This is a genomic window from Paenirhizobium selenitireducens ATCC BAA-1503, from assembly GCF_000518785.1.
GTDB lineage: Bacteria > Pseudomonadota > Alphaproteobacteria > Rhizobiales > Rhizobiaceae > Allorhizobium > Allorhizobium selenitireducens.
Genome location: NZ_JAEG01000002.1, coordinates 279,256 through 335,605, shown reverse-complemented (window position 1 = coordinate 335,605; position 56,350 = coordinate 279,256). Strand labels below are relative to the sequence as shown.

At 63.5% G+C, this 56,350-nt stretch carries 56 protein-coding genes and 1 tRNA gene (2 of these 57 running past the window's edge); 29 read left to right on the top strand and 28 right to left on the bottom strand.

Translation table 11 applies throughout. The features are described 5' to 3' along the window. On the bottom strand, positions 1–331 hold the beginning of the coding sequence (locus tag L867_RS0106120) for an MFS transporter (protein WP_028736060.1). It extends 905 nt beyond the left edge of the window; the window shows 331 of its 1,236 coding nt (coding positions 1–331); it begins with the start codon at positions 329–331; the stop codon falls past the left edge of the window. A gap of 260 nt (positions 332–591) precedes the next feature. Here L867_RS0106120 and aspS point away from each other — a divergent pair, with 260 nt between their 5' ends. After that, positions 592–2,382 carry an aspartate--tRNA ligase gene (gene aspS, locus L867_RS0106115; protein ID WP_028736059.1) on the top strand — a complete coding sequence of 597 codons (1,791 nt, stop codon included), beginning with the start codon at positions 592–594 and terminating at the stop codon, positions 2,380–2,382. A 73-nt stretch (positions 2,383–2,455) separates the two neighbouring features. Here the strand turns inward: aspS and L867_RS0106110 are convergent, their stop codons facing one another. The 3 genes from L867_RS0106110 to L867_RS0106100 form a co-directional block, all read right to left on the bottom strand. After that, positions 2,456–3,463, bottom strand: coding sequence for a lysophospholipid acyltransferase family protein (locus L867_RS0106110; RefSeq protein ID WP_028736058.1), 1,008 nt, complete (start codon positions 3,461–3,463; stop codon positions 2,456–2,458). 6 nt (positions 3,464–3,469) lie between these two features. After that, on the bottom strand, positions 3,470–4,885 hold the full coding sequence (locus L867_RS0106105; RefSeq protein WP_028736057.1) for a cytochrome P450: 1,416 nt from the start codon (positions 4,883–4,885) through the stop codon (positions 3,470–3,472). Positions 4,886–5,043: 158 nt separating this feature from the next. Next, positions 5,044–6,246: a hypothetical protein gene (locus L867_RS0106100; protein WP_028736056.1), complete on the bottom strand. Its 1,203-nt coding sequence runs from the start codon at positions 6,244–6,246 to the stop codon at positions 5,044–5,046. A 206-nt stretch (positions 6,247–6,452) separates the two neighbouring features. Between L867_RS0106100 and parC the strand changes: the two genes are divergently transcribed. Then, entirely contained in the window at positions 6,453–8,729 is a 2,277-nt protein-coding gene (gene parC / locus L867_RS0106095) for a DNA topoisomerase IV subunit A (RefSeq protein ID WP_028736055.1), read from the top strand. Between the two features lie 11 nt (positions 8,730–8,740). Here the strand turns inward: parC and L867_RS0106090 are convergent, their stop codons facing one another. Further along, positions 8,741–9,130, bottom strand: a complete 390-nt coding sequence (locus L867_RS0106090) for a type II toxin-antitoxin system death-on-curing family toxin (protein WP_028736054.1) — start codon at positions 9,128–9,130, stop codon at positions 8,741–8,743. Next, a complete protein-coding gene (locus L867_RS0106085; RefSeq protein WP_028736053.1) occupies positions 9,127–9,348 on the bottom strand; it encodes an AbrB/MazE/SpoVT family DNA-binding domain-containing protein in 222 nt (73 codons plus the stop codon). The genes L867_RS0106090 and L867_RS0106085 overlap by 4 nt, the downstream gene beginning before the upstream one ends. A gap of 157 nt (positions 9,349–9,505) precedes the next feature. Here L867_RS0106085 and L867_RS0106080 point away from each other — a divergent pair, with 157 nt between their 5' ends. Further along, positions 9,506–10,606: an Acg family FMN-binding oxidoreductase gene (locus tag L867_RS0106080; RefSeq protein ID WP_232363896.1), complete on the top strand. Its 1,101-nt coding sequence runs from the start codon at positions 9,506–9,508 to the stop codon at positions 10,604–10,606. On the opposite strand, the gene L867_RS0106075 is transcribed toward L867_RS0106080, so the two are convergent. From L867_RS0106075 to hemB, 5 genes are all read right to left on the bottom strand, one after another. Beyond that, complete coding sequence (locus L867_RS0106075) at positions 10,596–11,501, bottom strand: DMT family transporter (RefSeq protein WP_028736051.1); 906 nt, start codon at positions 11,499–11,501, stop codon at positions 10,596–10,598. The two genes, L867_RS0106080 and L867_RS0106075, sit on opposite strands and share 11 nt — an antisense overlap. Continuing rightward, complete coding sequence (locus L867_RS0106070; RefSeq protein WP_028736050.1) at positions 11,498–12,277, bottom strand: arginyltransferase; 780 nt, start codon at positions 12,275–12,277, stop codon at positions 11,498–11,500. Before L867_RS0106070 ends, L867_RS0106075 begins: the two co-directional genes overlap by 4 nt. A 136-nt stretch (positions 12,278–12,413) precedes the next feature. Next, positions 12,414–12,872 carry an RDD family protein gene (locus tag L867_RS0106065; RefSeq protein ID WP_028736049.1) on the bottom strand — a complete coding sequence of 153 codons (459 nt, stop codon included), beginning with the start codon at positions 12,870–12,872 and terminating at the stop codon, positions 12,414–12,416. Positions 12,873–12,944: 72 nt separating this feature from the next. Further along, positions 12,945–13,337: a hypothetical protein gene (locus tag L867_RS0106060; protein WP_028736048.1), complete on the bottom strand. Its 393-nt coding sequence runs from the start codon at positions 13,335–13,337 to the stop codon at positions 12,945–12,947. A gap of 8 nt (positions 13,338–13,345) precedes the next feature. Next, entirely contained in the window at positions 13,346–14,359 is a 1,014-nt protein-coding gene (gene hemB, locus L867_RS0106055; protein WP_028736047.1) for a porphobilinogen synthase, read from the bottom strand. A gap of 132 nt (positions 14,360–14,491) precedes the next feature. On the opposite strand from hemB, the gene L867_RS0106050 reads away from it, so the two are divergent. The 10 genes from L867_RS0106050 (at position 14,492) to ribD (ending at position 23,762) form a co-directional block, all read left to right on the top strand. After that, entirely contained in the window at positions 14,492–14,929 is a 438-nt protein-coding gene (locus L867_RS0106050) for a DUF6163 family protein (protein ID WP_028736046.1), read from the top strand. 129 nt (positions 14,930–15,058) lie between these two features. Further along, positions 15,059–15,568, top strand: coding sequence for a transcriptional regulator LdtR (gene ldtR, locus L867_RS0106045; RefSeq protein ID WP_028736045.1), 510 nt, complete (start codon positions 15,059–15,061; stop codon positions 15,566–15,568). A 369-nt stretch (positions 15,569–15,937) separates the two neighbouring features. Next, positions 15,938–17,266: a L,D-transpeptidase family protein gene (locus L867_RS0106040; protein WP_028736044.1), complete on the top strand. Its 1,329-nt coding sequence runs from the start codon at positions 15,938–15,940 to the stop codon at positions 17,264–17,266. A gap of 154 nt (positions 17,267–17,420) precedes the next feature. Next, entirely contained in the window at positions 17,421–18,914 is a 1,494-nt protein-coding gene (locus tag L867_RS0106035; RefSeq protein ID WP_028736043.1) for an FAD-binding oxidoreductase, read from the top strand. Positions 18,915–18,929: 15 nt separating this feature from the next. Continuing rightward, the gene (locus L867_RS0106030; RefSeq protein WP_028736042.1) at positions 18,930–19,334 is read left to right on the top strand and encodes a DUF4383 domain-containing protein; all 405 of its coding nucleotides are present in this window, start codon (positions 18,930–18,932) and stop codon (positions 19,332–19,334) included. 3 nt (positions 19,335–19,337) lie between these two features. Further along, positions 19,338–20,411: a hypothetical protein gene (locus tag L867_RS0106025; RefSeq protein WP_028736041.1), complete on the top strand. Its 1,074-nt coding sequence runs from the start codon at positions 19,338–19,340 to the stop codon at positions 20,409–20,411. After that, entirely contained in the window at positions 20,395–20,730 is a 336-nt protein-coding gene (locus L867_RS0106020; protein ID WP_146086588.1) for a hypothetical protein, read from the top strand. The genes L867_RS0106025 and L867_RS0106020 overlap by 17 nt, the downstream gene beginning before the upstream one ends. 137 nt (positions 20,731–20,867) lie before the next feature. Then, positions 20,868–22,157 carry a serine hydroxymethyltransferase gene (gene glyA, locus L867_RS0106015; RefSeq protein WP_028736039.1) on the top strand — a complete coding sequence of 430 codons (1,290 nt, stop codon included), beginning with the start codon at positions 20,868–20,870 and terminating at the stop codon, positions 22,155–22,157. Positions 22,158–22,166: 9 nt separating this feature from the next. Then, complete coding sequence (nrdR, locus tag L867_RS0106010) at positions 22,167–22,643, top strand: transcriptional regulator NrdR (protein WP_028736038.1); 477 nt, start codon at positions 22,167–22,169, stop codon at positions 22,641–22,643. Between the two features lie 33 nt (positions 22,644–22,676). After that, positions 22,677–23,762: a bifunctional diaminohydroxyphosphoribosylaminopyrimidine deaminase/5-amino-6-(5-phosphoribosylamino)uracil reductase RibD gene (gene ribD, locus L867_RS0106005; RefSeq protein WP_104368037.1), complete on the top strand. Its 1,086-nt coding sequence runs from the start codon at positions 22,677–22,679 to the stop codon at positions 23,760–23,762. 60 nt (positions 23,763–23,822) lie between these two features. Here the strand turns inward: ribD and L867_RS0106000 are convergent, their stop codons facing one another. Continuing rightward, positions 23,823–24,728, bottom strand: a complete 906-nt coding sequence (locus L867_RS0106000; RefSeq protein ID WP_028736036.1) for a hypothetical protein — start codon at positions 24,726–24,728, stop codon at positions 23,823–23,825. Between the two features lie 348 nt (positions 24,729–25,076). On the opposite strand from L867_RS0106000, the gene ribH reads away from it, so the two are divergent. From ribH to L867_RS0105980, 4 genes are all read left to right on the top strand, one after another. Continuing rightward, entirely contained in the window at positions 25,077–25,535 is a 459-nt protein-coding gene (gene ribH, locus L867_RS0105995; RefSeq protein WP_028736035.1) for a 6,7-dimethyl-8-ribityllumazine synthase, read from the top strand. A 6-nt stretch (positions 25,536–25,541) separates the two neighbouring features. Next, entirely contained in the window at positions 25,542–26,021 is a 480-nt protein-coding gene (gene nusB, locus L867_RS0105990) for a transcription antitermination factor NusB (protein WP_028736034.1), read from the top strand. 16 nt (positions 26,022–26,037) lie between these two features. Next, complete coding sequence (locus L867_RS0105985; protein WP_028736033.1) at positions 26,038–27,264, top strand: MFS transporter; 1,227 nt, start codon at positions 26,038–26,040, stop codon at positions 27,262–27,264. A 149-nt stretch (positions 27,265–27,413) separates the two neighbouring features. Then, entirely contained in the window at positions 27,414–29,552 is a 2,139-nt protein-coding gene (locus L867_RS0105980; protein WP_028736032.1) for a sodium-translocating pyrophosphatase, read from the top strand. Between the two features lie 87 nt (positions 29,553–29,639). Here the strand turns inward: L867_RS0105980 and L867_RS0105975 are convergent, their stop codons facing one another. Then, positions 29,640–30,137 (bottom strand): outer membrane protein assembly factor BamE, encoded by a 498-nt coding sequence (locus tag L867_RS0105975; RefSeq protein ID WP_028736031.1) that lies wholly within the window; start codon positions 30,135–30,137, stop codon positions 29,640–29,642. Between the two features lie 267 nt (positions 30,138–30,404). Between L867_RS0105975 and L867_RS0105970 the strand changes: the two genes are divergently transcribed. The 9 genes from L867_RS0105970 (at position 30,405) to L867_RS0105930 (ending at position 38,140) form a co-directional block, all read left to right on the top strand. Continuing rightward, a complete protein-coding gene (locus L867_RS0105970) occupies positions 30,405–30,950 on the top strand; it encodes a ubiquinol-cytochrome C chaperone family protein (protein WP_028736030.1) in 546 nt (181 codons plus the stop codon). Between the two features lies 1 nt (position 30,951). After that, complete coding sequence (locus tag L867_RS0105965; protein ID WP_028736029.1) at positions 30,952–31,515, top strand: YceD family protein; 564 nt, start codon at positions 30,952–30,954, stop codon at positions 31,513–31,515. Between the two features lie 99 nt (positions 31,516–31,614). After that, the gene (plsX, locus tag L867_RS0105960) at positions 31,615–32,661 is read left to right on the top strand and encodes a phosphate acyltransferase PlsX (protein ID WP_028736028.1); all 1,047 of its coding nucleotides are present in this window, start codon (positions 31,615–31,617) and stop codon (positions 32,659–32,661) included. A gap of 20 nt (positions 32,662–32,681) precedes the next feature. Next, a complete protein-coding gene (locus tag L867_RS0105955; RefSeq protein WP_028736027.1) occupies positions 32,682–33,653 on the top strand; it encodes a beta-ketoacyl-ACP synthase III in 972 nt (323 codons plus the stop codon). Positions 33,654–33,761: 108 nt separating this feature from the next. Then, complete coding sequence (locus L867_RS0105950; protein ID WP_028736026.1) at positions 33,762–34,100, top strand: integration host factor subunit alpha; 339 nt, start codon at positions 33,762–33,764, stop codon at positions 34,098–34,100. A gap of 120 nt (positions 34,101–34,220) precedes the next feature. Further along, positions 34,221–34,763, top strand: coding sequence for a MerR family transcriptional regulator (locus L867_RS0105945; protein WP_037172668.1), 543 nt, complete (start codon positions 34,221–34,223; stop codon positions 34,761–34,763). Between the two features lie 90 nt (positions 34,764–34,853). Beyond that, positions 34,854–34,930: transfer RNA gene (locus L867_RS0105940), tRNA-Pro, on the top strand. Between the two features lie 276 nt (positions 34,931–35,206). Beyond that, positions 35,207–36,802, top strand: coding sequence for a calcium-binding protein (locus L867_RS24665; protein WP_051438843.1), 1,596 nt, complete (start codon positions 35,207–35,209; stop codon positions 36,800–36,802). 312 nt (positions 36,803–37,114) lie between these two features. Then, positions 37,115–38,140 (top strand): extracellular catalytic domain type 1 short-chain-length polyhydroxyalkanoate depolymerase, encoded by a 1,026-nt coding sequence (locus L867_RS0105930; protein WP_028736024.1) that lies wholly within the window; start codon positions 37,115–37,117, stop codon positions 38,138–38,140. Positions 38,141–38,253: 113 nt separating this feature from the next. Here the strand turns inward: L867_RS0105930 and L867_RS27670 are convergent, their stop codons facing one another. From L867_RS27670 to L867_RS0105905, 5 genes are all read right to left on the bottom strand, one after another. Next, positions 38,254–38,403: a hypothetical protein gene (locus L867_RS27670; protein WP_028736023.1), complete on the bottom strand. Its 150-nt coding sequence runs from the start codon at positions 38,401–38,403 to the stop codon at positions 38,254–38,256. A gap of 70 nt (positions 38,404–38,473) precedes the next feature. Further along, positions 38,474–38,770, bottom strand: a complete 297-nt coding sequence (locus tag L867_RS0105920; RefSeq protein WP_028736022.1) for a helix-turn-helix domain-containing protein — start codon at positions 38,768–38,770, stop codon at positions 38,474–38,476. Between the two features lie 31 nt (positions 38,771–38,801). Continuing rightward, positions 38,802–39,941, bottom strand: coding sequence for a glycosyltransferase (locus L867_RS0105915; protein ID WP_232363895.1), 1,140 nt, complete (start codon positions 39,939–39,941; stop codon positions 38,802–38,804). A gap of 24 nt (positions 39,942–39,965) precedes the next feature. Further along, positions 39,966–41,213 (bottom strand): O-antigen ligase family protein, encoded by a 1,248-nt coding sequence (locus L867_RS0105910; RefSeq protein WP_028736020.1) that lies wholly within the window; start codon positions 41,211–41,213, stop codon positions 39,966–39,968. Next, on the bottom strand, positions 41,210–42,772 hold the full coding sequence (locus tag L867_RS0105905) for an undecaprenyl-phosphate glucose phosphotransferase (protein WP_028736019.1): 1,563 nt from the start codon (positions 42,770–42,772) through the stop codon (positions 41,210–41,212). The genes L867_RS0105910 and L867_RS0105905 overlap by 4 nt, the downstream gene beginning before the upstream one ends. A gap of 224 nt (positions 42,773–42,996) precedes the next feature. Between L867_RS0105905 and ftsH the strand changes: the two genes are divergently transcribed. After that, complete coding sequence (ftsH, locus tag L867_RS0105900; RefSeq protein ID WP_028736018.1) at positions 42,997–44,823, top strand: ATP-dependent zinc metalloprotease FtsH; 1,827 nt, start codon at positions 42,997–42,999, stop codon at positions 44,821–44,823. 30 nt (positions 44,824–44,853) lie between these two features. Here ftsH and L867_RS0105895 read toward each other — a convergent pair whose 3' ends face one another. Then, positions 44,854–45,996: a glycosyltransferase family 4 protein gene (locus L867_RS0105895; RefSeq protein ID WP_028736017.1), complete on the bottom strand. Its 1,143-nt coding sequence runs from the start codon at positions 45,994–45,996 to the stop codon at positions 44,854–44,856. 3 nt (positions 45,997–45,999) lie between these two features. Next, complete coding sequence (locus tag L867_RS0105890; protein ID WP_028736016.1) at positions 46,000–46,575, bottom strand: polysaccharide biosynthesis/export family protein; 576 nt, start codon at positions 46,573–46,575, stop codon at positions 46,000–46,002. Positions 46,576–46,780: 205 nt separating this feature from the next. On the opposite strand from L867_RS0105890, the gene L867_RS0105885 reads away from it, so the two are divergent. Further along, positions 46,781–49,006, top strand: a complete 2,226-nt coding sequence (locus L867_RS0105885) for an exopolysaccharide transport family protein (protein ID WP_028736015.1) — start codon at positions 46,781–46,783, stop codon at positions 49,004–49,006. On the opposite strand, the gene L867_RS24660 is transcribed toward L867_RS0105885, so the two are convergent. Together L867_RS24660 and L867_RS0105875 are read right to left on the bottom strand one after the other, a co-directional pair. Then, on the bottom strand, positions 49,007–50,278 hold the full coding sequence (locus L867_RS24660) for a GNAT family N-acetyltransferase (protein ID WP_232363894.1): 1,272 nt from the start codon (positions 50,276–50,278) through the stop codon (positions 49,007–49,009). It lies immediately after the preceding gene. A gap of 148 nt (positions 50,279–50,426) precedes the next feature. After that, positions 50,427–50,636: a DUF2842 domain-containing protein gene (locus L867_RS0105875; RefSeq protein WP_028736014.1), complete on the bottom strand. Its 210-nt coding sequence runs from the start codon at positions 50,634–50,636 to the stop codon at positions 50,427–50,429. A gap of 130 nt (positions 50,637–50,766) precedes the next feature. Between L867_RS0105875 and L867_RS0105870 the strand changes: the two genes are divergently transcribed. Beyond that, entirely contained in the window at positions 50,767–51,870 is a 1,104-nt protein-coding gene (locus L867_RS0105870; protein WP_028736013.1) for a COX15/CtaA family protein, read from the top strand. A gap of 9 nt (positions 51,871–51,879) precedes the next feature. Here L867_RS0105870 and L867_RS0105865 read toward each other — a convergent pair whose 3' ends face one another. The 6 genes from L867_RS0105865 to rpsI form a co-directional block, all read right to left on the bottom strand. After that, positions 51,880–52,707: a DODA-type extradiol aromatic ring-opening family dioxygenase gene (locus L867_RS0105865; RefSeq protein WP_028736012.1), complete on the bottom strand. Its 828-nt coding sequence runs from the start codon at positions 52,705–52,707 to the stop codon at positions 51,880–51,882. A gap of 151 nt (positions 52,708–52,858) precedes the next feature. Next, a complete protein-coding gene (locus tag L867_RS0105860) occupies positions 52,859–53,248 on the bottom strand; it encodes a VOC family protein (protein WP_028736011.1) in 390 nt (129 codons plus the stop codon). Positions 53,249–53,288: 40 nt separating this feature from the next. Further along, entirely contained in the window at positions 53,289–54,221 is a 933-nt protein-coding gene (gene argC, locus L867_RS0105855) for an N-acetyl-gamma-glutamyl-phosphate reductase (protein WP_028736010.1), read from the bottom strand. A gap of 69 nt (positions 54,222–54,290) precedes the next feature. Beyond that, complete coding sequence (gene speB, locus L867_RS0105850) at positions 54,291–55,244, bottom strand: agmatinase (protein WP_028736009.1); 954 nt, start codon at positions 55,242–55,244, stop codon at positions 54,291–54,293. A 199-nt stretch (positions 55,245–55,443) separates the two neighbouring features. Then, entirely contained in the window at positions 55,444–56,040 is a 597-nt protein-coding gene (locus L867_RS0105845; protein WP_028736008.1) for an outer membrane protein, read from the bottom strand. 231 nt (positions 56,041–56,271) lie between these two features. Next, positions 56,272–56,350 carry the 3' end of a 30S ribosomal protein S9 gene (gene rpsI, locus L867_RS0105840; RefSeq protein ID WP_028736007.1) on the bottom strand. It continues 392 nt past the right edge of the window, so the window shows 79 of its 471 coding nt (coding positions 393–471); its start codon lies off the right edge, out of view; the stop codon is at positions 56,272–56,274.

The following is a 56,350-nucleotide window of genomic DNA, read 5'->3' as shown; positions in this document are numbered from 1 at the left end:
ACAGGCCGGCGAAACACACGCCCTGCACGAGCCGCATGGCGAACCAGCTCGTCGGGTGGACGAACAGCACCATGCAGATCGAGGCGGCAGACGCGATCGCCGCCAGCGCCGAGAAGGTCCGGATATGGCCGACCGCGTGGATGATGCGGGTAACATAGATGCAGCCGATGGCGAAGCCGATATTGTAGCCGGTGCCGATCACGCCGATCATCGAGGTCGAAAAGCCTTCCTCCAGCGCCCTGAGCGAGATGAAGGTGCCCTGCAGCCCGTTGCCGCCGATCAGGATTCCGGCGGTGATGAGAAGAGGGATGAGCGGACGGATCGTCGACATGGCGGCCTATCGGGGCTGGAAGCGGCACGACTCGGTTCCTCCCGGGCGCCGCTATTCTTGTAACTGCGCCCGGCCGATGAAAACAGTTCACGTCGTGAATGCAGCCATAAGCAAAATCGATTGTCGCAGGCACGAACGCGGGCCCGGCTAAGCCTTCAGCCTTGACAAATCGGGCGCGTCATGCGCTTGTCCGCGCGATTTAAAGCCCGCGATTCCGTGCCCTTGCCGGATGCCCTTCAAAGAATATGCAGGATAAAACCATGCACCGTTACCGCAGCCACACCTGTGCCGCTCTCCGCAAGACCGATGTCGGTTCCACCGTCCGGCTTTCCGGCTGGGTCCATCGCGTCCGCGACCATGGCGGCGTGCTGTTCATCGACCTGCGCGACCATTACGGCATCACCCAGGTGGTGGCCGATCCGGACAGCCCGGCCTTCAAGCTGGCCGAAACCGTGCGCGGCGAGTGGGTGATCCGCATCGACGGCCTGGTCAAGGCCCGCACCGAGGACACGGTCAACAAGACCATGCCGACCGGCGAGATCGAACTCTACGCCCAGGAGATCGAGGTTCTCTCGGCCGCCAAGGAACTGCCGCTGCCGGTCTTCGGCGAGCCGGACTATCCGGAAGACGTGCGCCTCAAGTACCGCTTCCTCGACCTTCGCCGCGACACGCTGCACAAGAACATCGTCAAGCGCACCCAGATCATCTCGGACATGCGCCGCCGCATGGGCGATATCGGTTTTGGGGAGTACACCACGCCGATCCTGACGGCCTCCTCGCCGGAAGGCGCGCGCGACTTCCTCGTGCCGAGCCGCATCCACGAAGGCCAGTTCTTCGCCCTGCCGCAGGCGCCGCAGCAGTACAAGCAGCTGCTGATGGTCGCCGGCTTCGACCGCTATTTCCAGATCGCCCCCTGTTTCCGCGACGAAGACCCGCGCGCCGACCGCTTGCCGGGCGAGTTCTACCAGCTCGACCTGGAAATGAGCTTTGTCACCCAGGAAGATATCTGGGAGACAATCGAGCCGGTCATGACCCAGGTGTTCGAACAGTTTGCCGACGGCAAGCCGGTCACCCAGAACTGGCCGCGCATTCCCTATGACGTGGCGATCCGCAAATACGGCTCCGACAAGCCGGACCTGCGCAACCCGATCGAAATGCAGGCCGTCACCGAGCATTTCGCCGGCTCCGGCTTCAAGGTCTTCGCCAACATGATCGCCTCGAACCCCAAGGTCGAAGTCTGGGCAATCCCGGCCAAGACGGGTGGTTCGCGCGCCTTTTGCGACCGCATGAACGCCTGGGCCCAGTCGACCGGCCAGCCGGGCCTCGGCTACATCTTCTGGCGTCAGGAAGGTGCCGTGCTCGAAGGCGCCGGCCCGCTCGCCAAGAACATCGGTGAGGAGCGCACCGAAGCGATCCGCACGCAGCTTGGCCTGGATGAGGGCGACGCCTGCTTCTTCGTCGCCGGCGACCCGGCGAAATTCTACAAGTTCGCCGGCGAAGCCCGCACCCGCGCCGGCGAGGAACTGGACCTTGTCGACCGCGACCGTTTCGAGCTTTGCTGGATCGTCGATTTCCCGTTCTACGAATGGAGCGAGGAAGAAAAGAAGATCGACTTCGCCCACAACCCCTTCTCTATGCCGCAGGGTGGTCTGGAAGCGCTGGAAAGCCAGGATCCGCTGTCGCTCAAGGCCTATCAGTATGACGCCGTCTGCAACGGCTTCGAAATCGCCTCGGGCTCGATCCGTAACCAGTCGCCGGAACTGATGGTCAAGGCCTTCGAAAAGGTGGGCTTGAGCCAGGCCGACGTCGAAGAGCGCTTCGGCGGTCTCTACCGCGCCTTCCAGTACGGCGCCCCGCCGCACGGCGGCTGCGCATTCGGCATCGACCGCGTCGTCATGCTGCTCGTCGGCGCGAAGAACCTGCGCGAAATCTCGCTCTTCCCGATGAACCAGCAGGCGCAGGACCTGCTGATGGGCGCCCCGTCGCCGGCAACGCCGACGCAGCTTCGCGAACTGGCGCTGCGCGTCGTGCCGCAGCCGAAGAAGGACTGAATGGCCTAAAAGGCCGACCAATCAAAAAGCCCCGGCAAGCTGTCGCTTCCGGGGCTTTTTGCTGGCCGATCGATCAGGCCTTCGGCAAGGCATTGTCGAGGAAGAACCACTGGTCCAGATGCTCGCGGATCACCGGTTCGATCGCATCGTTGAGAAGCTGGATATCGTCGAGCAGGCGCTCGCCGGATTTCGTCTCCGGCGGCAGGACGATCGGCGGCAGCGCATAGGCTTCGAAGCGGAAGCCGTCTGCGCGCAGATTGTACCACGGGCAGAGCGTCGCCCCGGTCATCCGGGCAAGCCGGATGGTCATCGCCAGGTTGCCTTCGAGATGCGGCTTGCGGCCGAACAGCGGGCCGCGGATCTTGCCGTTCACGCCTTCGTCGCAGAAGGCCGAGACGATGCCACCCTTCTTCAGCACGCGTACGGCGGGCCGGATTCCTTCAAGGCCCGGCGGCAGGAAGTTCAGTCCGTTCTTGCGCCGGACGCGGTCGGCGATCCAGGCCTTGGCCCGTCCCGGTGGCGGCGTGTAGTTGATGTAGGGCACGAGCCCGACACGGTGCAGGATGATGGGGCCTATTTCCCAGTTGCCGAGATGCATTCCGACGAAGATCACCGGGCCGCGCTTGGCGGCATCGATGACCCATTCGATATTGTGGATGCCGATCCGCTCGGGATGCCGGTTCAGCCGGTTGATCACCGAGAACTCGGTCATCAGGCGTCCCTGGGTACGGCAATTCTCGCGGAAGAGGGCTTCCTGTTCGGCCGGGCTCAGGTGCGGGCACAGCTGGGCGATATTGGCCCGCGCCCGCTTTTCCGCGACCTTGTGAAAGCGCGGGATGGCATAGATTCCAAGCCGCGCGCCGAATTTCGAGCAGGCATCCATCGGCAGGATCTTCAGGCCGAAATGGCCGATGAGATGCAGGCCGTTCCAGAGATTGTCGCTGATCCAGTAGCGGATGAAGGCCTTCCGCTTGTCGCCGCCTGCCAAGAAATCGGCAAACCCGGGTGCTTCCGGCGGGCGAAAACGCCAGGCCTTGCGCTTGGCGATGCCGGCCTTGGGAGGGGTCTTGTCGTCAGCCATCGGCTCTCATGCCTCCCGTCGGTGAAGCGTCACCGGCAGCCCGCCCTTGGGACGCAGCGTCAGGCGGCAAAGCGGCTCGACCTTGTGGCCTTCGCGAAGCCGCAGGCTGAATTTCTGCGCTAGGATGGCGAGGCACAGGATCGCCTCCGTCTCGCCGAAATGCTGGCCGGGGCAGACGCGCGGTCCGCTGGCAAAGGGAATGTAGCTGTAGGGCTTCGGCCGGTTGTCGCCGAGAAAGCGCTCCGGCTTGAAGTGGTGCGGCTGCTCGAACAGGCTCGGCGTGCGGTGCAGCAGCCACGGCACGATCAGGACCAGGGAGGCGGGCTCCACGTCGATATTGCCGATCCGGTCCTTCTCCTTGGTCTGGCGGGCGAGGATCGGCACCGGCGGATAGAGCCTGAGCGTCTCGTTGATCACTGCGCGACACCAGTCGAGCTTGGGCACGTCGTCGATCGTCGGCACGCGGTCGCCGCAGACGCGGGCGATCTCGTCATGCATTTCCTTCTCGACCCAGGTCGCCTGCGACAGCAGGTACCAGGCCCAGGTGAGGGTAGCGGCTGTCGTCTCGTGGCCAGCCATGAAAATGGTCGCCGCCTCGTTGCGCAGTGCCACGACGTCGAGATTGAGTTCCGGATTGCGCTTCTGGCGACGGATCAGCAGTTCGACCATGGAACTGTGGTCGCCGAGGCCGGCGAGGTGATCCTCGACCACCTTGTCGATGAGGTCATGGATGCGCTTGACCGACCGGCGGAGCGAGGGCGTGCGCAGCACCGGCAAGCCCTCGTCGAAGCCGAGGAAATAGCCGAGGTTCACCGAATCGATCAGCGACTGGTAGCTCGAGAAGCTGTCGGTGATGGCATCGGCGCTCTCGCGGCCGAGCTGGTTGCCGAACACGCTGCGCGAGATGATCTCGGCGGTGAGCCCCGCCATTTCGTGCAGAACGTTGATCTCGGCGCCGTCGGACATGGAATCCCAGCGCTCGACCATCTCGCTCGCCGTCTTTTCCATCACCGGGCCGAAGGCGGGCACACGGTTGCGATGGACGATGTCGTTGACCAGCGAGCGGCGCTGCTTCCAGGTTTCTCCGTCGGAGATGAACAGGCCGTCGCCCAGCAGATATTCGAGCGCGCGCCGCATCTGCGGGGACTTGCGCTCGAAGTTCTCGTGGCGGTTGACGACCACGTAGCGGATCAGATCGGGCGAGTTCACCAGGACGATCTGCCGGCCCAGGATCCGGATCGAACTGACCTTCTCCTTGAAATCGCCGACGCGCCAGACGGACAGGAAGTCTGTTCGCGCCTGGAGAAGCAGGTTGAGGGGACGATTGGGCTTGCCGCCGTAATAGTCGGCATGGGCCGGCTCGAAGTCGTGTCCTTCGAGTTTTTCGGAGATGTGGACAGGGCGCTGCAGCCAGCCGAGCATGATGTTCCGTTCCGAGAAGAGAGCCGTAGAGGCGGTAGATCCCGTAGGCTAGCCTTAGCGGAAGTCCCGCGCCGGTCAATCCTCAAGCGTGGGATATACTATCGCTCCCGGCCGGGTTCGGCCGGGAGCGCAGATCGGTTGGCGATCGACAGAAGTCGTTATTCGTCGTTCGCGGTGACGGAGACGCCGAGCAGGGCCGGCACGCTTTCCGGCGCGCCCATGGCAGCTCCCATGATCATCGGGAACGGCACCTCTTTTTCCGGCTCCGCAGTGACGGTGATGTTCTTCGGATCGTCGATGAAGGCGTTGACGGCTTCGGAGACTTCGTTCTGCAGCGCGCCGAGCTTGGCCTGGGCGAGCAGGAGCGGCACCATGCCCTTGACCATCTGCGCCATCTGTTCGCCGTCCGACCCCTGCTGCTTGCCGGCATAGTCGAGGCCGCGCTGGGTGATGCCGGCGTCTTCGAAGCTGATCTGCGCGCTCTTGAAAGACATCTGCTGCATCAGGCCGAACATGGCGATCCCCGCAGCCTGCTGGGCCTGCTCGTTCTTCGGATCGGCCTGCATGGTGCGGGCGGTTTCCTGAAACTGCTTGACCAGATCCATCGTGTAGCCGGAAAGGGCGACCGACATGGACAGGCTGCCGACATCCGTAAAGTCGAAGGTATAGTCTTCGAGGTTGATCGTGCCGGACGCCGGTTCCCAACTGCCGCTGACGCTGATGTCGCCATTGACCGTCTGCAGGCCGAGCCCGTCGATCGCGTCCTTGCTATTGGCGTCCTCGACGCTGGTGAGATCCGCTTTGATGCCGGTGACGCTGCCCTCGAACGACAGCGAGCTCTCATCCTCCGCGAGCGAGACCGAACCGCTCGCCTCCGAAATTGCGAAGACCTGCTTGCCGTCGTTCGTCACGGTGATCGGACCGCTGTGGGCTTCCTCATACATCATCAACGAGTTCAGGTCGTCGCCCGTCGTGCTGCCCGGGACCCGCACGCCGGCGAGATAGAGATCCTTGATATTGAAGCTGCTCTTCTCCTCGGTGACATTGACCTCGGGGAACTCGATGCGGTCGATGTGGTAGGCGCCGCCGTCCTCCGCCGTCACGTCCTGGAGCGTCAGATTGCCCAGCACGATCGACTTTTCCTGCGGGCCGGTGGCCGTGAAGGTGGTGCCCTTGAGCACGACGTCATTGCCGTTGACCTCGATCGATTCGGCCTTCAGCACGCCGCTGCCGGCGGCGTAGGCGGCGTTGATCTTGGCGAGCAGATCCTGGCCGTCGATGGCGGCGAAGGCCTGACCGGACAGGACGGCGAAGGCGGCGCCGGCCATCAGAAGCCTGGTGGTGGTGCGGAAGTGGGTCATCAAACGGTCCTTTCGTGAAATCGGGGGATTTCGCCACTGAAAATCATTGGTTCCCTTTATATGGGGCCGGTTGAAAAGTTCCACAGCTTTCATTCGCTGGCGGCGATCCGCCGTCCTCTTGGTGACGATTGTCACACTCCCGGTAATCCACAGCCGGAATGCCGGGATTCCTTGCTGTTTGCGGTGTTCTCGTCTAGTTGAGGGCCATGGGGAAAAGTCTTGTTCCGCCCGGTGACGGCGGCGACCACATACAACCGATCGATCTGAAGGCGGCGCTCGAGGAGCGTTATCTCGCCTATGCCCTGTCGACGATCATGCACCGGGCTCTGCCCGACGTGCGCGACGGGCTGAAGCCGGTGCATCGGCGCATTATCCACGCCATGAGCGAGATGGGCATCCGTCCGAACTCGGCGTTCAAGAAATGCGCCCGTATCGTCGGTGACGTCATCGGTAAGTTCCACCCGCACGGCGACCAGTCGGTCTACGACGCGTTGGTGCGCCTCGCGCAGGATTTTTCGCAGCGCTATCCGGTGGTCGACGGGCAGGGTAATTTCGGCAATATCGACGGCGACTCGGCTGCCGCCTATCGTTACACCGAAGCGCGCATGACCGATGTCGCGGCGCTCCTGCTCGAAGGCATCGAACAGGACGCGGTCGATTTCCGCCCGACCTATAACGAGGAAGACGACGAGCCGGTGGTTCTGCCGGGCGCCTTCCCGAACCTTCTGGCCAACGGCGCCTCCGGCATCGCGGTCGGCATGGCGACCTCGATCCCGCCGCACAATGCGCATGAGATCTGCGACGCCGCGCTCTACCTGATCAAGAATCCGGGCGCGACCGTCGAGGAACTGCTGGCCGATCCGGCCAATCCGCAGAAGGGCGGCATCGAGGGGCCCGACTTCCCGACCGGCGGCATCATCGTCGAGAGCCGCGAGAGCATGATCGAGACCTACCGAACGGGTCGCGGCGGCTTTCGCGTCCGTGCCAGGTGGGAAACCGAGGATCTCGGTCGCGGCGGCTACCAGATCGTCGTCACGCAGATCCCGTTCCAGGTGCAGAAGTCGCGCCTGATCGAGAAGATCGCCGAACTGCTGATCGCCCGCCGTCTGCCGTTGCTCGAGGATATCCGCGACGAATCGGCCGAAGACGTTCGCGTCGTGCTGGTGCCGAAGAGCCGGACCGTCGATCCGACCATCCTGATGGAATCGCTGTTCAAGCTGACCGAGCTCGAAAGCCGAATCCCGCTCAACATGAACGTGCTGAGCCAGGGCAAGGTGCCGAGGGTCATGGCCCTCAACGAAGTGCTGTCCGAGTGGCTGGCGCATCGCAAGGACGTGCTCGTCCGTCGCTCGAAGTTCCGGCTGGCGGCGATCGACCGGCGGCTCGAGATCCTTGGCGGCCTGCTCATCGCCTATCTCAACCTCGACGAGGTGATCCGCATCATCCGCGAGGAGGACGAGCCGAAACCCGTGCTGATCGAGCGGTTCACGCTGACCGACAACCAGGCCGAAGCCATCCTCAACATGCGGCTCAGGAACTTGCGCAAGCTCGAAGAGTTCGAGATCCGCAAGGAGCATGAGGCCCTGTCGGCGGAAAAGGCGGAGATCGAGTCGCTGCTCGCCTCCGACGACAAGCAGTGGCAGACGGTTGCCTGGGAGATCGGCGAGGTCAAGAAGAAGTACGCCAAGGCGACCGAACTCGGCCGCCGCCGGACCACCTTCTCCAATGCGCCGGAGGCCGATATCGAGGCGATCCAGCAGGCGATGATCGAAAAGGAACCGATCACCGTCGTCATCTCCGAAAAGGGCTGGATTCGTGCACTCAAGGGCCACATTTCCGATACGTCGACGCTGACCTTCAAGGAAGGCGACGCGCTTCGCGTGGCCTTCCCGGCCCAGACGACCGACAAGATCCTGCTCATCACCACGGGAGGCAAGGTCTATACGCTGGGCGGCGACAAGCTGCCGGGCGGGCGCGGCCATGGCGAGCCCCTGCGCATCATGGTCGACATGGAAAACGACCAGGACGTGCTGACCGCCTTCGTCCATGTTCCGAGCCGCAAGCTGCTGATCGCCTCGACGGCCGGCAATGGCTTCATCGTCGCCGAAAACGAGATCGTCGCCAATACCCGCAAGGGCAAACAGGTGATGAATGTCGGCATGCCGGACGAGACGAAGCTCGTCGTTCCGGTGACCGGCGACCACGTCGCCGTGGTCGGCGAGAACCGCAAGATGGTGGTTTTCCCGCTGGAGCAGGTTCCCGAAATGACCCGCGGCAAGGGCGTTCGCTTGCAGCGCTACAAGGATGGCGGCATTGCCGACATCAAGTGCTTCGCCATGGCCGACGGCCTGACCTGGGAAGACAGCGCGGCCCGCGTCTTCACCAAGAACAAGGACGAACTGATCGAGTGGCTGAGTGACCGCGCAGCCGCCGGACGGACGGTGCCCAAGGGTTTCCCGCGCAGCGGCAAGTTCTCCGGCTGAGTTCTACCGGATCAGGACAGCGGAACGGTGTGATCCCTGAGGAAGCGCGTCGCGCCTTCCTCATCGATCTCGCCTGCCGCGACGGCGAGGACGAAGGCCACCACCGACGCTTGGTCCGCGTCGATCAGTAAGCCATTGATGTAGAGGAACGTGAAAGCCGCCAGGAAACCGGTTCGCTTGTTGCCGTCGGAAAAGGGGTGGTTCCTGACGATGCCGTAGAGATAAGCGGCTGCCAACGCCAGAACATCGCTTTCTCCATCGGCTGCCTTGTGAAGGGGCCGCGCAAGAGCGGCTTCGAGCGCGTATTCATCCTTGAGGCCGGGCAATCCTCCATGCCCCGCGAGTTGTTCGCGGTGGATGGCTTTCACGGCTTCACGGGAAAGCCACTCAGGTCCGCTCATTTGGCCAATTCACGCAGAGCGATCCGGTATTTCTTCATGCCTTCGCGCGCTGCCTCCATCTGTTCGGCCAGATCTGCGGGCTCAGGCGTCAAGCGAATGCCGCCATCGGTCTCCTCGACGTCCAGTTTGTCCCCCGCTTTCAAGCCCAGGCGATCGAGGATTTCCTTGGGGATGATGATGCCTTCGGAATTGCCGATCTTGCGGATGATGACGTTCATGGAAATGGTCCCTGTGTTGCAACGGCGTTATAACATGAGGTCATGAGCCGGTAAAGATCGACCCGGGCCCTGGATGCTGACCTCTGCGATTGATCGTCGTCAAGGCGGCGCGCTCCGGCAGGCCTAAGCTGCCACTCATAAATGCAGGAGAAAGCCAATGCTGACACGACGCGGGACACTGGCAGGCGGGGCGGCGGTTCTGGCCCTTGGCGGGGCCGGTGTGATGCTGTCCACCAGACTGGCGGCGGATCGCTACACCGCTTTTGCCGTGCATCTGCGGGAACCCCTGAACCCATCCAGCGGGTCCCGCGACCTGATCCGCTATGCGACGCTCGCCGCGAGCGGGCACAACACCCAGCCCTGGCTGTTTCGCCAAAGCGCGCAGGCCATCGCCGTGACGCCCGATCTCTCGCGGCGCACGCCGGTCGTCGATCCGGATGACCATCACCTGTATGTGAGCCTCGGCTGCGCGGTTGAGAATCTGGCAATCGCGGCAGGGGCCACGGGGCGGCCGGGCGAAGTGACGGACATGGGCGAGGGCGGTGCCATCTTCACCTTCTCGTCGCAGGCCGAAACGGCAGACACGATGGTCGCAGAACTGTTTCAAGCCATTCCGCTGCGCCAGTCCACCCGCAGTCTTTATGATGGAAAACCGGTATCCGCCGACCAACTCGAACGGCTGTCAAACGGGGCGGCGGTCGAAGGTGTCGACATCGCGCTCATCACCGATCGGTCGACCATCGATCAAGTGCGCGACCTCGTCATTGCCGGCAATGATTTCCAGATGGCCGACCCCGCCTTCATACGGGAACTGAAGGACTGGCTGCGTTTCAGTCCATCGGCAGCAATGAAAAGCGGGGACGGGCTTTATGCGCCGGCAAGCGGCAATCCGCCCTTGCCGGATTGGCTGGGACCCATCGCCTTCGACCTGGCGTTCAAGCCGAAGAGCGAAGCGGACAAATATGCGCGTCACATGGATAGCTCTGCCGGTATCGCTGTTTTCTCAGCGAGGGACGAAGGGCCGGCAGGCTGGATTGCCGTGGGGCGTGCGTGTCAGCGTTTCTGCCTGACCGCCACGGCGCTGGGCTTGAAGACCGCCTTCGTCAACCAGCCCGTAGAAGTCCCGGCATTGCGCGATGATATGGCCGCATTGGCGGGTTTTGGCGGGCGCAGGCCCGATATCGTCCTGCGCTTCGGCCACGCGCCGGCCATGCCCTATTCGCCGCGCCGTCCCGTGGACGCGGTGCTCATGGCGTGACGCCCGGACCTGGCGTGGCGGCGCCTCTGCTCTGGCGGGCGTGCAGACCCGCAACAGAGTGGGCGAGCAATGCGCCGACGATCACGGTCCCGCCGAGCAGGGTCGCCGTCGACGGCACCTCGCGGAAGATCATCCACATCCAGACGGGCGCAAGAACCGTCTCCAGCAGGTAGAACATGCCGACTTCGGCGGCCGGCAGGAAGCGCGGAGCGGTCGCCAGAAGCCAGAAGGCGAGCGGCATCATCACCAGCCCGTCGAGCAGTGCCCAGCCGGGAGACTGCATGGCAAAGCCTTCTGGCCAGGCGAAGAACAGGCTGATGGCCGCAGGGATGGCCGAGGCGAGCAGCGGCACGAAACCCATTGGTTGCCCGGAGGCGCGGGCCGTGGTCAGGCCGGCTGCGATCAGGACGGCTGCGGTGAGGGCGAGGAGATCGCCGAAAAAATGGCCGGCGGCGAGGCCGTCGCCGACGATCAGCACGACGCCCGCGACCATCGCGCCCATGGTGACCAGCGTCGACCGGCTGGGCACCTCCTTCATGAAGAGCCAGGACAGCAGCGCGGCAAACATCGGCGAGAAGGCGACGATGAAGACCACATTGGCCGTCGTGGTGTGATAGACGGCGGCGACGAAGGCCATGGTGCTGAGGCCGTAGAACAAGCCGGCGAGCAGGCCCGCCCGTCCCGGCACGAACGTTTCGCGCCTCCCGAGGACGAAGCGGATGACCGCCATGGCCAGAAGGGCCACGACGAGTGTGGACAGGCTGCGGAGCGCAAGGACCGGCCAGAGGCTGCCCTCGGTCAGCCGCACAAGGGGAATGTCGAAGGACAGGAAGAGGCCACCGGCCGTGGCGACGAGAAGGCCGGTGCGGCGCACGGCATGATGGTCTGGTGTCATTCTAGGTCCGAACGGTCATCGACATCGTTCGGCTGGTATCGTTCCCATCCCTGATTGGTCAAGTGCTCCTGCGGCTGGAAGCGGGTCTTGTAGTCCATCTTGTGCGAGCCCTTGACCCAGTAGCCGAGATAGACATGCGGCAGTCCGAGCGCCTTGGCGCGCTTGACGTGGTCCAGCACCATCATCGTGCCGAGCGAGCGCTTGACCATCGCCGGATTGAAGAAGGAATAGACCATCGACAGGCCATCGCTCATCAGGTCGGAGAGCGCCACGGCGACCAGCTCGCCCTTGGGCTGCAGGCTGAGGCCGTCGCCCGGGCTGCGGAGCCGGTATTCGATGAGGCGCGTCTGGACATGGGTGTCCTCGACCATGATGGCATAGTCGAGCGCCGACATGTCGGACATGCCACCTTGCTGGTGGCGGTCGTCGAGATAGGTGCGGAAAAGCGAGAACTGTTCGGTTGAGGGCTGGGCTGGGAAGACGGTCGAGACGACGTCCTTGTTCGCCGCCTGCACCCGCTTGAAGGCGCGGCCCGGCTCGAATTCGTCCACCAGGATGCGGACCGATACGCAGGCACGGCAACCCTCGCAGGCCGGCCGGTAGGCGATGTTCTGCGAGCGGCGGAACCCGCCCTGCGTCAAGAGGTCGTTCATCTCCGTGGCGCGCGGTCCGATCAGGTGGGTGAAGACCTTGCGCTCCATCTCGCCCGCCAAGTAGGGGCACGGCGCGGGCGCCGTGAGGTAGAACTGCGGGGAAGGAGATGCCTGGGTGTTCATTGTTCGCCGGTCAGGAGCCTCTCGCCATGAATACGCCCATTAGCATGGCGCAAGATTGCAAAACGTCAACACTCCGTCACAAAACGATACGCGCCGTGCTTGGCAAGAGCGGCGGGCATTACCCGCCGCGGGCTCCTCACGCGGTTCGGATCGTCGCCGTACCGAGCAGCAGATCGTGCACTAGGCGCGAGCGTTCGGTGAACAGGCCGGCCAGAAGGATGAGCGGCGTCAGCACCGAGTTGAGGATCCAGAACAGTGCCAGATGGGCGATCGCGGTGACGAAATCGATGCGCTGCCCGTCGAGTCGTACCATGGCAATCCCCACGGCCCGCATGCCCGGCGTCGCCTGCGAAGGCCCGGCGAGCGACAGGCCGAAATAGAGGCCGGCGACGACGAAGAACAGGATCGGATAGAGCAGGAAGCCGAGGCCGAGCGTCAGCACGCCGAGGAAGAAGACCAGCACGGCAGCCGGCACCCAGAGTGCGGCGACGATCAGATAGTCGATGAGAAAGGCGAAGACGCGGCGCGACAGCACGCCGCTATAGGCGCGCCAATCGTCCGGTGCGGCGTAGATCGGATTCGGGTCGAGGGCCATGGGTCATCCTTTCCTGATGTTCCTGATATGGGTGGCGGGCGGGCAAATGCAATGCCCCCTTCCGCGCACTTCTCAGGTCCGCTCGCCGCCGGCTTCCCTGAGCGTCAAGGCGAAACCGACCGCGAAAGCGATCTCCGTGACGATCGCCAACCAGATCCCGTAGCCACTTTGCCCGCGCGCGAAGCCGACCATGCCGAGCGCTGCGAGCAGCACGCATGACACCATGAAGCCTTTCGCCAGCGCGTGCCGGGAGGCGCTTGGCGGGGCCCTGCGTGAACCTGCGAAAACCACGGCAAGGCCGGCAAACAGTGCGCCGCCCCTTTGCCCGACCAGCAGGGTGCCGCCGCCGGCGTCGATCTGGAAGATGACAAGCGGCACCTGCGGAACTGCGAGCCAAAGCGCGCCGAGCAGGCCGCAGACCAAAGCCGCGGCGGTGGCCACCACCTCGAAGCGCGACAGCGTCATGGGGCCCTTCATGATTTCGCCAGATGTTTGGCCACATCCACCGCAAAATAGGTGAGGATGCCGTCACAGCCGGCGCGCTTGAAGCAGAGCAGGGTTTCCAGCATGGCGCGCTCGCCGTCGATCCAGCCATTGGCGGCAGCAGCCTTGATCTGCGCATATTCGCCCGAGACCTGATAGGCGAAGACCGGAAGGCCGAAGGCTTCCTTCATCCTCCAGCAGATGTCGAGATAGGGCAGGCCGGGCTTGACCATCAGCATGTCGGCACCTTCCTCGACGTCGAGGGCCGCGTCGCGCATCGCCTCGGTGCCGTTGGCCGGGTCGATGTAGTAGCTCTTCTTGTTGCCCTTCAGCAGCCCCCCGGTCGAGATCGCCTCGCGATAGGGGCCGTAGTAGCAGGAGGCGAACTTGGTGGCATAGGACATGATGCCGACCGACTGGTGGCCGGCGGCGTCGAGGCCGCGACGGATGGCGCCGATCCGGCCGTCCATCATGTCGGAGGGCGCGATGATGTCGGAGCCGGCATCGGCCTGCAGCACGGCGGCGCGGACGATCTGGTCAACGGTCTCGTCATTGACGATCTCGTTGCCGCGCAGGATGCCGTCATGGCCGTGGCTGGTGAACGGATCGAGCGCCACATCGGTGATGACGCCGATGTTCGGCACGGCCTTCTTGATGGCGGCGGTCGCACGGTTGATCAGGTTGTTGGCTTCGAGGATCTGCGAACCCGTTTCGTCGCGCAGGTTCATCTCGACATTGGGAAAGGTGGCCAGCGCCGGGATGCCGAGATCTGCCGCTTCCTTCGCGGCTTCGACGGCCTTGTCGATCGTCATGCGGTTCACGCCCGGCATGGCGGCGATCGGCTCGACGATGCCCTCTCCGGGAATGATGAAGATCGGCCAGATGAGATCGTCGACCGTCAGGCGGTTTTCCAGCACGAGACGGCGGGTCCAGTCGGCCTTGCGGTTGCGGCGCATCCGGCGGTGACCGGTGATGTCGTCGACCAGATGTGTCTTGTCCTGCATGGCGAAGTCCTCGTCCTTGTCTCGTGGGTAGCGGCTGGATAGCACTTACGGCAGGGATTGCCAAAGCGGAAGACGACGCTTGGTCGCGGCGGTAGCTGGCGGCGGCAGGTGCCTTCGGCGTATCCTTGCGCCATGGAACCTGATTCTCCCAGCACACCCAGACGCAGCCTCACCGAAATCCTGTTCGTGGTCTTCCTGCGAATGGTCGCGGTGGCGTGCCTTTGGTTCGCGCTTCAATACTGGGCCATGCTGGTCGGTTATTCGCTGGGTGGCCGGGCGCGGTTCGACCTGCTGGACCTGCCCTGGAAAGTGGCGGGCACCAGTCTGGCGGTGATCTTCCCCGTCGCCGCGCTCGGGCTGTGGATGGCGGTGTCCTGGGGGCCGGTCATCTGGGCGCTGGGGGCAGGGGGGCAGATCCTGATGTACTGGTTGTGGTCGGGCATCTTCGGCTACAACAAGCTTGCGATCGCCATGCACGCTCTTGTCGCCTTCGTTTATCTGGTGTTCCGCTTGGCGCTCTGGCTCGAAATGCGCCACAAGGGCGAAGAGATAAGGGTTGATTTACCCTGATCGCAGGAGCGGCTTTGGTAAGCCTCTGTTAAGCCTGCGTTTTAAATAGAATTTTATGCGCATTGGATATGGTCCTCACTAAGGCGGGAGAAAACAACAGCCGCCACCCAAACAGTGAGGCAGACCGACATGAACACCAAGATGAAGCCGCAGCCGGCAACGCTCGATCCCCAGGAAGACGCGATCCGGAATCTCTATCTCGAATCCCTGCACCTCGTTGAACGTCTCCATCGCCGTCTTCTTGACGTGATCAAGGATGAGTTCGACCGCCAGGGTCGCAGCGACGTCAACGCCGTCCAGGCTCTTCTCCTCTTCAACATCGGCAATTCGGAACTGACCGCCGGCGAACTGCGCTCGCGCGGCTACTATCTCGGCTCGAACGTCTCCTACAACGTCAAGAAGCTCGTCGATCTGGGCTTCATCAACCACCAGCGTTCGCGCATCGACCGCCGCTCGGTCCGTATCAGCCTGACGGAAGCCGGTCAGGAAGTGGCCGAAACCGTGGCCAAGCTTTACGAACGCCACATTGGTTCGATCCAGAAGGTCGGCGGCATCGGTTCCGACGAATTCACCCAGATGAACAAGCTGCTGCAGCGGCTGGACCGCTTCTGGAACGACAGCATCATGTACCGTCTCTAATCCACGAGAGACCTGCTTCTGCTGTATTTCCTCCAGTCATACCGCGGCACGAGATGGCGCCAGGTGGCAGAATTGCCCACCATGGCGCCCGCTCGCGTTGTGCACGCTGCCGAAGCGTGATGGACTGGTGTTACAGTCGATCCGGCACGCGCCGCGACCGGTGCGATGACGTGTTCGTGAATCGCACACAATGCCCCGAGCCACGAATTGGCCATATTGATATGGGACCCGCCATGCATGCAAAAGCTGCAATTGTGTCGTGGCTGAAGCCCGCTGTTTGACACGGCGAGGGGCGTTCATCGTCCATTTGTTAACCATGCCGCCGTAAGGGATGGTATGAGTCGTTCAATTTGGAAAACGGTAGGAAAAATGTCGAAAAAGTCCGGAAACGTTGCCTTGTCGCGCCGCGCCCTTCTTCAGGGGGCCGCAGTCGCCGGCGCCGCCGCCATCGCCGGCCAGGCAGCCGCCCAGACAGCCATCGACGAGCTGATCGCGGCACCGAAGCGCGGCAACTGGGATGATCAGTTCGACGCCAAGGCGTCGCGCACCGTCGCTGGCGTGACCTCCAACACACCGATGCTGAGCCCCAACAACTTCATCTACATCCAGCAGGCGATCACCGACTACCAGACGATCGTGGCGAACGGCGGCTGGCCGCAGGTCAACCCATCGGTCAAGCTGAAGATCGGCGTCAATGATCCGTCCGTGCAGCAGCTGCGCCAGCGCCTGATGATCTCGGGCGATCTGCCGCGCTCGGCCGGCATGTCAAGCTCGTTCGACTCCTACGTCGACGGCGCGGTGAAGCGCTTCCAGGCCCGTCACGGCCTGCCGGAAGACGGCGTTCTGGGCGAATTCACCCTGAAGGCGCTGAACGTATCGGCCGACACCCGCCTGATGCAGCTCAACGTCAACCAGCAGCGCCTGCAGGCGATGATGAGCAAGCCGCTCGAAAATCGCTACATCGTCGTCAACATTCCGGCGGCCTATGTCGAAGCCGTCGAGGGCGATCGCGTCGCTCTGCGCAACACCGCGATCGTCGGCCGCATCAGCCGTCCGTCGCCGACGCTCGATTCCAAGGTCAGTGACGTCATCCTCAACCCCTACTGGACGTCGCCGCGCTCGATCGTTGAAAAAGACATCGTGCCGATGATGCAGAAGGACCCGACCTATCTGAAGCGCAACAGCATCCGCCTGATCGACGGCAACGGCCAGGAAGTCGCACCGGAAACCATCGACTGGTTCGCCCCCAAGGCACCGAACCTCATGTTCCGCCAGGACCCGGGCAAGATCAACGCCATGTCCTCGACGAAGATCAACTTCCCGAGCCCGGATGGCGTCTACATGCACGACACCCCGACGCAGGGCCTGTTCAACAAGCTGATGCGCTTCGAATCCTCGGGCTGCGTCCGCGTCCAGAACGTCCGCGACCTGGTCGTCTGGCTCTTGAAGAACACGCCCGGCTGGACCCGCCAGGAAATCGAGCGCGTCATCGCCACCCGCGTCAACACGCCGATCCCGCTGGGCGACGAAGTCGGCGTGCACTGGGTCTATATCTCGGCCTGGTCGGCAAAGGACAACATTGTCCAGTTCCGCGACGACATTTACGAGCTGGATGGCAATGCGCAGCTTGCTCTGCAGACCAATATCGGTGTCGAGCAGGTCGGCGGTTCGGTCGACGACGACATCCTGCCGCAATAATCGCTTTTAACGTTTTTTGAGACAACGGCCGCGCTCCGCAAAGAGCGCGGCTTTTTTGTGCCGGCTTGCTGCCGTTGAACGAACTTCATACAAGGCAGATAGTGCCGCGGCAGTTCAGGCTGCGGGACGAGTTGATCAAGCGGGGGACATGCCGGTGGGGCCAATTGCGCGCAGGACTGTGCTGATCGGGGCGGGAGCATTGGCCGGTGGCCTTTTGACCCGCACCGTGATGCGGGACGACCGACCGGAAGGCTCCGTCTTTCCAGCCGAACCGATGGCGGGTGAGGGCGATATTCTCAACGATGCCAGCCTGTTGAGCCCGACGCGGGTGGCAGCGCACTTCACCCTGTCGAACGATCAGCGCGAGGCACTGGTCACGAGCCTGCAGGCCGAGCTTGCGCAGGCACGCAGCGCCGGCCGACCGGTTGTCGTCAGCGCCGCCCGCCACTCCATGGGCGGCCAGAGTCTCGTGGCGAACGGCTCTGTCGTCACGCTCGACAAGGGCTGGCTGGAGGCCGACACGCAAAACAGGACCTGCCGCGTTTCGGCCGGCATGCGCTGGAGCGAAGTGATCGCAAGGCTCGACGCCATCGGCTTCTCGCCAAAAGTCATGCAGTCCAACAATGATTTCGGCGTGGCCAGCACCTTTTCGGTCAACGCCCATGGCTGGCCGGTGCCGTGGAGCGCCTTTGGCAGCACGGTGCGCTCCATCCTGCTGATGCTGGCCTCCGGCGAACTGGTGACCTGCTCGCGCACGGAAAATACCGAACTGTTCAATCTTGCCATGGGCGGCTACGGTCTCATCGGTGCCATCGTCGAGCTTGAAATGGAGATCGTGGCGAACCGCAATCTGGAGCCGACCTTCGAGCGTTTGCCGGGCGACCAGTTCGGCAAGCGGTTTGTCGAGGTGCTGAAATCCGATCCGACCATCGAGATGGCCTATGGCCGGCTGGACGTGACGATCGGCTCCTTCTTCGACGAGGCGCTGCTGATCACCTATCGGCCGACCGCCGACCAGTCGCAGCTGCCGGCCGCCAGCGGTTCGGGCATCGTCAGCCATGTCGCGGCAAAGATCTTTCGGGCGCAGCTTCAATCGGACCGCGTCAAGACCCTGCGCTGGGCGATGGAAACCACCATCGGCCCGAGCATGGCCTCGGGCCTTGCCACCCGCAACAGCCTGATGAACGAGCCGGCGGTGACGCTGGATGATGGCGATCCGACGCGCACCGATATCCTGCATGAATATTTCGTCTCACCGGATCGTTTTGCCGATTTCGTGACGGCCTGCCGGGACATCATCCCGTCATCCTACCAGGAACTCCTGAACGTCACCCTGCGTTTCGTCGATACCGATCGTGATAGTGTGCTGGCTTACGCGACCGAGCCGCGGATCGCGGCCGTCATGCTGTTTTCGCAGGAAATGACGGTGCGTGGCGAAGGCGACATGGCGCGCATGACCTCAGCGCTGATCGAACGGGTGTTGGAAATCGGCGGGACCTACTATCTGCCCTATCGTCCGCATGCGCGACCGGATCAGTTCGTGCGCGGCTACGGCCGGACGGCGGAATTTGCCGCGGCAAAACGTCGGCTCGATCCCGATCTGCTGTTTCGCAACGGGCTCTGGGACAACTATATTGCGGCCCTGTGAGGCCGGGAGAAGACGATGACCAAGCTGCGCTGGATTGCTCTATTCTATATGGTTGCCCTGCTGGTGGCGGCCAGCCTCAATTACATACCCGGCCTGACGGATGCCGAGGGCCGCGCCTTCGGCATTTTCGCGCTCGATATCTTCGATGATCTGCTGCATCTGGTCTCGGCCCTCTGGGCGGGCATTGCCGCCTATCTCTCCAGCCGGGCAGCACGCAGCTTCCTGCTTTACTTCGGCGTTCTCTATCTCGGTGACGGGTTGCTGGGGCTGGCGACCGGATCAGGGTATCTCGATCTTGGGATTCTCAACTACGGCATCCAGGATCTGCCTTTCGGCTTCAAGATACTCGCCAACCTGCCGCATATCGCGCTGGGCGGCGGGGCCGTGCTGTCGGCCTATCTGTTTCGCCGGGAGGCCTGACGCATGAAGTTTTTCTTGCGCGCCTTGAAATGGCTGGTGGGCCTGGCGGTGCTCGGCATCGTGCTTCTCCTGCTGCCGGTCGGCTATGTCGAGACCTTCTGCAAGGCCAATCCCGAGGAGCAGAGTTTCCGGCCGCTGATCACCGAGCCGGAGTTTCAGCGCGCCGAGGCCAACAGTTACCTGACCTATCCCGAATGGCATATCGTCTATGCCTATGAAGGGCTTGCCCATGTGCTTGCGACCGATGACGAGCATGCCTTCGGTTATCTGCGCAGCGTCACCAGCTTCTGGTCGTCGTTCTGCGCGCTCAATCAGCAAGCCGGCCGTCATGGCGGAGCGGATGGGGCGACCCGCAGCACGATCCATGTGATCGGCGTCAGCTTCACGCTCGAAATGGCGATGAAGGCGGCCTATGAGGAAACGTTCGGCCATCTCTTCGCGCTGCTCCGCGGCCCGGACAAGACGCCGCAGGATCTTTATGCGGCGCGCATGGCGGAAGACTATGGCCGCTTCCTGCATCAGACGCCGTGGTACAAGTACGATTTCCAGAGCGCCATCGACGGGCTCTGGGCCGAGCCGGCCGACAGCCTGCGCGGCTGGGAGCGCCGGCTGGCGCTGGGCGGTGAATGGAAGGCGAAGGTCGCCTATGCCAGCGCGATCGCGCAGGCCGTGATGGCAACCGGCGAGGCGAAGCTGACGATTCGCTCGGTCGTCAGGGGGCTGCCGGTGACCGAGCTCTCGGCGATCCCCGATGTGACGATCATCCAGGAAACGCCGGCCTATCTGGTCATCGAGACGCCGCGGTACCGGGCCTTCACCGACATCCTGCGGCAGATCGTCGATCGCGGCGGCATGGTCAGCGAGATCGCCGGCAATGACGATATCATGGTGTCGGTGGTAACCGAGAGCGCCGACGCCAAGCCGGTCTTCGACAGGGCCGAGGTGATTTCGCGCATCCACCGCGATGGTTTTGCCGGCGACCGCTTGTTGTTGAAGGTGAAGGTTGCCGATCTGGCGGCGCTGTTTGCCGAAGTGAAGGCCGGGCAGGCGACGCTCGAACATGTCTATGACTATTGAGGCCGGCGCAGGCTCGAGGGACCGTGCCTTCGGCCCTCGGCTTGCCCGCAGCCTCGCTGTGCTGGTTGCCCTTTTGGCCGGCTGGATTGTCGCCATGGCTGTCGTCACCGCGCTGGCCGGGCCGCTGGTGCCGGCGGTCATCGTCATCGGTCCGACGGCGGCCTCGGGTCTGCCAGAAGGCGCCGGCATGCTTGGCGGCGGTCCGCGCCGCGTGATCGTGACGGGCGAGGCGCCGCATTTCGTGCGCAGTCTTTATGCCTCCGGTGCCTGGCTGGTGCTGCCGGCGCTGCGCAACGGGTGCCTTGATCTGGGTCGCTGAGCCGTCGGTCAAAACAGCAATCCGCGGCCTTTCGACCGCCCATCGCTCTTTGATGCGCAAATGTCGCGTCCCGTATTGCCCTTGCCGAAACGGAACGCTAAGACCCCTTTGCATCAACCCGTCAGGAGCCTGCAGTCATGTCGAACACCGATGCCTTCTTTTCCCGTACGCTTGCCGACACCGATCCGGAAATCTTTGGCGCGATCGAGAAGGAACTGGGTCGCCAACGTCACGAGATCGAGCTGATCGCCTCGGAAAACATCGTCTCCCGCGCCGTTCTCGAGGCGCAGGGTTCGATCATGACGAACAAGTATGCCGAGGGCTATCCGGGCAAGCGCTATTACGGCGGCTGCCAGTTCGTCGACATCGCCGAGGAACTGGCGATCGAACGGGCCAAGAAGCTGTTCGGCGTCAACTTCGCCAACGTCCAGCCCAATTCCGGTTCGCAGATGAACCAGGCCGTGTTCCTCGCGCTGCTGCAGCCGGGTGACACCTTCATGGGTCTCGATCTGAACTCCGGGGGCCACCTGACCCACGGTTCGCCGGTCAACATGTCCGGCAAGTGGTTCAACGTCGTCTCTTACGGCGTACGCGAAGGCGACAACCTGCTCGACATGGATGCGGTTGCTGAATCTGCCCGCAAGCACAAGCCGAAGCTCATCATCGCCGGCGGCACCGCCTATTCCCGTATCTGGGACTGGAAGCGTTTCCGCGAGATCGCCGACGAAGTCGGCGCCTGGCTGATGGTCGACATGGCCCACATCGCCGGCCTCGTTGCCGGCAACCAGCATCCGTCGCCGTTCCCGCACTGCCACGTCGCCACCACCACGACCCACAAGTCGCTGCGCGGCCCGCGCGGCGGCATGATCCTCACCAATGACGAGGATCTGGCGAAGAAGTTCAACTCGGCCGTCTTCCCCGGCCTGCAGGGTGGCCCGCTGATGCACGTCATCGCCGCGAAGGCCGTGGCCTTCGGCGAAGCACTGCAGCCGGAATTTCAGGATTACGCCGCCCAGATCGTCAAGAACGCCAAGGCGCTGTCCGAGACGCTGGTGGCCGGCGGCCTCGACATCGTGTCGGGCGGCACCGACAACCATCTGATGCTGGTCGACCTGCGTAAGAAGAACGCCACCGGCAAGCGTGCGGAAGCAGCTCTCGGCCGCGCCTACGTCACCTGCAACAAGAACGGTATCCCGTTCGATCCGGAAAAGCCCTTCGTCACCTCCGGCGTCCGTCTCGGCACGCCGGCCGGCACGACCCGCGGCTTCAAGGAAGCCGAGTTCCGCGAGATCGGCAACCTGATCGTCGAGGTTCTCGACGGCCTGAAGGTGGCCAATTCCGACGAGGGCAATGCTGTCGTCGAAGCATCGGTGCGCGAGAAGGTCGTGGCTCTCACCGGCCGCTTCCCGATGTACCCCTACATGTAAGGAAAGCGCATGCGTTGCCCGTTCTGCGGTTCGGAAGATACCCAGGTCAAGGATTCCCGTCCGGCGGAGGATAACACCTCCATCCGCCGGCGGCGTATCTGCCCCGACTGCGGTGGTCGCTTCACGACGTTCGAACGGGTCCAGCTGCGCGAGCTGATGGTGCTCAAGAAGACCGGCCGCAAGGTCCTGTTCGACCGCAACAAGCTGGTGCGGTCCTTCCAGATCGCGCTTAGGAAGCGCCCTGTCGACAACGAGCGCATCGAGCGCGCGGTATCCGGCATCGTTCGCCGGCTGGAGAGTTCCGGCGAGACGGAAATCTCCTCGGAGGAAATCGGCCTGCAGGTTCTCGAGGCGCTGAAGAGCCTCGATGACGTCGGCTTCGTCCGCTACGCCTCGGTCTATCGCGACTTTTCCCATGCCGAGGACTTCGAGAACGTGATCGCCGAGATCAACGCCAAGATTTCCCGCGACAGCGGCGTGGAGTGAACCTTGGCCGGGGCGCCCGATGACGAGTGCTTCATGGCGGAGGCCATCCGCCTGTCCCTGCGCAATCTCGGACGCACCTCCACCAATCCCTCCGTCGGTTGCTTGATCGTCAAGGACGGCGTGATCGTCGGTCGCGGCGTGACCGCCGTGGGCGGCCGGCCCCATGCCGAAACCGAGGCGCTGGCCGATGCCGGCGAACGGGCAGGGGGGGCGACAGCCTATGTCACGCTCGAACCCTGTTCCCATCGCGGCAAGACCCCGCCCTGCGCCGATGCCCTGATCGCCGCCGGCGTCGCCCGCGTCGTCGTGTCGGTGACCGATCCCGACGAACGTGTCTCGGGCCGCGGCCTGAAGATGCTAGAGAATGCCGGGATCGCGGTGACGACCGGCGCGCTCGAAGCCGAGGGGCGGCGTGCGTTGGCCGGCTATCTCATGCGCCAGACAAAGGGGCGCCCCTATGTGATTGTGAAGCTTGCGGTTTCGCGGGACGGCATGATCGGCCGAAAGGGCAGTGGGCAGGTGGCGATCACCGGGCCGGCCGCCCGCGAACAGGTCCAGGTGCTGCGTGCCGAGACCGATGCCATTCTGGTCGGCATCGGCACCGCCCTGGCGGACGATCCTCTGCTGACCGTCCGGCTGGAAGGGCTTGAGGACCGTTCGCCCACCCGCATCGTGCTCGACCGCCATCTCGACCTGCCGCTCTCCTCGAAGCTGGTGTCCACCGCCCGGGACGTCCCGCTGATTGTCGTCCGCGGCGTCCCGGACGAAAGCGATCGAGGCGGGCAGGCTGCCGATATGCTGGCGGCGCGGCGGACTGCGCTCGAGGAAAAGGGCGTGGAGGTCCTGGAGGCCGCCGATCTCGCGGACCTGCTCTTTGCCCTCGGCAGTCGGGGCATCTCGTCTCTGCTGGTGGAGGGCGGCGCGCGCGTCGCGGCCGATTTCCTTGCGGCCGATCTGGTGGACGAAATTCAGCTCTATCGGGGTTTGCCGGAGATCGGCGCCGACGGCATCGCTTCGCCCTTGACCATCGACACCATCCCAACGCGCTTCAAGCCTCTGCGCAGCCTGCAACTGGGGCCGGACAGGTTGGACGTCTTCGAACGGGCGCAAACCGCCTGACGAAGAATGGCCCGACTGTCAGGCAGCCGGGCCTCGTTCTTGGTCGTCGCGTGATGGGGATCAGGCGACGGCGATCAGGTCTTCTTCATCATCGCGCTGACGGCCGCCGATGGCGGCAGCAACGGCTGCAATGAACGCGCCGATCATCAGCGATACGGCGCCGGCCAGGGCAATGGCGGTCGCCGCCTTCTTGGCCGTATCGGCTGCTTCCCTGGCTTCGGTCTTCGCGGCCTCGATATTGGCGAGCGTCTGATCGACGCGAGCCTTGGCATCCGCTTCCGAAAGGCCGGTGCGCGAGGCAACCACCCGGTCGAGATAGGCGCGGTCGTCTGCCGGCATTTCGCCGCGCAGGGTGCCGTTGACGAGGATGCGCGAGACTTCGGCGGTGACGCGTTCGTCGGTCTGCACCGCCGGCGGCGTTGCCGGATCGGCGGGGCGCAGGATGGCATCGGCGAAATAGTCGACCGAGAAGCCGGCACCATCGTCGCTTGCATTTGCCGCTGCGGTGACACCGGCAGTCCCGGCGGCGCCGACAGCCGTCGCCGTCGCGCCGGCAACCGTGCCTGCGGCGGATGCGATGACCGAGCTCAGCAGGCCGGCAACGAGGATGGTCGAGAGTGCCCAGGACAGGAAGCCGTGGGCAGTGTCACGGAAGAACACTTCGTCGGTGCGAACGCCGACCCACTTGGTGCGCAGCCGGCCGGTCATGTAGCCGCCGAAGGCAGCAGACAGCCACTGGACCAGAACCAGCCAGACCGCCGTCGTCCAGCCGATCGCCCCCAGCGACGCGCTTTCTCCGCTCCAAGGCGACACCATTGTCAGGCCGAGGCCAGAGCCGATGAGCGTCAGGATGAGGGTGATGGCGGAGGCAGCCAGCGCGCCGGCGATGATCGACTTCAGCGAGACGGCCGAAACCGCGGATTCCACCGGCATCAATGTCGGGGAAGGGGAGACTGGAGTGGACATGCAGCCTCCTACCGCCAGAAAAGCATGATGAGAATGATGAACGGGAGCGGAACCCCCAGGAGCCAAAGCAAAATACCGCGACCCATGATCTACCTCCTGTCGGCCTTGCCGAGCTTCGATTGTACTTCCCAGCCGCGCCCAGGCGGCGTGGCGGTCTCGGTAAGAACACCGGTTCGCACCTTTTGTTCCACCGCGCCGCAGGCACCGATCCGCTCGTCCGTTTCGATGCCCCTCGGGTCCGCTTTCGGCCGTGCCGGTGAAAAACACTTGCCAAGCCCGGTGTGCCGTGGTTTGACCGCGCTTCATCCTGCATTGCGCCGAATTCTCTTGAAAACCGGGGTCGAGATCATGGCTAAGAAGAAATCTGCACCGCATCTCCTGATTGTTGAGGCACGGTTCTACGACGACATGTCCGATGCTCTTCTCGACGGAGCCAAGACGGCTCTCGACGAGGCCGGCGCCACCTATGACATTGCGACGGTTCCGGGCGCGCTCGAAATCCCGCCGGCAATCTCCATGGCACTCGACGCCGCCGATGAAGAGGGCGTCCAGTACGACGGCTTCGTCGCCCTCGGCATGGTCATCCGCGGCGAGACCTATCACTTCGATATCGTCTCGAACGAATCCTCGCGTGCGCTGATGGATCTGTCGGTTTCTGAATCGCTGCCCATCGGCAACGGCATTCTGACGGTGGAGAACGAAGAGCAGGCCTGGGCACGCGCCCGCCGCTCGGAAATGGACAAGGGCGGCTTTGCTGCCCGCGCGGCGCTGGCGATGATTGCGCTGAAGAAGAAACTGGGTAACTGAACGAATATGTCGACGGAAGAAAACCAGCCGGTCAAGACTGCCAACCAGCGGGGCGCAGCGCGCCTCGCCGCCGTGCAGGCGCTGTATCAGATGGATATTGGCGGCACCGGCGTGCTGGAAGTGGTCAGCGAATATGAGACCCATCGCCTCGGTCAGGAAGTCGACGGCGAAACCTATCTGAAGGCGGATGCTTCCTGGTTCCGCTCGATCGTCGCCGGCGTGGTGCGCGACCAGACGGTTATCGATCCGATGATCGCCGCGGCACTTCAGGACGACTGGGCGCTGTCGCGCATCGACAGCACGGTCCGCGCCATCCTGCGGGCAGGCGTCTTCGAACTGCTCGAGCGCAAGGACGTGCCGGTTCCTGTCATCGTCACCGAATATGTCGAGATCGCCCGCGCCTTCTTCGAAGACGAGGAACCCAAGCTCGTCAACGCCGTGCTCGACCGGATCGCCAAGCAGGTCCGCGGCCCCGCCAAGAAGTAATCTCAAGGATCAGGACATGGCCGCTCACGAGTCGCAAGGGTTGGACGGCCAGTTGCGCGCGGCCAAGCGCAACGTGTCGATCCTCGCCGTGGCCCAGTCGATCCTCGGATCGGCGGCGCCGTTGAGCTTTTCTGTCGGCGGTCTCGCCGGCTTCCAGCTGCTCGGCGCCGACAAGTCGCTGGCGACCGCGCCTTTGACCGGCTTCAATGTCGGCGTGGCGCTCGGTGCGATCGTCGTCGCCGCCGCGTCTCGTTTTCTCGGCCGGCGCGAGAGCTTCATGGTCGGAGCGCTGATGGGTGCCATCGGCGGTTCCGTGGCGGCCCTTGCGCTTTTCCGTTCCGAATTCTGGCTCTTTGCCTTCGGCCTGATGCTGATCGGCCTCTCCGGCGGCTTCACCCAGAAGATCCGCTTTGCCGCCGCCGATGCCTCTCCGAGCTTCTACAAGGGCAAGGCGATCTCCTGGATCCTTGCCGGCGGCATCGTCTCGGCCATCGTCGGCCCGCAACTGGCGATCTGGCTCAAGGACTGGATGGAGCCGGTGACCTTTGCCGGCGCGTTCATGGGCCTTGTCCCGCTGATGCTGCTCGCCATCGTCGTCCTGTCCTTCCTGAAACTGCCCGACACCTCGTCGAAAACCGCGGGCAGCGAACCCGCCCGCCCGCTGCGCGAGATCGTCATGACGCAGCGATTCGTCACCGGGATGATCTGCGGCATCAGCTCCTACGCCCTGATGACCTTCATGATGACCGGTGCGCCGCTTGCCATGGTTGTCGGCTGCGGCTTCTCCTCCGATCTGGCGACGCTCGGCATCCAGTGGCACGTGATCGCCATGTTCGCCCCGAGCTTCTTCACCGGCATGCTGATCTCCCGCTTCGGCACGGAAAAGGTTGTCGCCGCCGGTCTGCTGATCCTGATGAGCTGCGCCATCGTCGCCCATATGGGGGTCGAGCTGTGGAACTTCTGGCTGGCCCTCGTCCTCCTCGGCATCGGCTGGAACTTCGGCTTCATCGGCGCAACCGCGATCGTCGCCTCGAGCTATCGGCCGCAGGAGGCCGACAAGGTCCAGGGCTTCCACGACATCATCCTGTTCGGCACCGTGGCCCTTTCCTCCTTCTCGTCCGGCAAGGTCTTCTCGGCCTTCGGCTGGTCGGTGATGAACCTCGTGATCTGGCCCGTGACCATCATCTGCCTGATCCTGGTCGTGCTGCAGATGCGTGCAGCCTCCCGCAAGGACCGCGCCTGACCCCATCCTGCTGCGACATCGGCGGGGCTTGACGTTAGGGAATCCGCAACGCAATCTCGCCGCAAGTCGGGCAGCTTCCGGAGGAGGGGCCGAGCCTGACGTCACCGCCCGCGGGGAGTGAGGCGCGGGCAATACGGGAGGTATTGCGAATGACAGTGCTTTTAGGCGTCATATTTTGCGGTTTGCTGTCGGTAGCCTATGCAATCTGGGCGACACGCTCGGTGCTGGCGGCCGATCAGGGCAATGCCCGCATGCAGGAAATTGCCGGTTATATTCGTGAAGGGGCGCAAGCCTATCTCGCCCGCCAATACCTCACCATTGCAATCGTGGGCGTCGTCGTCTTCGTGGGTGCCTGGCTGCTGCTGTCGGCGACGGCGGCGATCGGCTTCCTCATCGGTGCCGTTCTGTCCGGCGCTGCCGGCTTCATCGGCATGCACGTCTCGGTGCGCGCCAATGTGCGCACGGCCCAGGCGGCATCCCAGAGCCTGGCCGCCGGCCTGGACATCGCCTTCAAGTCCGGTGCGATCACCGGCATGCTGGTCGCTGGTCTCGCGCTGCTCGGCGTCTCCATCTACTTCTACATCCTGACCGTGGTGCTCGGCCATGAGAGCGGTTCGCGCGAAGTCATCGACTCGCTCGTCGCACTCGGCTTCGGCGCCTCGCTGATCTCGATTTTCGCCCGTCTCGGCGGCGGCATCTTCACCAAGGGTGCGGACGTCGGCGGCGACCTCGTCGGCAAGGTCGAGGCCGGCATTCCCGAAGACGATCCGCGCAACCCCGCGACCATCGCCGACAATGTCGGCGACAATGTCGGCGACTGCGCCGGCATGGCCGCCGACCTGTTCGAGACCTATGCGGTCTCGGTCGTCGCCACCATGGTTCTGGCCGCCATCTTCTTTGCCGGTTCGGCCGTCCTCGACATCGCGATGATCTATCCGCTTGCCATCTGCGGCGCCTGCATCATCACCTCGATCATCGGCACCTTCTTCGTCAAGCTCGGTACGAACGGCTCGATCATGGGCGCCCTCTACAAGGGCCTCATCGTCACCGGCGCGCTGTCGATCCTCGGTCTCGGTGCCGCGACCTCGCTGACCATCGGCTGGGGCTCGATCGGCACTGTCGCCGGCATGGACATCACCGGCTGGAACCTGTTCATCTGCGGCATTCTCGGCCTCGTGGTCACCGCGCTGATCGTCGTCATCACCGAATACTATACCGGCACCAACAAACGGCCGGTCAACTCGATCGCGCAGGCCTCGGTCACCGGCCACGGTACGAACGTCATCCAGGGTCTTGCCGTTTCGCTGGAATCGACGGCGCTGCCGGCAATCGTCATCGTCGGCGGCATCATCTCGACCTACCAGCTTGCCGGCCTGTTCGGCACGGCGATCGCGGTGACCACCATGCTCGGCCTTGCCGGCATGATCGTCGCCCTCGACGCCTTCGGTCCCGTTACCGACAATGCCGGCGGCATTGCCGAAATGGCCGGCCTGCCGTCGGAAGTGCGCAAGTCGACCGACGCGCTCGACGCGGTCGGCAACACGACCAAGGCAGTCACCAAGGGCTACGCGATCGGTTCGGCGGGTCTCGGCGCGCTGGTTCTGTTCGCCGCCTATTCCAACGACCTGCAGTTCTTTGCCGCCAACAGCGACAAGTATCCGTATTTCGCCAACATGGGCGACATTTCCTTCAGCCTGGCCAACCCCTATGTCGTGGCCGGCCTGATCTTCGGTGGTCTCATTCCCTACCTGTTCGGCGGCATCGCCATGACAGCGGTCGGCCGGGCAGCCGGTTCGATCGTCGAGGAAGTGCGCCGGCAGTTCCGCGAGAACCCCGGCATCATGCTGGGAACGGTCAAGCCTGACTACGGCCGGGCTGTCGACCTGCTGACCAAGGCCGCGATCCGGGAAATGATCATTCCCTCGCTGCTGCCGGTTCTGGCGCCGCTTGTCGTCTATTTCGGTGTCTTGCTGATTTCCGGCTCCAAGGCCTCGGCCTTCGCCGCCCTCGGCGCCTCGCTGCTCGGCGTCATCGTCAACGGCCTGTTCGTGGCGATTTCGATGACCTCGGGCGGTGGCGCCTGGGACAATGCCAAGAAGAGCTTCGAGGACGGCTTCGTCGACAAGGATGGCGTCAAGCACCTGAAGGGCTCGGATGCGCACAAGGCATCGGTCACCGGTGACACGGTCGGCGATCCCTACAAGGATACTGCCGGCCCGGCTGTCAATCCGGCGATCAAGATCACCAACATCGTCGCCTTGCTGCTGCTCGCCGTTCTGGCGGGCTGACGCCGGGCGAGCAGTCGCTGGACAAACAAAGAACCGCGGGAGCATGCTTCCGCGGTTTTCTTTGTTTTTGTGTATTCCGAGTGGCTGTTACTGGCCGCCGAGGATGTTCTTGACGCTGTTGGCTGCGCCGCCGCCGCCGGAGAGGATCTGCTGCAGGAAGGTGAGATCCTTGCCGCCCGTCGGCGTGGTGCGCGAGATCATGTCGAAGACCTTGCCGTCCTTCAAGGTGTAGTTGGCGCGCTGCGAAACAACGCCGTCCTTGTCGAAATAGATCGCCAGAATCTGCTGCTCGACCAGCTTCTGCTTCATGAAGGCAACCGCGCGCGTACGCTTCTGCGAGATGTAATAGAACACTTCGCCATCGAAGGTGGCCGTCGTCGAGGGCGTGCCGAGCGACAGGATGACCTGCTCGCGGCTCGAGCCGACCGGCACGAGTTCAAGCGCGTCCTGATCGATGACGTAGCCGTTGTGAAAGACTTCCGAGGTCGTGCAGCCCGTCAGGCTGGCGATCGATAGGGCGAGGGCGAGGGCAGTGCAGCCGAGAACTTTTCTGTCCGATCCGAGATACCGCATTTCCAACCACACGTCTCCAATGACTCCAAGCGGCCGCCCGACGGGATCGGCCGCAAACCTGATGCGCATACCATTGTGGCCTTTCCGGGGACAAAGCCTCCACTGCCTGGCCCTTGTTCGGACGAAGCGGCCAGCGACCCGGTGACGGCCACGAGGATCGGGCCGGACGGCAGAAACGGCATTGCAATTCACGTCTGCTTCGGTAAACCAGCTTTCGCAATCATGCAACACGACCCGGAGCAGGCGAGCCCGTTCCCGTGGTTCTTTTTGGTGAAATGAATGCTATTCGGGTACTTCCGACAGAAAAAGCATAACCGGATCATCGTTGAGCGACAGTATGCGGCATTGACCGCGACGGCGCGCACGCCGGTATTCTATGCGGAACTCGGCGTGCCCGATACGGTGATGGGCCGCTTCGAAATGCTGTCGCTGGTCCTGATTCTCTATTTCCGCCGCACCAGACAGTCGGCGCGCGGCGGTCAGGAGATCGCCCAGGAGATCATCGATGCCTTTTTCGAGGACGTCGATCATTCCATTCGTGAACTCGGCATCGGCGACCAGGGCGTGCCGAAGCGGATGAAGAAGCTCGCCGGCATGTTCTTCGGCCGGCTGGAGTCCTATGCGGCGGCACTCGATAAAGATGACGGCGACCTGTTGGCGTCGGCCCTTCGGCGCAATATATATCCGCAAATAGGTGACGCCGCGCCGAACATGGCCGGTCTCGCCGAATGGATGATGGACGCGGAACGCAAGCTTCGCGCCCTCGAAGAGGAGGTCGTCGTGACCGGTACCGTCCGGCTCGATACCCCTGGAGGTTTGCTCTGAAATGACTTCGCACAAGAAGGACGCCGATGCATCGGCTTTCTCCTATCTGGTGAAGGTTGGCCATGTCTCGGCCAATCCGGTCCGGGTTCATGTCGAGGCGGATGCGCGCGAATGCAAGGCGCTCGCCGACGTGTGGAAGGTGGAGGCGGTCAATCGGCTCACCGCCGATCTGCAGATCAATCGCTGGAAGAAGGACGGCATCCGCATCCGGGGCCAGGTCGACGGCGAGGTGGTTCAGGCCTGTGTCGTGACGCTTGAACCGGTGGTTTCGGAGATCAGACAGGAAATCGATCAGATCTTCGTCCCCGAAGGTTCCAAGCTCGCTCGCATCGCCGCCGACGAGGCCGGCGAAATGGTGCTCGATCCGGACGGACCGGACCTGCCCGAGAGCTTCGTCGGCGACACGATCGATGCCGGTGCCCTGGTTGCGGAATTCGCAGCCCTTGGCATTGATCCCTATCCGAAGAAGCCGGGCGCGCAATTTGCCGGACATATCGAGAGCAATGAGGCAGACGATCGACGCCCGTCGCCTTTCGCTGCGCTGAAGGACTGGAAAAAGGACTAATCGCGGCCACAACTTCGGTGAATTGGGTTGTGCGGTACGGCGAAACCGGTATTTTGGCCGAAATTTCGCCGGGCAGCGAATAAGAAGGATCGGGCATAAGTGATCAGAATTTCTCTTGACGTCATGGGGGGCGACTTCGGCCCCGAAGTCGTCATTCCCGGTGCTGCCAAGGCGCTGGAGCGGCATCCCGACATCCAGTTCATTCTGTTCGGCCAGCAGGAGCGCTGTCTCCCGCTCATCGCCCAGTATCCGAAGCTCAAGGAAAAGTCGGTCTTCCATCATTGCGACGTCGCCGTCGCCATGGACGAGAAGCCAAGCCAGGCGCTGCGCCGCGGCCGCTACATCTCGAGCATGTGGCGCTCGATCGAGGCGGTGAAGACCGGCCAGGCCGACGTCGTCGTCTCAGCCGGCAATACCGGCGCGCTGATGGCCATGGCCAAGTTCTGCCTGCGCACCATGGCGACGATCGAACGGCCCGCCATCGCCGCCATTTGGCCGACCCTGTCGGGCGAAAGCATCGTGCTCGACGTCGGGGCCACCATCGGCGCCGATGCCCAGCAGCTGCTTGACTTCGCCCTGATGGGCGGCGCCATGGCGCGCGCCCTGTTCGAGGTCGAGCGTCCGCTCGTCGGCCTGCTCAATGTCGGCGTGGAAGAGATCAAGGGGCAGGAAGAAGTCAAGGAAGCCGGGCGCATGCTGCGCGAGGCTGGTCTCGACACCATCGACTATTACGGCTTCGTCGAGGGCGACGATCTCGGCAAGGGCACGGTCGACGTGGTCGTCACCGAAGGCTTCACCGGCAATATCGCGCTGAAGACCGCCGAAGGCACGGCACGCCAGATCGCCGAATACCTGCGTGCCGCCATGTCGCGCACGCTGCTCGCCAAGATCGGCTATCTGTTCGCCAAGGGCGCCTTCGACAAGCTGCGCGAGAAGATGGATCCCCGCAAGGTCAATGGCGGCGTCTTCCTCGGCCTGAACGGCATCGTCATCAAGAGCCACGGCGGCACCGATGCCGAAGGCTTCGCCGCAGCCATCGATGTCGGCTACGACATGGCGCGCAACGGCCTGACGCAGAAAATCGAAAACGATCTGAAGAAGTATCATGCCCGGCACCCGTCTTCCGCGGGTCCGGAAGCTGCATGATCGACGGGGTAAGGAAGACAATGATCCGTTCTGTTGTTCGCGGTTTCGGGGCGGCGCTCCCGAAGCGGGTGGTGACCAATCGCGAATTGGAGGAGATGGTCGATACCTCCGACGAATGGATCGTGCAGCGCACGGGCATTCGCCAGCGCTACGTCGCCGGCGAGGATGAAACCACCGCCTCGCTGGGCGCCGAGGCAGCCCAGAAGGCGCTCGACAATGCCGGCCTGACGATCGCCGACATCGACCTGATCATCTGCGCGACCTCCACGCCAGACAACACCTTTCCCGCGACGGCGGTGAACATCCAGAACCGTCTCGGCATGCATCACGGCTTCGCCTTCGACCTGCAGGCGGTCTGTTCCGGTTTCGTCTATGCTGTGTCGACCGCCGACCTGCACATCCGCGGCGGCATGGCGAAGCGCGTGCTGGTGATCGGCGCGGAAACCTTTTCCCGCATCCTCGACTGGACGGATCGCACCACCTGCGTGCTGTTCGGCGACGGCGCCGGCGCGCTCATCCTGGAGGCGGGCGAGGGCGCTGGCAGCACTGCCGACCGCGGCGTTCTGACCTCTCAATTGCGCTCGGACGGCGTCCACAAGGAAAAGCTCTATGTCGATGGCGGCCCCTCGACGACCGGCACGGTCGGCCATCTGCGGATGGAAGGGCGCGAAGTCTTCAAGCATGCGGTCGGCATGATCACCGACGTGATCGAGGCGGCCTTCGATGCGACGGGGACTGTTGCGGATGACGTCGACTGGCTGGTGCCGCATCAGGCCAACCGGCGAATCATCGATGCTTCTGCCAAGAAGCTCGGCATTCCGCTCGAAAAGGTCGTCGTCACCGTCGATCTGCACGGCAACACTTCGGCGGCCTCGATTCCGCTGGCGCTTTCGGTCGCTGCGGCCGACGGACGCATCAAGAAGGGCGACCTCGTCATGCTCGAAGCGATGGGCGGCGGCTTCACCTGGGGCGCCGTTCTGCTGCGCTGGTAGCAACACGACTCGAAATAGAGGATTTTTAACAAGCGCTTGACCGGCACGCCCAAGGGCAATACTCTCTGGCGACTTCAACAAGATCATTGATTTAAGCGGACGAGAACCATGGCCGGTAAGACAGTGACGCGAGCAGATTTGGCGGAATCAGTCTTTCGCAAGGTGGGTCTCTCCCGTACCGAGTCGGCCGAACTGGTCGAAACCGTGATCGACGAGATCTGCAACGCCATCGTCCGCGGCGAAATGGTCAAGCTTTCTTCCTTTGCGACCTTCCAGGTTCGCAGCAAGAACGAGCGGATCGGCCGCAATCCGAAGACGGGCGAAGAGGTTCCGATTTCGCCGCGCCGGGTGATGACCTTCAAGGCGTCCAACGTTCTCAAGCAGCGCATTCTGCGTTCGCATCTTCAACGCAAGGCGAAGCAGAAGCCGCAGAACCCGGCCACCTGACCGAGAAAGTCGTGGAACAGTCGGGTCGGCCTGTCGTGTTGCTTGAAATTTCCGGTGTAAATCGTTGAAATAGCCGCGAGTCGCGGCGTTCGCGTGCAATGCCTGTGCAGGAGCGGTAGGATGCAATTGGACAAGAGCCCGGACGCCTTCCGCACCATCAGCGAGGTTGCCGACGATCTCGATCTCCCCCAGCACGTTCTGCGTTTCTGGGAGACGCGTTTTCCGCAGATCAAGCCGATGAAGCGCGGTGGCGGTCGCCGCTACTATCGCCCGGACGATGTCGAACTGCTGAAGGGCATCCGCCACCTGCTCTACGATCAGGGTTACACGATCAAGGGCGTGCAGAAGCTTCTGAAGACCAACGGCAACAAGTTCGTCATGGCGGTTGCCACCGGCGATGTGGCAACCATGGAAGCGCTGATGGCCACGGGGGCGGCCAAGGGGGACGAGCCCAAGCTCGGCCCTCCCGAGGAGGACCAGATCGTCGGCCGGCCCAAGGTCAAGGCCAGCGGGCGATTCTTCGGTTTCGGCGGCAGCGACGACGATATGCCGGAAATCTCCGTCGGCAAGGGAAGTTCGGTCGGCAAGGAAGACCGGGCGCTGCTTCAGGAAGCCCTGTTCGACCTCCTGGAATGCAAGCGCCTGCTCGACCAGGTGCGGTGAGGGAGAAGCCGCTTGGTAAAATCGTCGCTTTTTCCCCTTGCGTGCCGATGCCCTTGCCATTATGGAGAACGTGCTTTGCAAAAAGCAGGTCGGGGCGTAGCGCAGCCCGGTAGCGCACTTGACTGGGGGTCAAGGGGTCGCGTGTTCGAATCACGCCGTCCCGACCAATAATTTCTTGATATCCCAGCAGAATTCAGAATGCCGCCTCTGGCGGCCTTCTGCGTTTTTGGGCTTTGCTTTTTCCCCGGCGAGTTGCCGGCGATCCGCACGGTCAAGACGTCCTGGGAACTCTGTTTCACCCTGCGTTTTCGGGCTTCGAGCGCGAAGTCTCCTCAGAGCTTGCCGACGTCGACAGATGTCCCGGACGCAATCTCCGGTTTGAGGCCTTACTTTTGACATGTCTCAAAGGCGATGATTGCGTCCCTGTTCGTCATGAGGTTGCGATGCTTTATCTCTCCGTTTTCGGTTTCAGTTTTGATCGGTACAACCAGACATTCTACGCCGACGCTTCGGTGGACTTCTCCTATTACGATCCGCAGACAGGCGAAGACCTGAGCGACTGGAGCATCCAGACCACCATTGATGGATACTCGTCTGGCTCGGGCTATGGCGCCGGATACATGTCATTCGTCGCCTTCAGCGACTATGTCAGCACCGGTACCCACACGATTACCGTAACAGCCACCAGTGATTGGACCGGCGAGACTGACTATTGGAGCGCGAATCTGATCAACGACACGCGCGCGACATCTGGGCAGTACTACGCCGGCTCGACCGGCATCGATATCATCTTCGGCAGCGATTATGCTGACGACTACTATCTCGGTGGCGGCAACGACTTCGCCGAAGGCGGGGCTGGCAGTGACCTTCTCGATGGCGGATCCGGTGTCGATGAATTGCGCGGTGGATCCGGTGCCGATTTCATCTATGGCGGCACTGGTGCCGATGGAATGTGGGGCGATACCGGCAACGACACCTTCTTCGTCGAGAATTCCCAGGACAAGGTCTTCGAAGATTCCGGCGAAGGCTATGACCTCATCTACACCAGCGTGAGTTACGCACTTGCCGCCGGTGAACATATCGAGGGCCTTAGAACCTCGAACGATAACGGCACGGCATCGATCAACCTGACCGGTAACGAACTGGCCAATACCCTGGTCGGTAACGCAGGAGCCAACATCCTCAACGGACGGGCCGGCGCGGACGGCATGTTCGGCTTTGGCGGGGATGACACCTACATCGTCGACAATGCGGGTGATACGGTCACCGAAGCCGCCGGAGGCGGCGTGGACCTGGTGAGGTCTTTCGTCACCTACACACTCTCGGCCAATGTCGAAATACTGTCTCTGGAAGGCGGCGCGTCGATCTATGGTATCGGCAACGACCTGGCCAACACGCTTCTCGGCAACAACGCCGCAAACATCCTGAACGGCAGAGCCGGCGCCGACCGCATGTCGGGCTATGGCGGCAACGACACCTATGTCGTCGACAACGCCGGCGACGTGGTGCGCGAGGATGCAGGTTCGGGGATCGATACCGTGCAGACGGCGATCAGCCGCAATCTCGAGGCCAATGTCGAACGTATGACGCTGCTGGGGACTGCAAACCTCAACGCGGGCGGGAACTCACTTGCCAACGTGATTGTCGGCAACTCGGGTGCGAACCGGCTGAATGGCGGCACCGGCAGTGACACGCTGACCGGCGGCCAGGCGAACGACGTCTTCGTATTCAGTTCGGCGCTTGGCTCGTCCAACATCGATACCATCACCGATTTCTCCAATTCCGGCGGCAACAACGATACCATCTGGCTCGAGAACAGCATTTTCACCGCGCTGACGGCGACGGGCGTACTTGCGTCGGCTGCCTTCAAGAACCTCGACCTTGCGGCGGCGGACAGCAGCGACCGGATCCTCTACGACCAGGACCACGGCGATCTCTATTATGACCGCGATGGTTCCGGAACGGCTTACAGCGCAATCAAGATCGCCGAGATCTCGAACTTCGCGACGCTCACCTATACCGACTTCTCCGTCATTTAGTTTGCGGCATTGAGCGCCTTCAGGGCGCGGCGCTGTCATCCGCGGGCTCCTGCAAGGGCCTGCGGACCTGCCCAATGTGCCTGCTGCTCTTCCAAGGCGCGATATCCCGGCAACATCCGGAAATGTTCGGAAGGAAAAACGCCCGCCAGCGGGCGTCTTTTTTTGTGGGCATGGAACCTTCCGCCCTATAATTGCTGCATCGCAACATTATATAGGCTAACAATTGAAGCCCGCTGGATGGGAACCGGAGCGCGCGGCGGGGCTTTACACGCGGAGTGATACTTCGAAATTTCGAAAAGGATTTCCTTTTTCATGCGCCTCAAGATTCCCATGCCGTTGTCCTTCATCCTCGGCCAGCAGAAAAAGCTGCAGAAGAAGATCCTGAAGGCCATGCCTTCACTGCCGGTTGCCGCGCCGGCGCGCACCGTGCGCGCCAGGACGCCGCGCACGGTGCGTGCCCGCCTGCAGGAGGTTACCGGCTTCGGCACCAATCCCGGCCATCTGCGCATGCTGGAATATGTGCCGCCCAAGGCAGGCAAGGGGGCGCCGCTTGTCGTCGTCCTGCACGGCTGCCTGCAGTCGGCCGATGATTTCGACAAGGGCAGCGGCTGGAGCTCGCTCGCCCGCGAGGGCGGTTTCGTGCTGCTCTATCCGGAACAGCGCAAGTCCAACAATCCCAATCTCTGCTTCAACTGGTTCCGCCCCAGCGCCGTCGCGCGTGATCGCGGCGAACTGATGTCGGTGCGCCAGATGATCGACAATGCCTGCGAGCGGCATCATGTCGACAAGAAGCGCATCTACGTTCAGGGTCTCTCGGCCGGCGGGGCCATGGCGTCTGCCCTTCTTGCAACCTATCCGGAGCTGTTCGCCGGCGGCCAGATCGTCGCCGGACTGCCTTACGGGGCGGCGCGCGATGCGATGTCGGCTCTATCTGTGATGAATTCCGGGGTCAGCCGTTCCCCGCGTGAGTGGGGCGACCTGGTGCGTGCCGTCACGCCGGAGGTGAAGAAGCGGCCGGTGGTTTCGATCTGGCACGGAACGGCGGATCGCGTTGTCTCGGTCGCAAATGCCCGCGCCACGCTGGCGCAATGGCTGGATGTCTATGGCCTTGACGAGGCCGACGGCAAGGCCGTGACGATCAAGGGCCAGGGGGCGAGGATCTGGTGTGACGCGGCTGGCAAGCCGCTGATCGAGTTCTGCCTGATCGACGGTCTCGGCCATGGTCTGCCGATCATGTCGAAGAGATCGGCCACGGCGAAGGCGAGCATGCCGTACATGCTGGAGGGTGGCATCAGCGCTCCTACCCATATGAGCCGGGCCATCCTTGCGAGCCGCTGAACCGTTTGTTTGATCTTACGTCGTGCTATGAAAAAGCCCGGAGAACCCGGGCTTTTGCTTTCCGCAAACCTGTGCCGGCCGTGGAGCGCCGCGCCGGCCGTAGCCGGAGGCCTTCAATTCTCCTGGATCGTCACGCCGTCGCGTCCGATCGTCATTTCAACACCCTTGGGCTTTGTCTCTTCGCGGTAGAGATAAATGCCGAGGCCGACGACGACCACGGCCAATGCGCCGATGACCAGGTAAAGACCGTTGTTCCGATTCATGCATAGCTCCTGTCAGGTGTGATGGGCGATAAATCGGCAGACGCGAATTTGTTCCCTGCGATGGCAGGATTCAGCCGTCGTTGGTCGCGTTGAGATTTTCCGGCCGCAGGCCTTCGCCGGTGTCGTGGCGTGCGACAAGCCTTACGCCCATGCCGCCGGGCGGACAATCTCCGTCGGCCAGAAAGGCGATGCCCGCCCTCTCCAGGGCGCCGCGAAGCGTGAGCAGCGTCGCCTGGTCGAGCGTCGCTGCCTTTTCGTCCTCGACCTGGAGGATCATAAAGGCCGACACGCCGCTTTTCGCTGAAAGCTGGTCGACGCTGAGGCCGAGGAGCGCGCGTGCGGCGCGGATCTGTGCGGGTGTGATCATGACAGCGAATATGGCGGATATGCCGGAAAAATCAATCGCGCGCTTGTCTGCCTGCCAATGCCTGCCGGTAGACGTCGAGCGTCTGGTCGACCATGGCGTCCACGCCATAACGGCTGCTGCGCTCGCGCGCCGCGGCGGCCAGTCGGGCGCGTGTTGCCGCGTCGCAGAGCCTCGCCATGGCCGTGGCAAGCGGCGCGGTATCGTCGGTGTTCGGCACGACGAAGCCGTTGACATCATGATCGAGCACGTTCGACGTTCCGCCGACATCGGTGAGGATTAACGGCAGGCCGGCTGCGGCACCCTCCAGCATGACATAGGACATCGCCTCGTAGCGGCTGGTCATGACGAGCACGTCGATCGCCTGCGTGGCTTCCGAGCCCGGTAGGTCGGCATTGATGACGACGCGGTCCGCGATACCCGCAGCGGCGATCTGGCGCCGCACGTCGGGTTCCAGTTCACCGCTGCCGATGATCAGCAGGCGGGCTTCGGGCACGGTCCCGGCGATTGCGGCAAAGGCTGTGATGAGGCGTTCCGGCGCCTTCTGGGCGGAGAGACGGCCGATGAAGCCGAATACCAGGGCATCCTGGGGAATTCCGAATTGCCCGCGGATGTCCGCGCGGCGACCGGTCGGCATGATCCCGACCCCGTTGACGACGACGGCGAGCTTGGTCGCCGGAATGCCGAGTTCAAGCGCGTGGTCGTATTCGTTCTGCGAGACGCAGATCAGCCGGTCGGTCAGGAAACGTCCAAGGACGCCCTCGATCGCGCCGAAGACCAGGCGACCCTTCGACGACAGCGTCGGGTCCATGGTGCGGAAGGCATGCGGCGTGTAGATGCGCGGAACATGCGGGCCGGGCAGGCGGAGACGGGTCAGCGCGCCAGCCTTGGAACTGTGTCCGTGGATGATGTCGAAGGGACCTTCGTCGCGGATCAGGCGGTGGAGCGCCCGCCAGGAGGAGAAATCCTTAGGACCCACCGCCCGTAACATGGGGAGGGCGGTCACCTTGGCCAGATCGAGCGCCATGAGTTCGCGCACGAAACGCTCCTCCGCCCGGACCGGGGAATAGACCGCTGTCACGGCATGGCCGCGTGCCTGCAGGCCGGCACACAGGTCGACGAAATGGCGGCCGGAGCCGCCGCCGCTTGGTTCGAGCACTTCGAGGATACGCAAGGGGGTCTCGTTCTTTGGCATGGGTCAGGCAGGGGCGGGGCTTCGCCGCAGCATCCGCTGGTGACGCCATTCCAGCGCACCGCAGCCCCAGACGATCCCGAGCAGCAGGTAGAAATGCCGCCAGTGGTCGGTGTCGATGACATTGCCGATGATCACGTGGCCGACGATGACGATCCAGGCGATCATCAGATAGGGTTGCCATGGGCGGTCGCGCAGCAGGAAGCGGAAGCCGATCGATAGCGTCCAGACCATCATCGCGATGTAGGACAGGAAGCCGAGCCAGCCATAGGTGGTGAGCGACTTCAGCCAGATATTGTGCTCGTCCTCGGGGAAGATCTCGCTGAATACCATCGGCCCGATGCCGAGCGGATTTTCCATCATCATCAGAAAGCCGATGCGATGCCGGGCGAAACGGCCGAGATGGCCGCCGTCATAATCCTTGACGAGGGTTGTGCGGTCGAGGAACAGGTTGCGCACCTGTTCGAACTGGAGTGCGACGACCACCGCGACGACCAGCAGCGCGACGGCCGCCAGCGACAGGAGCAGGATCTTGAGCCGGAAGGCACCCGTCCGCTCCTTCAGAAGCAGGATGAAGACGAGCGCGACGGCGGAAATCAGGAACAGCGCCCAGGCGGCGCGGGAAAACGAGAGGAACACGCCGAGCGCGATGATGAGCAGGCCGGCGACCCTGAGCGGAGCGGAGGAAAGCTTGCCGGTCAGGAGGCCGTGCATCAGGTAGAGGGCCGGTGCGATCAGGAAGGGGCCGAAGACGTTGGGATCCTGGAAGGCGCCCTTGGCGCGGTCATAGAGAGTGAAGGCCTCAGCGCCCGGAAAGGCGTGGAAGTAGCCGAGGATGCCGAGCAGTGCGGTGATGATCGCCGCCGCCACCCAGGCCTGGAAGATCAGGCGAAGGCGCTGGTGGCGGTCCTCGATGATAGCCGCGTAGAAGACCGAGGTGAGGGCCAGGAAGGTGGAGACCGCCAGATACATTGGCCCGGTCCCGAGATCCTTCATCACGGTCAGGGACAGGATGCCGCCCACATTGAACGTCAGCAGGAAGGCCAGAAGCGGGGCCACGGCGCGCGAGATCTTCAGGCCGAGCAAGAACCAGACGGCGACCTGAACGACCATCAGCAGTTCGTAGGGCGCCGGTTCCGACATGACGAAGCCGGAGAGAAAGACGCCGCAGGCCACTATCGCCGAGCCGAGCATCATCAGGACCGCAATCTGCGGCCTGAAAGCAACGGGATACTGGGCGTCGATCGTGCTCAATAGGCGTTTTCCGTGTTGAGCAGGCGGAACGGCGTGAGGAACAGGATCTTCAGGTCGAACAGCAGCGACCAGTTCTCGATATAGTAGAGGTCGTAGGCGGTGCGGAACTTGATCTTGTCGTCATTGTCCACCTCGCCGCGCCAGCCGTTGATCTGGGCCCAGCCGGTGACGCCGGGCTTGACCCTGTGGCGGGCGAAATAGCCCTCGACCACTTCGCCGTAGAGGCGGTCGTGGGTCTGGGCCATGACGGCATGCGGACGCGGGCCTACGAGCGAGAGATCGCCGCGCAGCACGTTGAAGATCTGCGGCAGTTCGTCGATCGAGGACTTGCGGATGAAACGGCCGACGGGGGTCACGCGCGGGTCTCCCTTGGTGACGGCCAGGCGTGCCGTCGGGTCGCTCATTTCCGTATACATCGAACGGAACTTCAGGACGTTGATGACCTCGTTGTTGAAGCCGTGCCGCTTCTGGACGAAGAACACCGGCCCCTTGGAGGTCGCCTTGACGGCGATCGCCGCGCCGATGAAGACCGGCCAGAGCAGCAATAGCGCCACGATGCTGAAGAAGATGTCGAAGCCGCGCTTGGCAACCGAGTCCCAGTCGCGGATCGGCTTGTCGAGGATGTCGAGCATCGGTACCGCGCCGACATGCGAATAGGAGCGCGGACGGAAGCGCAGGCTGTTCGAATGGGCGGCGAGACGGATATCGACCGGCAGCACCCAGAGCATTTTCAGGAGCTGCAGGATGCGCGCTTCGGCCGAAAGCGGCAGCGCGATGATCAGCATGTCGATATGGGCAAGCCGGGCGAACTCGACGAGTTCGGCGATCGTACCGAGCTTCGGGTAGCCCGCGACCACGTCCGGTGAACGCGCGGATCCCCGGTCGTCGAAGATGCCGCAGATGCGGATGTCGTTCTCCGGCTGCTGTTCCAGCGCGCGGATGAGGTCCTTGGCCGGCTTGCCGCCGCCAACCACCACGGCTCGGCGCTCCATGATGCCATTGCGGGCCCAGCGACGGATGCCGAAGCCGACGAGGCTGCGTTCGACGAACAGGAAGGCGAGGCCAAAGCCGTACCAGGAGACGAGCCAGTCGCGAAAATCGAAGCCGCCGGCGCGAAACATGAAGAGGGCAAGCGCCACCAGGGCCGTGGCAAGCGTCCAGCTGCCGGCGATGCGCGGCAGGGCGCGAAGCGGCGTGCGGAGCGCCGAGACCTGATAGCTGTCGGCAATCTGCATGAACAGCACTGCAACGGCAGAGCCCGCCAGGCCGATGACGAGATCGGTGAGGAAACGGGAGGACGGATCGTTGAAGAGGAAATAATGAACCGCAAGCCCGATCGCGAACAGGCTGACGAGTTCCAGCAGGCGCAACTGGCCGGTGATGATCGAGGGCGAATAGTTCTCCTCGCTGAACTGCGTGGCAATCTGCTTCGCCAGCGGATTGATCTCCGCCTCTTCGCCGGTTGCAGGCGCGGTCGTCCTGTCAGCGTCGCCGCTTTCGGAGACCTTCCGGCGCAAGGCGTCGATATCGAACTGTTCCGGCTTTTCCATCTGGTTCATCGCAATATCCCGCTCGTTGACGCGGGAGGATAGATGAGACTTGCTAAGAAACGTTTGAGAATTGGCGGCCGACAGGTCGACAACGGGCCAAGATTGGTTCAATTCGGCACAGAGCGGCCGCCGCGAGCCGTCGGTCCCGTTTGACACGGATCAGCAAAGCGTGGGACGGATCGTGCCATGGGGTGATCTGGCCCATCGGCCGATGCACAACGGGATGTTTGCCTATGGAAAAGAAACACGTCTTCAACTTCAGCTACTTCCTCTTCGCCTTTGCGCTCCTGATGGCCTTCCAGGCCTGGATCGGTTATCGCGACTACACCCAGCTGAGCTATAGCGACATGGTCCGCATGGTCGGCGAGGGCCGCATCGCCTCCGTGACGCTGACCGAAAGCAAGGTCGAGGGCGAATTCAAGGAGCCGGTCGACGGGCGCAAGTATTTCATCGCCAACCGCGTCGATCCCGAATTCGCCGCCCTGTTCGAAAAGGCCGGCGTCAAGATCACCGGCGCGAGCGACAACAACTGGCTGACCTCGATTCTCTCCTGGGTCCTGCCGGTCATCGTCTTCTTCGCGCTGTGGTCCTTCTTCTTCCGCGGCATTGCCGAGAAGCAGGGCATGGGCGGCCTGATCAACATCGGCAAGTCGCGCGCCAAGATCTATCTCGAACGCAAGACGGGCGTGACCTTCGACGATGTCGCCGGCATCGACGAGGCGGAAGCAGAGCTGCAGGAAATCGTCTCCTTCCTCAAGGACAAGGACCTCTACGGCCGGTTGGGCGCCCGCATTCCGAAGGGCATCCTGCTGGTCGGCCCGCCGGGCACCGGCAAGACGTTGATGGCGCGCGCTGTGGCCGGCGAGGCGGGCGTTCCCTTCTTCTCCATTTCGGGTTCCGAATTCGTCGAGATGTTCGTCGGCGTCGGTGCCGCCCGCGTGCGCGACCTCTTCGAGCAGGCACGGCAGGCGGCACCCTGCATCATCTTCATCGACGAACTGGATGCGCTTGGCCGCGCCCGAAATTCGTTTGGCGGCATGGGCGGCAATGACGAGAAGGAGCAGACGCTCAACCAGCTGCTCGCCGAACTCGACGGCTTCGACCCGCGCGTCGGCATCGTGCTGCTGGCGGCCACCAACCGCCCGGAAATCCTCGACCCGGCGCTGATGCGCGCCGGCCGTTTCGATCGCCAGGTGGTGATCGATCGGCCCGACCGGAAGGGCAGGGCGGCGATCCTCAAGGTCCACATGAAGAACGTCACCATTGCGCCGAGCGTCAGCGTCGACGAGATTGCCGGCCTGACCCCCGGTTTCACCGGGGCGGACCTCGCAAACCTGATCAACGAGGCGGCGATCCTTGCCACGCGCCGTGGCGGAACCACGGTGGCGATGGAGGATTTCGTCGCCGCCGTCGAGCGCATCATCGCCGGTGCCGAACGCCGCAGCCGGATCCTCAATGCAGACGAGCGCCGCCGCGTTGCCTATCATGAAATGGGTCATGCGCTGGTGGCGGCCGGGCTGCCCTCGGCCGACCCTGTGCAGAAGGTGTCGATCATTCCCCGTTCGATCGGTGCGCTCGGCTACACGCTGCAACGCCCGACCGAGGATCGTTTCCTCATCACCTTCGGCGAACTCAAGGACCGCATGGTGGTGCTGCTGGCGGGCCGCGCCGCAGAGGATCTGGTGTTCGGCGAAATCTCTACCGGTGCCGCCGACGACCTGGCCAAGGTGACCGACATTGCCCGCGAGATCGCCACGCGCTTCGGCATGGACGCTTCCGTCGGCCAGGCGGTGCTTGAGCCGCAGCGGCAGCAATGGCTGGACGACGGCCAGTTCCGGGTACGGCCGAAGGACTATTCCGAGGCGACGGCGCGCGAGGTCGACCTGGCCGTGCGCAAGATGATCGCGGAGGCCTACCAACAGGCCAAGCAGGCGCTCGAGGGCCGGATCGATGAGCTGAAAGAGGGCGCGAAACTGCTTCTGGAGCGCGAGACGCTGACACCGGAAGATTATGCACCGCTGAAACGGGTGGAGCCGGCATCGAAGCGGGCCGCCGAATAGGCTTGGCGGCTGCGCCGGACCCGGTGCCGTTCAGTGCTTGGAGAGGCGCTCTTGATAAAGGTGTGCCATCTGCTCGGCCATGGTCGAGGCGGAGAACCTGGCCTTGAAGGCTTGCGGTTCCGGCATGGTTGCGCCGTGCCAGTCGGGCGTGGTGATGGCGCGGACCATGACGCGGGCCAGATCCGGCGCGTCACCCGGTTCGACCAGGGCATCGCTGTCGGCGCCCAGCACTTCCGGTATGCCGCCGACGCGCGTGGCGATCAGCGACTTTCCGGCGGCAAGCGCCTCCAGAACGATATAGGGCATCGCCTCGGCCCGGGACGGCACGACGACGATGTTCGACATGGCAAAGGCTTCCTTGATCGGCATGGCGGGAAGCAGGCCGATGCGCCGGCCGAAACCGCGCTGTTCGATCGTCTCGCGATACTTGTCCCGATCCGGGCCGTCGCCGATGATCAGCGCGCTCAAGGGATGCCCGAACAGGCGCTCGGTATGGGCGAACGCGTCGATGAAGACGTCCGGTCCCTTGAGATCGCGCAACATGCCGACATAGATGAAATGGACGCTGTCGGAGCGGGCCGGGATGACGGCGAAGTCGCGGTCGCTGAGGCCGTTGTAGATCATCCGGTGGGCACAGCGCGGCACGCCGATCTTCGTCTCGTATGTCCGCCGTTCATAGTCGCAGACGAAGACTATGGCATCCGTCAGGCGTTCGAGGAACCGTTCCGCGGCGAAGACGCCACGGCCGGCCATGGAGCTCCCGTCGAAATGCAGGCTGCCCCCGTGGGGCGAATAGAAGCGGGCAACGCGATACCTTTTCGCCCGCAAGGCTGAGCCGATGATGCGCACCACCGCGCCGCCCTTGGCGCCGTGGCCGTGCAAGACATCCGGCCGCAAACTTTTGATTTCCTTGTAACTCTTGTAGAGCGCCGCGACATCGCCGAAGCCTACGGAGCGGGCGATCGGCATGCGGTGCAGGCCAAGCGAGAGATACGGCTTGATCTGGTCGAACAGACGATCTTCGTGCTCGCTGCCGGTCGTGCTGTCGCACAGGATGCCGACCTCGTGGCCGGCCCGGCTATGGTGCTCGGCGAGATCCCGCACGTGGCGGAAAATGCCGCCCACGGGAGATCGAAAGCAATGGAGGATGCGAAGCGGCGGGGCATCTGGCATGGATCAGAACAGCCGCTCGCGGACATAGATCGTATCGCCGGCGAGGATCGGGTCGGTGATCGGTACGCGGCCGGTCAGGATATTGCCGTTGATCTTGCGGGTAACGTCGACGTCGCGCTGGTTGGCGCGGGTCGAGAAGCCGCCGGAAACGGCGATGGCGTTGAGCACGGTCATGCCGGGGACATAGGAATACTGACCCGGCTGGCCCACTTCGCCCATGACGAAGATCGAGCGATAGCGGTCGATCTCGATGGTGACGTCCGGATCGCGTAGATAGCCTTGCTTCAGTTTCTGGGCGATCACGCCCTCGAGCTGGGAGACGGTCGCGCCGCGGGCCGCTACCTGTCCGACGAGCGGGAAGGCGACATAGCCGGCCTGATCGACGGTGTAGGTGTTGCTGAGGCTCTGCTGCTCGAACACCGTGATGCGCAGCCGGTCGCCGCTGTCGAGGCGGTAGGGCTGGATCGTTGCTTCGTGGAAGACCTTCGGCACCGGCCGATAGGTCGCACAGCCGCTCATCGCCGCGACAATCATCGCGACCACGAGCAACATCATTCCCCTAGTGCCAGCCAGTAACATGCGCCGTCGCGCTCCCGATGCGAGAATTCGATACCGCCGTTATCATTCGGTTAGGGTTAACGCGCGGTAAAGGCGGCCTGCATGCATTGGCCTTTCTGTCGATTTCGACCTCAAGTCAGGACACGTGCGCGGGAGCCTTCGCCAATTAACGCTTGGGTTACCATGATCCTTTACATTCTCGCGAGAACTGTACCGGGAGTTAAGCATGTCGAGCGTAAGCAACGGTCACCAGGATGTAGACATCGATCTTGCACAGCTGTTTCGAGCCGTGTGGAAGCGCAAGGCGCGTATCCTGGCCGCGACGGCGCTTGTCGGCTGCCTGGCCTTCGTCGGCGCAAGCATGATGTCGCCGAAATACAGCAGCGAGGCGCGCATCCTGATCGAGCCGCGCGAGCCGAACTTCACCACCCAGACCAATGTCCAGGCGCCGACCGAGCCTTTGTCGGACGAACTCAACATCGTCAGCCAGGTGCAGCTCCTGCAATCGGTCGACCTGATCAAGCAGGTGGCGCGCGACCTCAAGCTCTATGAACTCGAGGAATTCGATCCCGACACCAATCCCTCGGCCGTATCCGACCTGCTGGTCATGCTGGGGCTGAAGAAGAACCCCCTCGACATGGCGCCGGAAGAACGGGTGCTGAAGGCCTTCCAGGAAAAGCTGCAGGTCTATCAGGTCGAGAAGTCGCGCGTCATCGGCATCCAGTTCACTTCCAAGGACCCGAAGCTCGCCGCCGAGGTGCCGAACGCCATGGCAAACGTCTATCGCTCGCTGCAGAGCGGCGCGAAGCTGGACAGCAATTCGGAGGCGGCGCGCTGGCTCGAGCCGGAGATCGCCAATCTGCGCGAAAAGGTGAGGGAGGCTGAGAACAAGGTCGCCGAATACCGCGGCAATGCCGACCTGATGCAGGTCAGCGAAACGACGAGTTTCTCCTCGCAGCAGCTGAGCGACATTTCTGCCGAACTGGCGCGGGTCCGCGGCGAGCGGGCCGATGCCGAAGCCAAGGCCGAGAACGTGCGCAATGCGATCAAGGCCGGCAAGTCGACCGACACGCTGGTCGCCATCACCGGCAACGAGGCGATCCAGCGGCTCAAGGCCAGCGAGTCGGAGATCCGCGGCAAGATTGCCGACCTGTCGACGACGCTGCTCGACGGCCATCCGCAGATGAAGGCCCTGCGTTCGCAGCTTGTCGGCATCCGCGAGCAGATCACCTCGGAATCGACCAAGATCGCCGCCGGGCTGGAAAATGACGCCAATGTCGCCCGTTCGCGCGAAACGCAGCTCATTCAGCAGCTGAACACGGTGAAGGCCGACAGCGCGCGCGCCGGCACTGACGAAGTCGGCCTGAAGGCGCTGGAGCGCGAAGCGACCGCCCAGAGACAACTGCTCGAAACCTATCTTGCCCGCTACCGCGAGGCGACGACGCGCCTCGACAAGGGTGCGAGCCCGGCCGACGCGCGCGTCATCTCCAGCGCCGTCGAACCGCATGAGGCGAGCTTCCCCAAGGTCATCCCGATCACCATCGTCGCCGCGCTCGCCACGTTTGTGCTGAGCGCCGTCATCGTCATGCTCTCCGAACTCTTCAGCGGACGCGCCTTGCGTCCTGTCGGTCCCGTCCTGCGCGGGGAAGGCCAGGAGCCGCACCGCGACGGCGCAATCGAGACGGCAAACGAGCGTTCGGCCCCGGCCGTCGCTGCGCCGCGTGCCATTGCCTCCGTTCCGGCCGCTACCATCCCGGCAAGCTTGCTGTCCGTTCAGCCGGACGAGGATCTTGCGGACGCTATGGAGGAGACGCTTGAACTGGAGCGGCCGCCCAGAACGGAGGCGCTGGAGGCCCGTGACGAGTTCTCGATCGAATCCGTGGCTGACTACCTGATCGAATCGCGCGCGCGCATTGCCTTTGCCATCTCGCCGTCCGGCGACGACGGATCGACCGCGACCGTGATGCTTGCCCGCGAATTCGATGAGCGCGGCCGCAAGGTGGTGCTGATCGACATGACCGGATCGGCTTGCCCGACCTGGCTGATGGCGGCGCGCAAGGATCTGCCTGGCATTACCGACCTGCTCTGTGGCGAGGCACCGTTCTCCGAGACGATCCACCCGGATCGGCTGTCCGGCGCCGATGTCATCCCGCAGGGCAATTCCGACGTGCGCCAGGCCATGCGCGGTGCCGACCGCCTGTCGATGATCGCCGACGCGCTGGCCGACGCCTATGACCTCGTACTGGTCGAATGCGGCCCGGCCAATGCCGAGAGCGTCGCACGGCTGAGCCGCAACGGCGCCCACGAGATCATTCTCTCGGCGCCGAAGCCGGACGAGCAGGAGCTCGTGGAAATCATGGCCGCCTTCGAAAAGGTCGGCTATTCCGATCTGGTGCTGATGAGCGGTGGCGGCAACAGGCAGCGCAAGGCCGCAAAGCGCAGTGCTGCCTGATCAGTCGTCGGTGCCGGTCGCGCGGACCGGCACTTCGTCGGCGTGTGCCCTGAGCCGCTGGATTACCGAATAAAGCTGCGGATTGCCCTTGATCACGGCCTTGGCCCGCGTCACGCCGCGCTGGGCGATCGCTGCCAGGTGGCCGGTTGCGCTGACGGGCAGCAGGATGTCGTGCTGGACCGTCTCGACGGTGCACCAGCGGCGCTTGTAGTCCTGGTCGCCGAGGCCGAAGTCGAACAGGGCCGCACCCTCCTCGCAACTGCGTTCGATCATCAGCCAGAACAGGAGTTCGCCGGGGCTGGCATCGGCCACGACGCTTTCGTCGATCGAGCCGAACTGGCAGATGACGTGGTCGCCCTTGCGCGACAGACCGGCGATTGCCGCGATCTTGCCTTCGAACTCTCCCTTCAGCCGAATGGCATGCAGTTCGAGCGGCGTGTCGTAGCTGCCGCTATCGGCCTCGAGCAGGAGGCGGAAGAAGGCCTGCGTCTCGGGCGCCTGGAAAACATTCGGGATGCCGAGCGCCTTGAAGCGGATCGCCTTCTGTTCGAAGAAGGTATCCAGCAGCTTGTTCTTTTCCGCTGGGGTGCGGGCGATCAGGTGATCGAACCCGCCGGTGCTTTCCAGCCGGCGGCATTGGCTGCGGAACTTCTTGCGCCGGCGCTTGGCGTTCAGTTGACCGATGGTCTGTTCGAAATCGGCCATCAGCGGCAGTTGGAAGGCGTGATTCTGGTTCTCGATGGCCGGCAGGCCGGCCAGCGGATGGCGCTCGCCGCGCCATTCAAGCGGAATATTGGTCATGCTGACGAGGTCGGCCTTGCCCGAGAGCAGGGTGGCGAGCGCCTGGCTGATCTGGGTCGCCTCGGCCGCTCCGGCATTGGCGCGGAACCCGGCTGAGAACAGGCCGCCATTGATGTTGTTGAAGCGCGCGCCGATGAACTGGGCGCTCTTGACCATGCTGTGCCGGACGATTTCGAGCGGCAGGATGAAGGCGGTTTCCCCCGCGCGGCGCCCGAGCACGATCGCCAGCGGATTGCGATGGGTCTTCGCCCAGGCCAGGCACCAGTCATAGGCCTGGTGCAGCGAATTGGCGGGATCGGCGTCGAGCCTGCGCCACTCGGCCTCCAGCGGCTCCATGCGGTCGAACAGGCGGATCTCCAGATCCTGGCTCATGGTCACACCGCCCTCCTTGGGGCTTGCAGGTGCGCTCAAGCCGGCAGGGGCTGCCGCCACGCGTACGGTGCTGTGAAATTCCAGCGGCGATGTCTGCACGGTCCCTCTCCGACGGACGAAACTCTGTGCTGAGCATAGCGAAGGGAGAGGGAAAAATCGGTTAGCGGCCGAGGCATGCCCCGAATTACCGCGAGATGCGGTTATCGTCCGGTTAACGACCTGAGTGATCGGTAACGCACCACGCGTATTACTTGCGGATGGGACCGGCCATCCACTTGATGATCAGCATTGCCGGGAGGATCCAGAGCAGGCCGGAAAGCAGGAAATAAAGGAAATGCACCCACCACGGCGACGTGCCGAGATAGGCCGACGCGATAGCCGTCGCGAGAATCGCGTATAGCAGGACGAGACAGATGATGAGGATGGTGCCAATGAATTTGCGCAACCTGAGAGGCATCGTCTATCTTCCTTTTCCGCGGCCGGGCGCTTCGTTTCCATGGGTGGGACGCGACCGCTTGCCGCAAACAGCCGGGCTTGTTTTGCACAGCCATGTCATGCAAATCAACTGGCGAAACAAGGATTGACGAATGACAAGCGCGATGACCGTCGACGAAACCGCCCTACGCCACAAGATCGATCAGCTGGAAAGCAACCGCCGGGCCATCCGCATCTGGCTGGGCGTCGTGCTTCTCACGCTGTTCTGTCTGGTGCTGGTCGGCGGCGCGACGCGGCTGACCGATTCCGGCCTGTCGATCACCGAATGGAAGCCGATCCACGGCGCCATTCCGCCGCTTTCGGCCGAGGAGTGGGACGAGGAATTCGCCCTCTACCAGAAGATCCCCGAATATGAGCAGGTCAACAAGGGGATGACGGTCGAAGAGTTCAAGACGATCTTCTGGTGGGAGTGGGGCCACCGGCTGCTGGCCCGCAGCATCGGCCTCGTCTTTGCCCTTCCGCTTCTCTATTTCTGGGTTTCCGGCCGCATCGAACGCCGCGTCAAGCTCCCTCTGCTTGGCCTCCTGGCGCTTGGCGGCTTCCAGGGCTTCATCGGCTGGTGGATGGTCTCTTCCGGCCTCGCCGAGCGCGTCGATGTCAGCCAGTACCGGCTGGCGACGCATCTGGTCATCGCCTGCCTGATCTTCTCCGGTTGCGTGTGGATCATGCGGGCGCTGGCGCCGCATAGCGACGATCCGGTGCCTTCCTCGGGCGCACGAAAGCTTGCGGCCACGCTCGCCGTGTTTTCGCTTTTCCAGATCTATCTCGGCGCTCTGGTCGCCGGTCTCGATGCCGGTCTCGCCTACAATACCTGGCCGCTGATGGACGGCGCGCTGGTGCCGGGCGATCTGTTCGTCCAGAGCCCGGCCTGGCTCAACCTGTTCGAGAACGCCAAGACGGTGCAGTTCGTCCACCGGCTCGGCGCCTATGTGCTGTTCGCGGTCGCGCTGTGGCACATGATCCAGTGCCTTGGGCAGGGGCCGGGGACGACCCATGCCCGCCGCAGCGTGGTTCTGTTTGCGCTCATCACGCTGCAGGCGGCGCTCGGCATCACCACCCTCGTCATGCAGGTGCCGCTGCATGCCGCGCTCGCCCACCAGGGCGGGGCGCTGGTCGTGCTCGGTTTCGCCGTCGCCCACTGGCGCGGTTTTCTCGGCGCCTATCCTTCGCAGATTGCGATCGCCGAGCGGGACTGAGCTTCGCGCTCAGCCGAACCGGTAGCCGGAATAGGGCTTTCCGCGGAATTCGCCGCGGAAGACATGCTGCCCCGCATCCTGGCCTGCCGCGCCCGCTGCGACGAACAGGGGCACGAGATGGTCGTGGTCCGGCACATGGCAGGCCTGCGCATCCGGGTTCTGTTCCCATAGGGCGAGCCGTGCCGCCCGCGCGTCCGGATCCTTTATCGCCACTGCTTCGCTCAGCCAGTCGTCGAAGCGGACCGCCTGCTGCTTGTGCTCCGGCGTGTCGTGGAAGAACATCCGCATGTTGTGATAGCTCATGCCCGAGGCGAGGATCAGGACACCCTCGTCACGCAGCGGCTCCAAAGCCTTGCCGATGGCAAAATGGCTTTCCGCGTCGAGGGTGTTCTTCATCGACATCATCACGATCGGTACGTCGGCCTGCGGATAGGCGACCATGAGCGGAATGAAGACGCCGTGGTCGTAGCCGCGACTGTCATTCTCCGCCGCCGGAATGCCGGCCGTTTCGAGCAACGCCTCGGCACGTCGTGCTATGTCGGGCGCTCCCGGTGCGGGATAGGAAAGCTTGTAGGTCTCCGGCGGGAAGCCCGAATAGTCGTAGAGCATGCCCGGATGGGTGGCCGTGCTCAGCGTCGGCTTTGCCTCGTGTTCCCAGTGGCCGGACACGATGAGGATAGCCTTTGGCCGTCGGCCGATCTCGGCGTCGAGACCCTTGAGGAAACCCTTGAGATCTGCCCAAGGCTTCTTGCCGTCGGGACCTGCGGGGAAGTCCATGAACGGCCAGGGGCCGCCGCCATGGGGGATGAAATAGACCGGAAAACGTTCGTTGCTCATGGCGCGCCTCATCTGTGTCTTGAACAGATATAGCGATCGGGCAGGGGCGTGACGATCCTCGGTTCAGGCGACGAATTGTTCGACATTTTCGAACGCAACGCCAGCCGCATTCGACTGAACAGTGAACAGCGGGCGTGGCGCCTCTGGCAGTCTATGCCGGCGCGTGGCAGACGGCCTCGATATTATGTCCGTCTGGGTCGAGCACGAAGGCGGCGTAGTAGTTCGGGCGATAGTGAGGACGAAGGCCCGGGCCGCCATTGTCCTTGGCCCCGGCAGCCATGGCGGCAGCGTAGAAGGCGTCCACCGCTGCGCGGTTCGGCGCGGTAAAGGCGATGTGGACCTGTCCCTTGCTGCGGTCGCCGGAACCGATCCAGAAGGAAGGCTTTCCGGCAAAGCCGTAGCCGGAGCCCTCATAGGCGCCGCCGGTTTCCTCGGCGGTCACCGCCATGATGCAGGCGGCGCCGATCGAGGGCATGACGGCGTCGTAGAAGGCCTTTGACTTCGCATAGTCCGAAACGGAAAGACCGACATGGTCGAGCATCGCTATCCCCTTCTCGTCGTTGTGCGGCCCAGCGGCGGTCTCACGCCGAGAGCATCAGGTCCATGTTCTGCACGGCCGCGCCGGATGCACCCTTGCCGAGATTGTCGAGCACGGCCACGAGGTTGACGTGGGCACCGCCCGGCGTGCCGAAGACGCAGAGCTTCATCGTGTCCTGACCGACCAGCTCTTCCGCATCGACGCGCGGCAGCGTGCTGCTTTCGGCCAGCGGCACGACCGAGACGATGTCCTGGCCGGCATAGTGGGCGACGAGCGCCGCATGGATCGACTCGATCGTCGCGCCGTCCTTGAGATCATCGAGGAAGAGCGGCAGCTGCACGATCATGCCCTGGGCGAAGCGGCCGACCGAAGGCGCAAACAGCGGCGCGCGATCGAGCAGGCCGTGGATCGTCATCTCCGGCACGTGCTTGTGCTTCAGCGTCAGGCCGTAGAGGAAATTATTGGCGGCGAGGTGCTCGGGATGGTTCTTGTCTTCCATCTGGGCAATCAGCTGCTTGCCGCCGCCGGTATAGCCGGACACGGCGTTGACCGTGACAGGATAACCGTCAGGCAGGATGCCGGCGGCCCGGAGCGGCCGGATGAGGCCGATCGCGCCGGTCGGATAGCAGCCGGGATTGGCCACGTAGCGCGATGCGCGGATCTTCTCGCCCTGCGACTTGTCCATTTCGGCAAAGCCGTAGGCCCAGTCCGGCGCGACGCGGAAGGCGGTCGAGGTGTCGATGATCCGCACCTTGTTGTTGCCGGCGACCATCTTCACGGCTTCCTTCGACGCATCGTCGGGAAGGCAGAGAATGGCGATGTCGGCACTGTTCAGCATGTCCTCGCGCAGAGCGGCATTGCGCCGTTCCGCTTCCGGGATCGACAGCAGCTCGACGTCGCGGCGGCCGGCCATGCGCGTGCGGATCTGCAGGCCCGTGGTGCCGTGTTCGCCGTCGATGAAGATTTTCGCTGCCATTTTATCCTCTCCTGTCAGGAGCTTGGGCCGATTTCCGGAATCGGATTGTCACGGGGATGAATCAAAGTCTCAACGCTGGCGCGCCAGGCGCTCGGCACGGAGCCCCAGCATATACATCGCGACGGTTGCCCCGGCAATGGCGGTGATGTCGGCATGGTCATAGGCCGGCGCGACCTCCACGACGTCGGCGCCGCGAATGTCGAGCTGGTAGAGCCCGCGCAGCACGGAGAGGATCTTGGCGCTCGACGGGCCACCCGCGACCGGCGTGCCGGTGCCCGGAGCGAAGGCCGGGTCGAGGCAGTCGATGTCGAAGGTGAGGTAGGTCGGCAGGCCGCCGGTGTGGCTGACGATCAGCGAGGAGATGTCGCCGGCTCGCATGTCCTCGACCTCGTGGCCGTAGACGATGCGGATGCCGCAATCTTCCGGCGCGTGCGTGCGGATGCCGATCTGGATCGAGCGGTCGGGGTCGATCAGCCCCTCGCGCACGGCGCGGCCGACGAAGGAGCCGTGGTCGATGCGCTTGCCGTCGTCGAACCAGGTGTCCTGATGCGCGTCGAACTGCACGAGCGCCAGCGGTCCATGCTTGGCGGCATGGGCCTTGAGCAGCGGCCAGGTGATGAAGTGGTCCCCGCCGAGCGTCAGCAGGAAATCGGTGGCGGCGAGAATCTTCGCAGCCTCGGTCTCGATCGTCTCCGGTGTCTGCCAGTGATTGCCGTAGTCGAGCAGGCAGTCACCGTAATCGATCACGGCCATCTCGGCGAACAGGTCGCGCTCGAAGGGGTATTGCGGGTCGTTGTCGAAGATCGCCGAGGCGCGCCGGATCGCCTGCGGTCCGAAGCGCGCGCCGGGGCGGTTGGAGGTCGCTGCATCGAACGGAATGCCCCAGACCACGGCATCGACGCCTTCGAGCGACTTGGTATAGCGGCGGCGCATGAAGGAGAGCACGCCGGCATGGGTCGGATCGGTCGCTGCCGATTTGAGGTCGGTTGCGGTAATGGCGTGATCGATGGTCTTCTCGGCCATGGAATGGTCTCCCTTGCGGCAGGACTGCCGGTGTTGCGGCGCAATATTAAGGTCGCAGCCGTCGATTGCCAGAGGTTTCTGCAATGGGAGGAGGAGATTGATGGCGGTGCGGCTGGCCAGGCGCGCGCGACCGGCGGCCGGCAAACGAAAAGCCGCGGAACGCACGATCCGCGGCTTCGAGACGTGTCGGACGTGATCGTCAGAACTTGTAGGTCAGCTTCGCCGAAATGGTGGAAACCTTGCCGTCCACGTCCTGATTGGACGCGCTGTCGCCGTTGAGGCCGCGGAAGGTGTATTCGGCGCCGAGCACCACGTTCTCGGTGAGGGCGAAGTCGATGCCGCCGCCGATGTTGTAGCCGTGCAGGTCGAAGTCGTCGCCGTCTTCGTCGAAGCGCGCGAAGCTGTAGCCGCCGGCCACGTAGAAAAGGGCGCGGTCGACGGCATAACCCGCACGCGCTTTGACGTCGACCAGCGCCTCATAGGTGTAGTCGGGGTAGCCGCTCTCCTGCATCTCACCGAACAAGCCGACCAGTTCCGCGCCGACGACGAAATTGCCCCACTGATGGTTGTAGCCGATCACGCCGCCGCCGAAGGCCGCGCCGTCGAGGTCGAAATGTCCGTCTGCCGACCAGTCGTCCTCGCCGAAACCATAAGCGCCGACAGCACCGATATAGACGCCGCTCCAGTCATAAGCCGTGGTCTGGTCCGGAACGGCCGCAGGGTCTGCTGCCTGGGCGGCTACTGATCCCAATGCCAGCGCGCCGATCGCGCCGAGAAGTCTGAATACACCCTGCATCGCACTCTCCTGTCCCCGTGCGCGACCTTGGTCGATGAGCGCATATGATATGTTACAAATTCTCGAAATGTGCACGCGGATTCGTCGCGCCGGAGCCGGCAGGCGGTGGAAATCAGGCCATCTGTGGGACGCCCGCATCACGATAGGGTCGGACAGGGCGGCGAGTGCGGCAAAACGAAAAAAGGCGGAGCCGAAGCCCCGCCTTTTCCGAATTCCGAAATCCGGAAGCGATTAACGCTTGGAGAACTGGAACGAACGACGGGCCTTGGCCTTGCCGTACTTCTTACGTTCGACGACGCGGCTGTCGCGG

Coding starts and splice junctions, on each gene's coding strand:
- L867_RS0105860 (WP_028736011.1), bottom strand. CDS start 53,248: ATGCTCGACCATGTCGGTCTTTCCGTTTCGGACTATGCGAAGTCAAAG.
- argC (WP_028736010.1), bottom strand. CDS start 54,221: ATGGCAGCGAAAATCTTCATCGACGGCGAACACGGCACCACGGGCCTG.
- nrdR (WP_028736038.1), top strand. CDS start 22,167: ATGCGTTGCCCGTTCTGCGGTTCGGAAGATACCCAGGTCAAGGATTCC.
- L867_RS0106065 (WP_028736049.1), bottom strand. CDS start 12,872: ATGGCCCTCGACCCGAATCCGATCTACGCCGCACCGGACGATTGGCGC.
- aspS (WP_028736059.1), top strand. CDS start 592: ATGCACCGTTACCGCAGCCACACCTGTGCCGCTCTCCGCAAGACCGAT.
- L867_RS0105895 (WP_028736017.1), bottom strand. CDS start 45,996: ATGCCAGATGCCCCGCCGCTTCGCATCCTCCATTGCTTTCGATCTCCC.
- parC (WP_028736055.1), top strand. CDS start 6,453: ATGGGGAAAAGTCTTGTTCCGCCCGGTGACGGCGGCGACCACATACAA.
- L867_RS0105950 (WP_028736026.1), top strand. CDS start 33,762: ATGGCCGGTAAGACAGTGACGCGAGCAGATTTGGCGGAATCAGTCTTT.
- L867_RS0106110 (WP_028736058.1), bottom strand. CDS start 3,463: ATGGCTGACGACAAGACCCCTCCCAAGGCCGGCATCGCCAAGCGCAAG.
- L867_RS0105945 (WP_037172668.1), top strand. CDS start 34,221: ATGCAATTGGACAAGAGCCCGGACGCCTTCCGCACCATCAGCGAGGTT.
- L867_RS0105955 (WP_028736027.1), top strand. CDS start 32,682: ATGATCCGTTCTGTTGTTCGCGGTTTCGGGGCGGCGCTCCCGAAGCGG.
- speB (WP_028736009.1), bottom strand. CDS start 55,244: ATGGCCGAGAAGACCATCGATCACGCCATTACCGCAACCGACCTCAAA.
- L867_RS0105890 (WP_028736016.1), bottom strand. CDS start 46,575: ATGTTACTGGCTGGCACTAGGGGAATGATGTTGCTCGTGGTCGCGATG.
- L867_RS0106100 (WP_028736056.1), bottom strand. CDS start 6,246: ATGACCCACTTCCGCACCACCACCAGGCTTCTGATGGCCGGCGCCGCC.
- L867_RS0106105 (WP_028736057.1), bottom strand. CDS start 4,885: ATGCTCGGCTGGCTGCAGCGCCCTGTCCACATCTCCGAAAAACTCGAA.
- L867_RS0105875 (WP_028736014.1), bottom strand. CDS start 50,636: ATGCCTCTCAGGTTGCGCAAATTCATTGGCACCATCCTCATCATCTGT.
- L867_RS0105980 (WP_028736032.1), top strand. CDS start 27,414: ATGACAGTGCTTTTAGGCGTCATATTTTGCGGTTTGCTGTCGGTAGCC.
- L867_RS0106080 (WP_232363896.1), top strand. CDS start 9,506: ATGCTGACACGACGCGGGACACTGGCAGGCGGGGCGGCGGTTCTGGCC.
- L867_RS0105885 (WP_028736015.1), top strand. CDS start 46,781: ATGTCGAGCGTAAGCAACGGTCACCAGGATGTAGACATCGATCTTGCA.
- ldtR (WP_028736045.1), top strand. CDS start 15,059: ATGAACACCAAGATGAAGCCGCAGCCGGCAACGCTCGATCCCCAGGAA.
- L867_RS27670 (WP_028736023.1), bottom strand. CDS start 38,403: ATGAATCGGAACAACGGTCTTTACCTGGTCATCGGCGCATTGGCCGTG.
- L867_RS0106085 (WP_028736053.1), bottom strand. CDS start 9,348: ATGAACGTCATCATCCGCAAGATCGGCAATTCCGAAGGCATCATCATC.
- L867_RS0106030 (WP_028736042.1), top strand. CDS start 18,930: ATGACCAAGCTGCGCTGGATTGCTCTATTCTATATGGTTGCCCTGCTG.
- L867_RS0106040 (WP_028736044.1), top strand. CDS start 15,938: ATGTCGAAAAAGTCCGGAAACGTTGCCTTGTCGCGCCGCGCCCTTCTT.
- L867_RS24665 (WP_051438843.1), top strand. CDS start 35,207: ATGCTTTATCTCTCCGTTTTCGGTTTCAGTTTTGATCGGTACAACCAG.
- L867_RS0106025 (WP_028736041.1), top strand. CDS start 19,338: ATGAAGTTTTTCTTGCGCGCCTTGAAATGGCTGGTGGGCCTGGCGGTG.
- L867_RS0105920 (WP_028736022.1), bottom strand. CDS start 38,770: ATGATCACACCCGCACAGATCCGCGCCGCACGCGCGCTCCTCGGCCTC.
- L867_RS0105870 (WP_028736013.1), top strand. CDS start 50,767: ATGACAAGCGCGATGACCGTCGACGAAACCGCCCTACGCCACAAGATC.
- L867_RS0106020 (WP_146086588.1), top strand. CDS start 20,395: ATGTCTATGACTATTGAGGCCGGCGCAGGCTCGAGGGACCGTGCCTTC.
- L867_RS0105905 (WP_028736019.1), bottom strand. CDS start 42,772: ATGAACCAGATGGAAAAGCCGGAACAGTTCGATATCGACGCCTTGCGC.
- L867_RS0105845 (WP_028736008.1), bottom strand. CDS start 56,040: ATGCAGGGTGTATTCAGACTTCTCGGCGCGATCGGCGCGCTGGCATTG.
- L867_RS0106075 (WP_028736051.1), bottom strand. CDS start 11,501: ATGACACCAGACCATCATGCCGTGCGCCGCACCGGCCTTCTCGTCGCC.
- L867_RS0106000 (WP_028736036.1), bottom strand. CDS start 24,728: ATGTCCACTCCAGTCTCCCCTTCCCCGACATTGATGCCGGTGGAATCC.
- L867_RS0105970 (WP_028736030.1), top strand. CDS start 30,405: ATGCTATTCGGGTACTTCCGACAGAAAAAGCATAACCGGATCATCGTT.
- glyA (WP_028736039.1), top strand. CDS start 20,868: ATGTCGAACACCGATGCCTTCTTTTCCCGTACGCTTGCCGACACCGAT.
- L867_RS0106050 (WP_028736046.1), top strand. CDS start 14,492: ATGGAACCTGATTCTCCCAGCACACCCAGACGCAGCCTCACCGAAATC.
- L867_RS0105985 (WP_028736033.1), top strand. CDS start 26,038: ATGGCCGCTCACGAGTCGCAAGGGTTGGACGGCCAGTTGCGCGCGGCC.
- L867_RS0105930 (WP_028736024.1), top strand. CDS start 37,115: ATGCGCCTCAAGATTCCCATGCCGTTGTCCTTCATCCTCGGCCAGCAG.
- L867_RS0106070 (WP_028736050.1), bottom strand. CDS start 12,277: ATGAACACCCAGGCATCTCCTTCCCCGCAGTTCTACCTCACGGCGCCC.
- ribH (WP_028736035.1), top strand. CDS start 25,077: ATGGCTAAGAAGAAATCTGCACCGCATCTCCTGATTGTTGAGGCACGG.
- ftsH (WP_028736018.1), top strand. CDS start 42,997: ATGGAAAAGAAACACGTCTTCAACTTCAGCTACTTCCTCTTCGCCTTT.
- L867_RS0105865 (WP_028736012.1), bottom strand. CDS start 52,707: ATGAGCAACGAACGTTTTCCGGTCTATTTCATCCCCCATGGCGGCGGC.
- L867_RS0106060 (WP_028736048.1), bottom strand. CDS start 13,337: ATGACGCTGTCGCGCTTCGAGGTGGTGGCCACCGCCGCGGCTTTGGTC.
- hemB (WP_028736047.1), bottom strand. CDS start 14,359: ATGCAGGACAAGACACATCTGGTCGACGACATCACCGGTCACCGCCGG.
- L867_RS0106090 (WP_028736054.1), bottom strand. CDS start 9,130: ATGAGCGGACCTGAGTGGCTTTCCCGTGAAGCCGTGAAAGCCATCCAC.
- L867_RS0105965 (WP_028736029.1), top strand. CDS start 30,952: ATGACTTCGCACAAGAAGGACGCCGATGCATCGGCTTTCTCCTATCTG.
- ribD (WP_104368037.1), top strand. CDS start 22,677: ATGGCGGAGGCCATCCGCCTGTCCCTGCGCAATCTCGGACGCACCTCC.
- nusB (WP_028736034.1), top strand. CDS start 25,542: ATGTCGACGGAAGAAAACCAGCCGGTCAAGACTGCCAACCAGCGGGGC.